Source organism: Pseudomonas sp. 10S4, from assembly GCF_034344865.1.
Lineage (GTDB): Bacteria > Pseudomonadota > Gammaproteobacteria > Pseudomonadales > Pseudomonadaceae > Aquipseudomonas.
Map to the genome: position 1 here is coordinate 4,077,399 of NZ_CP133774.1, position 57,671 is coordinate 4,135,069.

Genomic DNA, 57,671 nt, shown 5'->3' on the forward strand with positions numbered 1-57,671 from the left:
TACCAGCATTACAAAGGTCCGCAGTACCGCGTATTCAGCATTGCGCGGCATTCCGAGACCGAAGAAGAAGTGGTCTTCTACCAAGCCCTGTATGGCGATTACGGCTTTTGGGTGCGTCCCTTGAGCATGTTCCTGGAGTCGGTCGAGGTTGACGGCGAACAGGTCCCACGCTTTGCTTTGGTGCAAGCCGAACCGAGCCTTTTTTCCAAGCCATAAGCTGAGTGCGCGCAAAACCCTGCGCTTGACCTCACCTTGTAGCCACTATATATAGCGGTGCCGCGTCAGGCGCCAACCGCCTTTCACTTCTAGAATTCAGGAATTTTCTGATCCATGGGCAAATCGCTGGTCATTGTGGAATCCCCGGCTAAGGCCAAGACCATCAACAAGTATCTGGGTAACCAATACGTGGTGAAGTCGAGTATCGGCCATATCCGAGACCTGCCCACCAGCGGTTCGGCTAGCGCCAGCAAAGAGCCAGCCGCCAAGCGCGGCAAGGCTGCCGCGGGTGAAGGTCCGGTGCTCACGCCGAAAGAGAAAGCGCGCAAGCAGCTTGTCTCGCGCATGGGTGTCGATCCCGATCATGGCTGGAAAGCCAAGTACGAGATCCTCCCGGGCAAAGAGAAGGTCATCGAAGAGCTGCGCCGGCTCGCCAAAGATGCTGACACCATCTATCTCGCAACCGACTTGGATCGCGAGGGGAAGCCATTGCCTGGCACCTGCGCGAAGCCATCGGTGGTGACGACAGCCGCTACAAGCGCGTGGTGTTCAACGAAATCACCAAGAAGGCGATTCAGGAAGCTTTCTCCAAACCAGGCGAGCTGGACATTGACCGTGTCAACGCCCAGCAGGCGCGGCGGTTCCTTGATCGCGTGGTCGGTTACATGGTTTCGCCGCTGCTGTGGGCCAAGGTCGCTCGCGGCCTGTCCGCCGGTCGCGTGCAGTCGGTTGCGGTAAAACTGGTCGTTGAGCGTGAGCGAGAAATCCGCGCGTTCAACCCGGAAGAGTACTGGGAAGTTCACGCTGACCTCGGCACCGCCAAGGGCGCCACCGTGCGCTTTGACGTGGCTCGCGAGAAAGGCGAAGCCTTCAAGCCGCTCAACGAAACCCAAGCCATGGCCGCGCTGGAGAAGCTCAAGTCTTCCAGCTACAGCATCGTCAAGCGTGAAGACAAGCCGACCAGCAGCAAGCCGTCGGCACCGTTCATCACCTCCACCCTGCAGCAGGCCGCGAGCAACCGCCTGGGCTTCGGTGTGAAGAAAACCATGATGATGGCCCAGCGTTTGTACGAAGCTGGCTACATCACGTATATGCGTACCGACTCCACCAACCTCTCGGTTGATGCGGTGGCGATGGCGCGTACTTATATTGAAGGCGAATTCGGCAAGAAGTACCTGCCGGAAAATCCGAACGTCTACAGCAGCAAGGAAGGCGCACAAGAGGCTCACGAAGCGATTCGTCCCTCCGACGCCAATACCGAGCCAAGCAAGCTGTCGGGCATGGAGCGTGACGCTGAGCGGCTCTACGAGCTGATCTGGCGCCAGTTCCTCGCTTGCCAGATGCTGCCTGCGCAATACCTGTCGACCACGGTGACTGTGGGTGCCGGTGATTTCGAGTTGCGTGCCAAGGGCCGCATCCTGAAGTTCGACGGTTACACCCGCGTCATGCCGCAAATCGCCAAGCCAGGTGATGACGACGTGCTGCCGGACATGGTTCAGGGCGACGCGATGAAGCTGATCAAGCTTGATCCGACCCAGCATTTCACCAAGCCGCCGGCCCGTTATTCGGAAGCGAGCCTGGTAAAAGAAATGGAAAAACGCGGCATCGGTCGTCCTTCGACCTACGCAGCGATCATTTCGACCATCCAGGACCGCGGCTACGTGGCACTGCACAACCGTCGTTTCTACTCAGAAAAGATGGGCGATATCGTCACCGAGCGTCTGGCCGAGAGCTTCTCCAACCTCATGGACTACGGCTTCACCGCCGGCATGGAGGAGAACCTCGATGACGTGGCCCAGGGCGAACGCGACTGGAAAAACGTGCTCGACGAGTTCTACGGCGACTTCAAGAAGAAGCTCGAAGTAGCCGAAAGCGCTGAAGGCGGCATGCGCGCCAACCAGCCAGTGATGACTGACATTCCATGCGTGGTATGCGGCCGTCCGATGCAGATTCGTACTGCGTCGACTGGTGTGTTCCTCGGCTGCTCGGGCTACAGCCTGCCGCCGAAGGAGCGCTGCAAGGCCACCGTCAACCTGGTGCCGGGCGATGAAATCGCTGCGGACGACGAAGGTGAGTCGGAATCCCTGGTCCTGCGCGGCAAGCACCGCTGCCCGATCTGCAGCACGGCGATGGACGCTTACCTGCTGGATGAGAAGCGCAAGCTGCATATCTGCGGTAACAACCCGGATTGCTCTGGCTACGAAATCGAAGAAGGCACTTACCGCATCAAGGGCTACGAAGGTCCGAGCCTGGAATGCGACAAGTGCGGCAGCGAGATGCAACTCAAGACCGGTCGTTTCGGCAAGTTCTTCGGTTGCACCAATGCGACGTGCAAAAACACCCGCAAACTGCTGAAAAGCGGTGATGCGGCACCGCCGAAGATGGATCCGGTGAAGATGCCTGAGCTGAAATGCGAAAAGGTCAACGACACCTACATCCTGCGCGACGGCGCATCCGGCCTGTTCCTGGCGGCGAGCCAGTTCCCGAAAAACCGCGAGACTCGTGCTCCGCTGGTGATCGAGATCGTGCCGCACAAGGATGAAATCGATCCGAAGTACCACTTCCTCTGTGAAGCGCCGAAGAAGGATCCGGATGGCCTGCCTTCCGTGATCCGTTACAGCCGCAAAACCAAAGAGCAGTACGTTCAGACTGAAGTCGACGGCAAGCCGACCGGTTGGAAGGCGTACTACGACGGCGGTAAGTGGAAGGTTGAAGACAAGCGGCCAGCCGCTAAAGCTTAAAAAGAAGCTGTACATAAAAGGCCGCATGACAATCCTCGGATTTTCATGCGGCCTTTTGTTTTGGGCTTGCGGTCAGATCGGGTGATCCACGACACTGTCCGACCTGTGTGAAGCAATTATTTCGCTGTGGAGGCTGCCGTCATGGCCCACGAACTCTATACCCGTACCAACCAGAAAATTTATTTCGCCGGCCTGTCGCTCGAAGCGCTCGCCAGAGTCGAAGAGGGGCGGGCGATGAACTCCCTGGCGCTGATTCAGGCCGGGCGCGAATCGGCGCTGTTTCACCTTTATGGTGCGTTGCTGGGGCTGTGCCATGAAATCGCCGGTTTCTATCGCTTGCCTCAGGCGAATGCGCCGCGAGCGGAGATGTTGCTGACTCGCGAAGTGCTGGAAGCCATCGCCATTCCGGAAATGGCTGAGCTGGTCGAACTGGCCAACAATTCGGAAACCTGGCTGGCCAAGCTGCTGGCAGCCCATGCCGCACTGTTTCAGCCACCGCGGGTGCCGCACAAGCCAAAGGGTGACGTGACACAGCCACTGATCACGGCGGTTAACCTGGACGAAGAAGAGGCGCCTCAAGAGCTGAGTCGAGAGGAGTTGGAGAGCTGGCGTCAGAACCTGAAGGGGTTGGCGATTCGCTTTCGTGAAGGGTTGAACGAGTGCTAACGGATTGATCGATGAGACGGATGACCTGTTGGGCTGTCCGTTTTGGAATGAGTGCTAACAGATATTTCTTCGCGATGACTTCTGGTCAAGATCCCGAGCGAAGCTTGGCCGATGCCTATATAATCCCCGCCTTTCGTGGAGAACAGACCTTTATGCCAACGTCCTTTCTAGAAATTGTCGAGTTACCAGACGGCCGAATCGAGCTGCGCAGGGCTGAGGACGAGGGTTCTCTGGTTACTTTGGATTTCTCCGAGGACGCCAAAGCGTTCCTGCAAGGCAATCACGTGGAAGTCGCCAAAGCGATGTTAAGCGTCGGTGTGCAGATGGCGGGGCGCCTGGTTGAAGGCGAATTCAATAAAGATGAAGAGCCGCGGATCCTGCATTGATCCCGCCCGTCGGTTTCTGCTGATACCGCTACAGATCGGCTTCTCTATCCTTGGAGAAGCCCGGCGCTGTTCAAGGCGCGCATTATTTGTCAGTTAGCCTAATCGAATATTCAGACTTTGAGCGTCCCCGGTGCGGGCGGCGCTGATCAGCTGTTGCCGTGCACTGGCGTTCAGCGGGTTGAGCCAGCTAACGACCGTGTGGCTGCGGCCCAATCGCAAGGCTTCGCAGGTCAACTGTTGAGCGCTCTGGGTGCCGCGCGGTTGCAGTAGCAGGATGCGTTCGCGATTCAGGCCGGCGTCCCGCAGCCAAGCCTGGGTCAGGCTGGCCGGTGGGGCGATCAGGGTTAGCCAGCGTGCATCCTGGTCTTGACTCAACTCCCGGAGAATCGGCGCCAGAAGGTTCAGGCAGCTCCCTGCTGCACCACGCAGTGACAGTTCGCTGAAGACCTCGGGTTCTGCGCTCCAGGGCGACTCGACCACGTTCTTCAGGATCGGCGCCAGCGGTTGCGCCATGAACGCCTCGAACAACGGCAGTTGGGCTTGCTGTGGTGTGTGTGGGAACTGCATAAAGCCTCCTTTAGCGGCGAATCACGCCGACACTCAAGCCTTCGATCACCAGTTCCTGATCTTTCAGGTTGACTTCGATGGGGGCGAACTCGGGATTTTCGGCTATCAGCCAAACCTTGCTGCCATCGCGCTTGAAGCGCTTGACGGTCACTTCATCGCCGATCCGCGCTACCACGATCTGGCCATTGCGGGCTTCACGGGTGGTGTGAACGGCCAGCAGGTCGCCGTCGAAGATGCCCACATCCTTCATGCTCATGCCATGAACCCGCAGCAGATAGTCGGCACGCGGATGGAAGAAGGTCGGGTTGATGTTGCAGGACTCTTCGATGTGTTGCTGGGCCAGAATGGGCGCACCGGCAGCCACACGGCCAATGATCGGCAGAGTGGATTCGTCGGCCTTGGCTTCGAAGCCGGGGATGCGGATGCCACGGGAGGCGCCCGGGGTCATCTCGATCGCGCCCTTGCGGGCTAGCGCCTTGAGGTGCTCTTCAGCCGCGTTTGGCGATTTGAACCCGAGTTTCTGCGCGATTTCCGCGCGGGTTGGTGGGTAGCCGTTGTCGTCGAGGCAACGTTTGATGAAGGCCAGAATCTCTGCTTGGCGTGGCGTCAGTTTTATCATAGTGATCGCTCTGTCTTTTTATACAGTGACTGGGATTATATACAGTGAACTGCGCTTGGCAATGCCCCTTTTTTTGCCTGCCGCTGGACGGTCTGTTCCTCGACTGATTAACGCGTTGCTGTTGTATGGTTAAATAGCTGACCGACCATTCCCAAAACGAACCGCCAGGCTTGACAACGCCTAGGCTGAAACGTATGTTTCAAACAAGTGTTTGTCAGGCGGAGTAGTCATGGCCCAGTCGGAAACCGTTGAACGCATTCTCGATGCTGCCGAGCAGTTGTTCGCGGAAAAAGGTTTCGCCGAAACCTCGTTGCGTTTGATCACCAGCAAGGCCGGGGTCAATCTGGCGGCGGTGAACTATCATTTCGGCTCCAAAAAGGCGCTGATTCAAGCGGTTTTCTCGCGCTTTCTCGGGCCGTTCTGCATCAGCCTCGATAAGGAGCTGGAGCGGCGTCAGGCCAAGCCGGAAAACAAGCCGACGCTTGAAGAGCTGCTGGAAATCCTCGTCGAGCAAGCCCTGGTGGTGCAGCCGCGCAGTGGCAATGACCTCTCTATCTTCATGCGTTTGCTGGGTCTGGCTTTCAGTCAGAGCCAAGGCCACTTGCGTCGTTATCTGGAAGATATGTACGGCAAAGTGTTCCGTCGTTACATGATGCTGGTCAACGAAGCTGCGCCGCGTATCCCACCGATCGAACTGTTCTGGCGCGTGCACTTCATGCTCGGCGCTGCAGCGTTCAGCATGTCGGGGATCAAGGCCTTGCGCGCCATTGCCGAGACCGATTTCGGCGTCAACACCTCCATCGAGCAGGTGATGCGCCTGATGGTGCCGTTCCTGGCCGCCGGCATGCGTGCCGAAACCGGCGTCACCGATACGGCCATGGCCACCGCGCAGTTGCGTCCGCGCAGTAAATCGGTCCCGGCTGCCGCCAAGGTTTAACCGTACACGGGTGGGCGCGGCAGCTGACATCCGCTAAGCTAGCCGCCCATGCCGACTCTCGTTTTGAACCCGCTTCCCATTGATATCGCCGACCTGCCGGGCACAGCCCATGGCGGCGAGTCCGTGCGAGGCGGGTTTTTCGTTTTCAAGGAATCTCTATGACTGCTGGCCTGCAAGGCTCGTTGATGGTGGACGTCGCCGGTACCTGGCTGACGGCCGAAGATCGCCAATTGTTGCGTCAGCCTGAAGTGGGCGGCCTGATCATTTTCGCCCGCAACATCGAGCACCCGCGACAGGTGCGCGAGCTGAGCGCCGCAATCCGCGCTATTCGTCCTGATCTACTGCTGGCAGTGGACCAGGAGGGCGGTCGGGTCCAGCGTCTGCGCCAGGGCTTTGTGCGGCTGCCGGCCATGCGCGCCATTGCCGACAATCCAAATGCTGAATACCTGGCCGAACAGTGTGGCTGGATCATGGCGACCGAAGTCCTCGCCGTCGGCCTCGACCTGAGCTTCGCCCCGGTGCTGGACCTTGATTACCAGCGCAGCGCTGTAGTCGGCACCCGCTCGTTCGAAGGCGATCCCGAGCGTGCAGCGCTGCTCGCCGGCGCCTTCATCCGCGGCATGAACAGTGCTGGTATGGCGGCCACTGGTAAGCATTTTCCGGGTCACGGTTGGGCTGAGGCGGATTCTCACGTCGCCATTCCCAACGACGAGCGCAGCCTCGACGAGATCCGCGCTAAAGACTTGGTGCCGTTCGCTCGACTGAGCAAACAACTGGCCGCCGTCATGCCGGCACACGTCATTTATCCACAAGTCGATTCCCAGCCCGCCGGTTTCTCCCTGCGCTGGTTGCAGGACATCCTGCGTGGCGAGTTGCAGTTCGATGGTGTCATCTTTAGTGACGATCTTTCCATGGCCGGTGCCCATGTAGTCGGTGATGCTGCCAGCCGTATCGAAGCCGCGCTGACCGCTGGTTGTGACATGGGCCTGGTGTGCAACGACCGCGCAGCTGCGGAATTGGCCCTGAGCGCCGCCCAGCGGATGAAGGTCAAGCCGTCGGCGCGTATCGCGCGGATGCGCGGGCAGTCCTTCGCTGGCACTGAATACCGCCAAGATCCGCGCTGGCTGACCGCTGTCGGCGCGCTCAAAGAAGCTCAACTGATTGATTAAGGACGTTTCGTTATGACGATTTACGCGATTATCGGCGGTACCGGCCTGACTCAACTCGAAGGTCTGAGCATTCGTCAGTCACTTGCAGTAGACACGCCCTACGGCCCACCTTCGGCCGAGGTGCAGATCGGTGAGTACGCCGGCAAGGAAGTGCTGTTCCTTGCGCGCCACGGTCACCCGCATCGTTTCCCTCCGCATCAGGTGAACTACCGCGCCAACCTTTGGGCGCTGAAGCAGGCCGGTGCCGAAGCGATTCTCGCGGTCAACGCCGTGGGTGGGATTCATGCCGCGATGGGCACCGGACATTTTTGCGTGCCCCATCAACTGATCGATTACACCAGCGGTCGCGAACACACTTATTTCGCCGATGACCTTGAACACGTCACGCACATCGATTTCAGCTACCCCTACAGCGAGCCACTGCGTCAGCAATTGATCGCCGCGTTGGCCGCTGAAGGCGTTAGCTACAGCAGTCATGGTGTGTACGCCTGCACCCAGGGACCACGTCTGGAAACCGTCGCTGAAATTGCCAGACTGGAACGCGACGGCTGCGACATCGTCGGCATGACCGGCATGCCGGAAGCCGCGTTGGCCCGTGAGCTGGAACTGGATTACGCCTGTCTGGCGCTGGTGGTGAACCCTGGAGCGGGCAAGTCCACGGCGGTGATTACCATGGCCGAGATCGAACAGGCGTTGCATGACGGTATGGGCAAAGTGAAGTCAACGCTGGCGCGGGTGTTGGCGGGTTGAGTTTCAGCGGCCAGATAAAGTGTCTGGCCGATTAACTGAGTTTTAAGCGGCGTTGATTTCATGAGCACAATAATTGAGCAACTTCATGCGCTACCTTGGGCAGAGGTGTTCAGTCATCGCGCTCTGGATAAGGCCCGTAGCTACGCGGAAGAGGATCGGGTAACGATCCGTCAAATCGATGACTTGAGGGTTATCGCGTCGTGCGTCGGCTCAGAGGCGCAGGCGTACCAGCAAGTCATTGAACTCTCTGAAAATCGGAATGGGCAACCGCGGCTCGAATGCGTGTGTTCTTGTCCTGTGATGATCAATTGCAAGCACTGTGCAGCAGTCATCTATTACCTGCAAGATCAGCCTGTTAAGCCATCCGAGAGCGCCGTTCAGGTTCACCTGAATCGTGAACTTGAGCGTTGGCTCGGCGATATTCCTTCTGCGAGTACGCCGCTCGATGAGTCGGCGCAGGGGACGAATACGCGCCTGGTCTACAGACTCAAGGCAACGTCGGCCTCTGGAAAGTGGACGCTGGAGATTTTCAAGGCTCGTCAGCTCAAGGACGGTCGCCTGCAAGACCTCAAGGCGTTGCACTCGCTGTCTGACATGCTGATACGGCAACCCGGTTATCTGACCGAATTGGACCTTCGGATCGCCAGGCTCTTGGTCGCCGTTCACTCCCATCACGCGTATTACAGCGGCTACCCCTTGCAAGGCAGCAGTGGCGCCGAACTCATCGAGATGTTGTTGCGTACCTCGCGGCTGTTCCTTGATTTCGAAAAACTGCAACTCCTGACCTCAGGTGTGAGGAGGGTGGGGCAATTTGCCTGGGCTGAACAATCCAACGGCAGTTTTCGCCCTCAGTGGCGTAGCGACGAAGCTGCCGTGGAAACGATCCTGTCCCTGGAACCCTTGTACTACCTGGATCGCGAGCGGCTGCAAATCGGCCCGCTGTTCAGCGAGCTGGAGGAAAAACTGGCTTGTCACTTGTCGTTGGCCCCGGACATTCCCGCGCGCCAGGCGATGCAGTTCAGCCATCGCATGAGTGCGGTGACTCAAGTTGCCCCGCCGCACAGGCTGACCGAGCGGGTTATCGAGGGCATTTTGCCTCAGGCTCACCTGACACTCGCCAGCGGCAAGCATCGCAAGCACTGGCAATACGAACCAGAGCACCGTGCTGCCTTGATGTTTACCTACGCCGGGCATCCGGTAGCGGACAGGAACCCGGAAGTACTGGTCCTTTCCGGTACGGAAACCCAACGTATCCAGCGCCAGCCCGCCGTCGAAAAAGCACTGCGTCAGGCCCTGCAAAAACACGGCTTTAAAAAGGCCACACGTAAAAGCAGCGTTGATCGTCCGGGCGAGATGTTCGCGCTGCCGGATGATTCGGCGTGGCTCGCCTTTGTTCAACAAGGGCTTGAGTCGTTGCGTGAGGCAAACTGGCACGTCGATATCGTCGATGGCTTTCACTTCAACGTGCAGCCTGTAGAGCAGTGGTATGCAGACGTTGAGGAAGAGTCGGGGCATCAGTGGTTTGATCTGCAGCTGGGAATTGTCGTAAACGGCGAACGCCACAGCCTGTTGCCGATCTTGCTGCATTTGCTGCGTAGCCAGCCACAGCTGATGGATCCGGCAAACCTGGCCAAGCGCAACGATGATGAACTGTTACTGATCGAGTTGGGTGCAGGGCGTTTCAGTTACGGCGATCGTACAAAAGTCGCGCTACCCTATGGTCGGATCAAGCCGCTGATGGCCACCCTTGGCGAGTTGTATCTGGGTGTGCACCTGGGCGATTCACTGCGTTTGAGTGCTCCAGACGCCGCGCGGTTGAGTGTGCTGGAAGGCGTGCCGCTGGTTTGGCAGGGCGGCGAGCGACTGCGCAGTTTTGCGCAGCGATTGCGTGAGTCGACGCATGTTCATGTTCCGGCTCCCGAGGGTCTCAAGGCGACACTGCGACCGTATCAGCTGGAAGGGCTGAACTGGATGCAAACCCTTCGCGAGCTAGGAGTCGGCGGCATCCTCGGCGACGACATGGGACTGGGGAAAACCCTGCAAACCCTGGCGCATTTGTTGACGGAAAAACAGGCTGGACGGCTTGATCGTCCAGCACTGGTCGTGATGCCCACCAGCCTGATCCCCAACTGGATCGACGAGGCTGCACGCTTTACCCCGCAACTGAAGGTTTTGGCACTGCATGGCTCGGCGCGGCAAAAAGACTTTGCCGGTCTTGCCGAATACGATTTGGTGTTGACCACCTACGCGTTGCTGCCGCGGGATCTGGAAGTATTGCAGCCACAGGACTGGAGTGTGCTGATTCTCGATGAGGCGCAGAACATCAAGAACCCGATAAGCAAAGCTGCGCAGGCTGCCCGTGATCTACAGGCTGGCCAGCGACTGTGTCTGTCCGGCACACCATTGGAAAACCACCTCGGCGAGCTGTGGTCCCAGTTTCACTTTTTGTTGCCCGGTTGGCTTGGCGACAGCAAAACCTTCAATCGCGACTACCGCACGCCGATCGAGAAGCACGGCAACAGTGAGCGGATGCAGCATCTGACGGCCCGAATTAAGCCCTTCCTGCTACGTCGCAAGAAAGATCAGGTGGCTACCGAATTGCCGCCGAAAACCGAGATCGTGCATTGGGTTGATCTCAGCGATGGGCAGCGGGATGTGTATGAAACCGTACGCGTGGCGATGGACAAAAAGGTGCGCGACGAAATTGCCCGAAGTGGCGTGGGCCGCAGTCAAATCATTATCCTTGATGCGCTACTCAAGCTCCGTCAGGTCTGCTGCGATCTGCGCTTGATCAAAACGCCGCTCACGGCAAAGGCGCTTCGTGCAGGCAGTGGAAAGCTGGTCAGTTTGATGGAAATGCTGGAAGAACTGCTCAGCGAAGGTCGCAAGATTTTGCTGTTTTCGCAGTTCACGTCAATGCTGGCCTTGATTGAAGAGGAATTGCAGCAGCGTGGCCTCGCCTACTCATTGTTGACCGGTGAAACGACGGATCGGCGCACGCCGGTCAAGGACTTCCAGGGCGGTAAAGTGCCGCTGTTTCTGATCAGTTTGAAGGCCGGCGGCACAGGTCTGAACCTGACGGCGGCGGATACGGTTATTCATTTCGATCCTTGGTGGAACCCAGCGGTCGAAAATCAGGCCACCGACCGTGCCTACCGGATTGGGCAAAACAAGCCTGTGTTTGTCTACAAGCTGATTGCCCGGGGCACGGTTGAAGAAAAAATACAGGCACTGCAACAGGAAAAAGCCATCCTGGCCGAAGCGGTGCTCGAAGGTGGAGCGACGGGTGGGTTGAAGCTTGAGCAGAGTGATATTGAGGCGCTGTTCGCCCCGCTGCCCAATCTCAAGTCCTGATGGCGGGTTTTTTCAGTGATGGCCTCTTCGTGGGCAAGCCTCGCTCCTACAAGGTTTAAGTTGATCGCCGATGCTGCGAACGACTTAATGCCCGTAGGAGCGAGGCTTGCTCGCGAAGGCCATATGCCAAACGCCTCTGATTTCAGCGCTTTTCCAGTTTGTCCGGCAACGGCGCAAACAACGCCTCGATATCATCACTCTGCAACTTCCAGTCCCCGGCTGAGCGTCCATCCAGTACACCAGCCGCCAGGTCGGACTTTTCCTTTTGCAGATGTTGAATCTTCTCTTCTACCGTGCCCCGAGCAATCAACTTATAGACGAACACCGGTTTTTCCTGGCCGATGCGATAAGCCCGGTCAGTCGCCTGGTTTTCCGTCGCCGGATTCCACCACGGGTCGTAGTGAATCACCGTATCGGCTTCGGTCAGGTTCAAGCCCACGCCGCCAGCCTTCAGGCTGATCAGAAAAATCTGACGCTTGCCGCTCTGGAAGTCCTTCACCGGCGCGCGCCGGTCGCGGGTTTGTCCGGTCAATATTGCGTATTCAACGCCACGCTTCTTCAGTTCATCCTCGATCAACGCCAGCATTGACGTGAACTGTGAGAACAGCAAAATCCGCCGACCTTCCTCAAACAGCTCTTCCAGCATCTCCATCAAGCTGTCGAGCTTGCCAGACGTGCTGCCGCGAGTGGGCAGAACGGCATCGTTGACCAGGCGAAGATCGCAACACACCTGCCGCAGCTTCAGCAGCGCCTCAAGAATGATGATCTGGCTGCGGGCCACACCTTTGCGGGTGATCTCGTCGCGTACTTTTTTGTCCATGGCCAGACGCATGGTTTCGTACACGTCGCGCTGCGCTTCGTTGAGTTCGACCCAATGGATAATCTCGGTTTTCGGCGGCAGTTCTGTCGCGACCTGTTCTTTGGTCCTGCGCAGCAGAAACGGTTTGATCCGACCGTTGAGGTGCTGAAGTCGTACTTCACTGCCGCGCTTTTCAATCGGCACGCGGTAATCACGGTTGAAGCTTTTCACATCGCCAAGCCAGCCGGGCAGCAGGAAGTGAAACAGCGACCACAGCTCGCCCAAGTGATTTTCCAGTGGCGTGCCACTCAGGCACAGGCGCTGGCGCGCATTCAGTTCGCGGGCAGCCTGGGCGGCCTTGCTGTTGGGGTTCTTGATGTACTGCGCTTCATCCAGGACCAGCACGTGCAATGGCACTGCCGCGAGGGTTTCGACATCCTTGGGCAGCAGCGCGTAGGTGGTCAGGATCAGGTCGTAATCGGTCAGGTTCTCGAAGTGCTTTTTGCGGCTGGCGCCGTACAGTGCCAGCACTTTGAGTTGTGGCGTGAAGTGCGCCGCTTCGTCGAGCCAGTTGGGGATCAGGCTGGTGGGCATCACCACCATGCATGGCCGATCCAGGCGGCCGGCGATTTTCTCGCTGAGAATGTGCGCCAGGGTCTGTAGGGTTTTACCCAAACCCATGTCGTCCGCGAGAATCCCGCCGACTTCCAGTTGTCGCAACGACTGCATCCAGCTCAGACCTTCGAGCTGATACGGTCGCAACGTGGCGTTCAAACCTTCCGGCGCGGTCGATGTAAAGTCCTTGATGTCCCGCAGACGCTGGGCAAAGGTGCGAATCTGCTCGCCGCCTTCCCACAATAGCGGCATGCCTTCCAGCGGGTTCAGCCGGATAGCGTCGGCCTTACTCAGGCGCAGCGTGGTTTCGCCAGGCCCTTGCAGGTAGAACTCGCCAAGGGTCGCCAGCACCGGTTTCAAGCGGCCGAAGGGTAGGGCGACTTGCAGCGGACCGTACTCGGAGTTCGGGCGATTCGGGATGTTCACCAGGATCAATTCGTCGTCGCGACGTCGGGCCAGTCGTTCCGGGTTGAGAATTTCGGTGTGCGAGCGCATCAGGTTTAACAGGATCGGCAGCAGGCTCAGCCGCTCGCCATTCACGATAATCCCCAGTTCCAGATCAAACCAGTCGCGTTCCGGTACCTGCTCGACGGTGGCGTACCAGTCGTCCACGGCGGTCAGGTCGAAGCCGAAATCCTCGTCGATCTGCAATTCCCAGCCTTGGGTGCGCAGCTTCGGGAGTTCGTTGAGGGTAAAGGTCAGCCAGGCGCTGTCGTTGACCATCTCGAACAGTTCGCCAGCGCTTTCCGGCAAGGCTTTGCTTTGTCGGGTGGCGATCTTGAAACCGAGGATTCGTAGCTGTTCCCTGTAGGCCTGTTCGACTTCCGGGTGACGTTTTATCCGTAAAGTCTGTGTCTCTTGGCGAATCAGGATGTCGGCATTTTTCTGCCCGGAAACGTATTCATCCAGATAGCTGAAGGACAGCGCCGCACGATGCTGGATGTAGCGCTGCATCTTGCCGTTGCGCGGTTCGAAGGCGCTGAACTCGATACTCGCCAGCCACAGGCGCGGCACCGGTTGCACGTTATCCACCAGCACTTGCGGCAACGCCTTCGGGCTGCGGTTTTCCAGTACGGCCTGGAGTTTTTCCAGCAGTTCGGCGTCTTGCGCGGCGGCGGGGTAGGCCAGGGTTTCCTGGACTTTCAGTAGCACCGCTGCGCAATGTTTGCAGTTGCTGTGGACCGGGCAGGTGCAGGTCGCGTCGATCATCAGCAACGTGCCTTTGGCCGACTCGCGCAGGCGAATGGTCTGACGGTAAACGTTACCGCCAGAGCCTTCGCAAGCGGCGATGATCGTCGCGTCGCCGGCCTCGACGATCCTGACGCGGTTCTCTATCGCGTAGCGACGGCCGCGCTCCAGGCTCTGTTCCTTGAATCGGCTGACCCAGGAAGGTGCGAGGGGTTTGCTCAGGGTCGGGGGCATAGGGACTTCAATCAGTCCGGAATTTGTTCGGGGGCTGGCCGAGGCGCAGGTGCGGTCAACGAAGTGATCTTGATCAACAGGCCCAAGTGGCCGTTATCGAGAAAATTCAATTGGCCGTTCTTGGTGTGGCTTTCCTGCTTCAGGCGTTCGCTGGCGGTGACCATGCCGTTGGCGTCGATCTGGTTGACCCAGAAGTCGGCGTCGACGTCGGTGAAACGCCCCAGTTTCAGGTCCAGCGTGCCCTCGATCGGGAATTGGCCGTACTGTTCCTTGCCGTCGCTGATCGCGATTTTGCTGGCTTCTTCACCCAGTTCCTGTTGCCAGGCCTTGTGTAGCAGCACCGTGTAGTCGGCACTGGCGGTGAGTTTTTCCACTTCGCCATTGAGGCTCGGCGTGCGCAGGCTGTCCGGGTTGATGCGTTGTGCACCGGCCGCCCAACCTTCCGGCGCGGCACGACTGACAATCGCCGGCACGGCGTTTTGCCGGACCAGGATCATTTCAACCTGATACTTATCATCGGCAAACGCCGAGGGGGCAGCCAGCGTCATCAACAATGTCAGTGAGAGAAACAGGCGCATGCGGCGTCCTTCAAGCAGTTTTCGGGAGGAGGCGCTCAAACAGCGCCTCTACAGTATTAAAGCGTTCTTCCGGACGCTCCATGGGCACCATGAACTTGAACATCGTGGCGCCTTCGAATTTGTAGCGTTTGGGTTGGCTCTGGATCAGTTTGATCAGCGTCAACGGGTCGACCGGAGTCTGCGCCGCGAACTCGATTCGACCGCCTTGCGGGCCACCGTCCACTTTCTTGATGCCCAGTTGTTCGGCCTGCAATTTCAGCAGCGTGATCCGCACCAGGTTCTTGGTGGGCTCTGGCAGCAGGCCGAAACGGTCGATCATCTCCACTTGCAGGTCTTTGAGGCCTTCCTCGTCCGTGGCCGAGGCGATGCGTTTGTAGAGAATCAATCGCGCATGAACGTCCGGCAAGTAGTCCTCGGGAATCAACGCCGGTACCCGCAAATTGACTTCCGGACCACCGCCCAGCGGCTGATCGAGGTTCGGTTGTTCGCCCTTGCGGATCGACTTCACCGCGCGCTCGAGCATTTCCATGTACAGCGTGAAGCCGACGGCCTGGATCTGCCCGCTCTGGCCGTCGCCCAGCAGTTCGCCGGCGCCACGGATTTCCAGGTCGTTGGTCGCGAGCACGAAGCCCGCGCCGAGGTCCTGGGTGTTGGCGATCGCTTCCAGACGCTTTTCCGCATCCGGGGTGATTTGCTGGCGCGGCGGCGTCAGCAGGTACGCGTAAGCCTGGTGATGACTGCGGCCGACCCGGCCGCGCAGCTGGTGCAGCTGCGCTCAGCCCGAACTTGTCCGCCCTGTCGATGATGATGGTGTTGGCGTTGGCGATGTCGATGCCGGTCTCGATGATGGTCGAGGCGATCAGCACGTTGAAGCGCTTGTGGTAGAAGTCGCTCATCACCTGTTCGAGTTCGCGTTCGCGCATCTGCCCGTGGCCGATGCCGATCCGAGCTTCCGGCACCAGTTCGGCGAGGTCGGCGGCGCATTTCTCGATGGTCTTCACGTCGTTGTGCAGGTAGTAAACCTGGCCGCCACGCAGCAGTTCACGGAGCAGGGCTTCCTTGACCGTGCTTTTGTTCTGCTCCATGACGAAGGTCCGCACCGACAGGCGACGGGCCGGCGGCGTAGCGATGATCGACAGGTCGCGCATGCCCGACACCGCCATGTTCAGCGTGCGCGGAATCGGCGTGGCAGTCAGCGTGAGGATGTCGACTTCACTGCGCAGGGCCTTGAGCTGTTCTTTCTGACGGACACCGAAGCGGTGCTCTTCGTCGATGATCACCAGCCCGAGGTTTTTGATCTTCACATCGTCGGACAGCAGTTTGTGGGTGCCGATAACAATGTCGATCTTGCCTTCGGCCAGATCAGCGATGGCGGCATTCACTTCCTTGGTCGACTTGAAACGGCTCATCACTTCCACGCTCACCGGCCAGTCGGCGAAGCGGTCGCGGAAGCTGTTGTAGTGTTGCTGGGCGAGCAGGGTGGTCGGCACCAGAATCGCCACCTGGCGACCGCCGTGCACGGCGATGAACGCAGCACGCATCGCCACTTCGGTCTTGCCGAAACCGACGTCGCCGCAGACCAGTCGGTCCATCGGTTTGGGCGCGAGCATGTCGGCGCGTACGGCGTCGATGGTGGTTTGCTGATCCGGGGTTTCTTCGAACGGGAAACCGGCGCTGAAGGTCGCGTAATCGGCTTTCGGGTCAGCGAAGGCATGACCTTCACGGGCGGCGCGGCGGGCGTAGATGTCGAGCAACTCGGCGGCCACGTCACGCACCTGTTCGGCAGCTTTGCGCTTGGCCTTCTGCCAGGTCTCGGAGCCGAGGCGGTGCAACGGGGCCAGCGCATCGTCGCTGCCGGTGTAACGAGCGATCAAGTGCAGGTTGGCGACCGGCACGTACAACTTGGCGCCTTCGGCGTATTGCAGAGTCAGGAATTCGGCAACTTGGTCGTCGATTTCCAGAGTCGCCAGACCCAGATAACGGCCGACACCGTGGTCTATGTGCACCACCGGCGCGCCTTCGCGCAGCTCGGTGAGGTTCTTGATCACTGCATCGTTGTTGCCGTCGGCACGCTTTTCCCGGCGACGACGCTGCATCACCCGTTGACCGAACAGCGGGCTTTCGGCGATCAACGCCAGCGCCGGGTCATCCAGCATCAGGCCTTCGTCCAGCGGCGCAATGGTGATCGCCAGGCGATCCTTGCTCGCGACAAAGTCCGGCCAGCTGTCGACAGTTTTCGGTCGCAGCTTCAGGCGTTCGAGCAATTCCAGCAGCACTTCACGACGGCCCGCGGACTCAGCGGTAAACAGCACGCGGCCGGGGAATTCGTCGAGGAAACCCGCCAGTGCGGCCAATGGCTGGGTGGCTTTGGCTTCGATGGCCAGGTTCGGCAACAACTGCGCCGGGAAACGTTCGCGGCCGACGCCGGTTTCCACATCCTGTTGACTGGCCACCACGCGCGGCCAGTTCTTCAGGCGCGCGAAGCAGTCCTCCACCGGCAGGAACAACTCGGCCGGTGGCAATAAAGGACGGGAAGGATCGACGCGGCGCTCTTCATAGCGATTGCGCACGTCGTTCCAGAAGTTCTCCGCTGCTTGTTCGATGCCCGGCAGGGAAAACACCTGGGTGTCTTGCGGCAGGTAATCGAACAGCGTCGAGGTTTCATCGAAGAACAGCGGCAGGTAGTACTCGATACCGGCCGGGGTAATCCCACTGCTCAAATCCTGGAAGATCGGGCAGCGGCGGAAGTCGACGTCGAACCGCTCGCGGAACCGTGCCTTGAAGCGGGTGACCGCGTCCTTCTGCAACGGAAACTCACGTGCTGGCAGCAGGCGTACGGTGTCGACCTTGTCGATTGAACGCTGGTTGTCCGGATCGAAGGTGCGCAGGGTCTCGATTTCGTCGTCGAACAGATCGATCCGGAACGGCAGTTTGCTGCCCATCGGGAACAGATCGATCAGCGAACCGCGGACAGTGAATTCGCCGTGTTCGTACACCGTGTCGACATAGCGATAGCCGCTGGCCTCAAGCCGGGTGCGCATTTGTTCGACGTCGAGCTTCTGGCCGACGTCCAGCACCAGGCTGCTGCCGAGCAGGAACTTGGTCGGCGCCAGGCGATGCAGGGCGGTGGTGATCGGCACGACCAGCACGCCATGGGTCAGCTCCGGCAACCTATATAAGGCAGCGATGCGCTGGGAGATGATGTCCTGGTGCGGCGAAAACAGGTCGTAGGGCAGGGTTTCCCAGTCGGGAAAATGCAGCACCGGTAAATCCGGGGCGAAGAAACTCAGCTCCTGTTCCAGCCGTTCGGCACTCTGGCTGTCGGCGGTCAGTAGCAGGGTAAAGCGCTTGGCAGCGCTGGCGGCCTCGGCAATGGCCAGGCTCAGGGCGGCACCGGGCAGGTTGCCCCAGTGCTGTTTACCTGCCGCGGCAGGGAGAAGCGGTAGACGCAGAACGGGCACGGAAGGTTGAGCTCCAAGCGTTGCGACAAAGTCGGTAATTGTAGCGGCCTCTGGTGCTGGCTGTCAGTTGCAGATGTGTCTATTACGCGGCTTGAGCGAAATGTAGTGGTAAAGACAAAATCGAGCGGTTTTTTAGTGAAAATTGCCGATTATGTAGTGGCAAAACGAGTTGGTGTTTCGGATGGTTACGGACAAGGCAGCGCTGTCCCCAAAAAACTGACGATGCTGGAGGCCCCGGTTTTATTGGGCTTCAGCGCGGCGTAATTTTTTTGAATGGAATTTTGTTATGGCTCGCACGACAGGCGCGCATTGCTACGGGAGGCACTCGGCGGCATAATGTAGCCCCTTTTTTCTGCCCCTACATATGTGGAAGGTTCCCGTGACTCAGAAGCCCGACCAGTGTCTTGGTGAATGGATCGACCGTGAAGCACTCGCAGAAGCGATGATTCCGCTTATCGGTCAGCTCTACCGCAATAACAACGTGGTGAGCTCGATCTATGGCCGCAGCCTGATCAATCGTTCAGTCATTGCGATTCTCAAAGCTCACCGCTTTGCTCGCCATCGCCAGTCCGACGACAGCGAACTGTCCGTCCACGAAACATTCCCGCTGCTCAAAGCCATGAGCGAGCTCAAACTCGGCGCCGCATCGGTCGACCTGGGCAAGCTGGCAGTCAAATTCAAGGCTGAAGGCAATGGCCGTACTGCTGAGCAGTTCGTCCGTGAAGAACTGGCTGACGTGGTTGGCCAGCAGAACGTTGCCGCTCGCAAAGGCACCGACGTTGTCCTCTACGGCTTCGGTCGTATCGGCCGTCTGCTGGCGCGCATCCTGATCGAGAAAACCGGTGGTGGCGACGGCCTGCGTCTGCGCGCCATCGTCGTGCGCAAGGGCGCCGAAAACGACCTGGTCAAACGTGCCAGCCTGCTGCGTCGCGACTCGGTTCATGGTCCGTTCGATGGCACCATCACCATTGATGAAGCCAACAACACCATCACCGCCAACGGCAACCTGATCCAGGTTATCTACGCGAAAAACCCGACTGAAGTGGATTACACCCAGTACGGCATCAAAGACGCGCTGCTGGTGGACAACACCGGCGTATGGCGTGACGCCGAGGGCCTGGGCCAGCATTTGGCTTGCCCGGGTATCGACCGCGTTGTGTTGACCGCGCCTGGTAAAGGCAAGCTGAAGAACATCGTTCACGGCATCAACCACGGCGAAATCACCGCTGACGACAAGATCGTATCCGCGGCGTCCTGCACCACCAACGCCATCGTGCCGGTGCTGAAGGCTGTCAACGACAAGTTCGGCATCATCAACGGTCACGTTGAAACGGTTCACTCGTACACCAACGACCAGAACCTGATCGACAACTTCCACAAGGGCGATCGCCGTGGCCGTAGCGCCGCGCTGAACATGGTAATCACCGAGACCGGTGCTGCCACCGCTGCTGCCAAGGCTCTGCCTGAGCTGGCCGGCAAGCTGACCGGTAACGCGATCCGCGTTCCGACGCCTAACGTGTCGATGGCCATTCTCAACCTGAACCTTGAGAAAGCCGCTACCCGCGAAGAGATGAACGAGTACCTGCGCTACATGGCGTTGCACTCCGATCTGCATAAGCAAATCGACTACGTCAATTCGCAGGAAGTGGTTTCCACCGACTTCGTTGGCTCGCGCCACGCAGGCGTTGTGGACGCTGAAGCAACCATCACCCAAGACAACCGCGTTGTTCTGTACGTTTGGTACGACAACGAATTCGGTTATAGCTGCCAGGTGGTTCGCGTGATGGAAGACATGGCCGGTGTAAACCCGCCAGCGTTCCCGCGCTAAGCGTTAGCTGCACATAAAGAGCCCCGACTTTGGTCGGGGCTTTTTTTGTGTGAGGTTTGTGGGGGGATGTCTGTTGTTAGTGTGTTGCCTGGGAGGGCCTCTTCGCGAGAGGACGCTACAAGGTGTCTCGACTTATATCATTTTAATCTCTGCGCTTATTGACTCAGAACTATACAAAAAACGACATATAGTTCCGTGCTGTTACAAAAATAAAAACTCTTCTAAAAATAAACAGTTGCCGACTAGTTGTTGCTAGTTGTTGGATATGGATCCAATACAGTAATCGGCACAATATTGGCGTCATTTATTTGTATCACCCAAAAGCTTGACAGCCAAAAGTCCTGAACATAGTGTCGCCAATGACAGCGCCCGCTCTGCCTCGGGCCTTATGCCAGCTGTCAGCGTTGCGCCCTATGTAACTCTCCAAAAAGACAGGAATCTCATTCCTGCTCACATCACGATAAAACCAGAGAAAACAGTCTCGGCTTAGTTGCCGTGCAATGTACTTACTTGTTCTTGCTCACCCTGCCAATTGTGATTCGCGGTCACGGCTTGCTATTGCCTGACTGTTACGCAGTACGGGCTATGGCCTTATGTGTTCATGGGTCTATCGGGAGAGTCGAACATGGCTGAAGAACGCTCCAAGCTATTGTCTCTGTTACCGCGCCTGGTGGGTTTGGGTGTCTTGGGATTTGTCGTCTGGCTGTTATTGTCGACGTTACTTATGCCACTGCTATCAGCCTCTGCCACGCGAGCGATTTTGAATGCGCCGGTGATATTGCTGACCACACCGATTGATGGCGTCGTCAGCTCCCTGGATGTCAAACCAGGCACAACCTTCGTCCAGGGCCAGAAAATCGCCGTGGTGGAAAACCCCCGGGCCAATCAAGAGACCTTGCTGACCCTGCAAACCCGGCGATTGACCCTGGAGCAGGAACTGTCGTCTTCAGCCAGTCAGGCCGATCACGATCAGCAGTATTACGAGGCCTTGGAGAGGACTAGCCAGCAATACCAAACAGCCTTCCACACCCGCCAACTGTTCACCCAAAAAGCCCTGAAAGCCGAAAACAGCGCAGCCAGTGCGCGGTTGATGGATGCTCAGGAAACCGTCGAACGCAATCTGGATCTGTTCACACAAGGGGCGGTGAGTGGTGCGGTGGTTGCATCATCGAAAGCGCAGTTGGCTTCGTTGCAGGGCGCCGCTGAGTCGGTGCGCTCGCAGTTGCGGATCAATGACGGCGATGTCAGCGCCGCCAACAAACAGGTCTACCTCGATCCCGATCAACTGCGCATGTTCGATCTCAGCGCGCAAATGACCACCCTCAAACTCAGCCTGGACAATCAGGTGCGCAACCGAGCGACCTATCAACGTGAGCTCGACAACCTCAATCAACTGATCGAAACCGAGCAGAACCGGGTCAAGTTGATGGCTGGTTACGATGTGGTGGCCTACTCACCGGGCACCGTTCAGGAGTTATTGGCACCCCAAGGCACGCTGGTGCAGGCCGGATCAACGCTGCTGCGCGCCACCGATTGCGGACAGAGCTACGTGATTGCGGTGTTCCCCGAACGCATGGCCAGCAAGATTGATCGCGACAGCGTGCTGACGGTGAAAATCCGTGGCCTCAATGAACCGCTCAAGGCCAACGTGGTGCAGTTGTTGTCCAGCGCTTCGGACATTCGCGCCAACAGCTACAGCGTGCCGTTCCCGTATGCCGAACAGAACTCGGTGTACGTCGTCGGCACCTTTGCCGCCGACCTTACCGACGCTCAGCGCGCCATGACCTGCAATCCAGGGCTGTGGGCAAGTGCCGAGGTCTCGCGGCCATGAACAGGGTTTTGCAAGGAATCGTCGGCGTGATCTTGATCGGCAGCGGGGCCTCCGCACTGGCGGCGCAAGCCCGGCCACAATTGGTGGCGATGACGTGCGCAGCGCTGGATCGGGCTGTGGCGTCGGAGCCAGCCGGCCCGGTGCTGGTGGCCAGTTATCCGCCGTTGAACGGCCAGCCTGCACCGATTCTGGCCCTGCGCGGCGTGGCGTTCACATACGACAACGCCTTGGCGAGTATCGCGTTGTTTGCCTGTGGCAAAACCGAATCCGCGCGCCGGATCGCTGATGCCCTGGCCTTCGCCACCCAGCACGATCCCGAGTATCAGGACGGGCGCTTGCGCAACGCCTACGCCGCCGGTCCGGTCGGCTCTGGGTCGATGAAATTGCCGGGTTACTGGAGCACCGAGCGCAACGCCTGGAATCAGGACGCCTATCAAGTCAGCAGCGCCACCGGTAATCAGGCCTGGGCCGCGCTGGCGTTGTTGGAAGCTTATCGCCAAAGCGGCGAGGCGTCTTACCTTGAGGCTGCACGAAAAGTCCTGCACTGGTCACAGAAAAATACCTACGACGGGCAATCCCCGGCGGGCTTCAGCGGTGGCTACTACGGCTACTTCGCCAAACAAACCCAGCAGAACTGGAAATCCACGGAGCACAACGTTGATCTCGCAGCAGCCTGGACCGCGCTCAACGCAGTAGCGCCGGATCCGGATTCGGCGCAGCAGGCGCAGATCGCCCGGCAATTTGTGGCGAGCCAGTGGGATGCCGGGGAAGGGCGGTTTCTGATTGGCACCGGTGCGGACGGGCAGACGTCTGACCGTGTGCGCTCAGGGCTGGACGCACAGATCTGGCCATTGATTGCCTTGCACGATCCCCCCAGGGATTGGCGTCGGGTCTTCGCGTTTATTGATCATGCCCACCGGGCGGGCGATGGCTACGGTTTCAACCGCGACCCTGACGGCTTATGGACCGAAGGCACCGCTCAGGCTGCCGCCGTCGCGCAATTGAGCGGCTTGAGTGACAAGGCGCAACCGCTGTGGAACGTGCTGCTCGCCCAAGAGGCTGGCAACGGTTGGCTGTTCGCTACACCGGCACCACGCATCAGTACCGGGCTGGCCATAGGCCCGGACTCCGTCACCAACGACTTCTTTTATTACCACCTGCCTCACTTGGGCGCCACGGCGTGGGCGGCGATTGCTGCCACCGGCGTCAATCCCTTTACCGGTTCGCTAGAGGCTGACTGACATGCAGGCACTGGACTCGTTGCAACTGCTGCAAATCAATTTCTGGACGCTGGCGGTGGTGGTGCTGTTCACCTGCCTGACTCACCGGGACCAATGGGCCGCCCGCGCAGGATTCGGCGCCGTCACTGCGTTGTTGCTGGTCAATTACGCGGCCTGGCGGATCCGCGACACCTTGCCCGATGGTCACTCCGGGTTCGCCACGGTCTGGTCTTACACCTTCCTGTTCTTCGAAATGTTGGCGATCGGCTACACGCTGTTTTCCATCATCGTCATGCTCTGTCGTTCTGATCACAGTCCGCAGGCCGATGCCGGCGAACGACAACTACGCGCCCAAGGCCGCAACGTGCCGGCAGTGGACGTGTTTATCGCCACCTACAACGAAGGCTTGGAGATCCTCGAAAAAACCATCATCGCCGCTCAGGCCATCGACTACCCGAACTTCACCATTTGGGTACTCGACGATACCCGACGCGACTGGTTACGTGACTACTGCGCCGAGGTCGGCGTGCAATACGCCAGGCGCCCGGACAATGCCCACGCCAAGGCCGGCAACCTGAATAACGGATTGCGCCAGTCGGCGGCCGGTAGCAACGCGCCGTACATTCTGGTGCTTGACGCCGATTTTGCGCCGCAGCAGCCGATCCTGATGCGCACCCTCGGTCTGTTCGACGATCCGAAAGTCGGTTTGGTGCAAACGCCACAGTTCTACTACAACCCCGATCCGATCCAGCACAACCTTGGCACGTCAGCGTGCTGGGTGGATGAGCAACGGGTGTTTTTCGATGTATTCCAACCGGCCAAGGACGGGTGGGATGCGGCGTTTTGTGTTGGCACTTCCTTCGTGGTGCGGCGGGATTTGATCACCGAGATTGGCGGCTTTCCTACAGGCTCGGTGTGCGAGGACATCTACACCACCTACCGATTGCTACAAAAAGGCTACGTCACCCGTTGGCTGAACGAACGCTTGTCCATCGGTTTGTCTGCCGAGGGCCTGACCGAGTACATCAACCAGCGTGGTCGCTGGTGCCTGGGCACGATCCAGGTCGCGCTGCTCAAGGACGGACCGTTGCGCGGCAGCGGCTACACGCTCAACGACCGTTTGCACTACATCCACGGCTTGATGCACTGGTTTTCCAAACCGTTCATTTTGATGATGCTGGTGTCGCCGGTGCTGTACTGGTACTTCGGCATCGCCGGGTTCTACGCTAACCCGGCGGATTTCCTCGCCTACGGCATGCCGGCACTCATCGCGTTCTGGGGCTACGGCACTTGGGTCACCGACCGGCGGACCCTGCCGATCTTCACCGAGGTCACGCAGATCGTCGCTTCGCTGGCGGTCACGGCGACCATTGCCAGCGCCATGATTCGACCGTTCGGGCGACCGTTCAAAGTCACCGCCAAGGGCCTCGACCGTTCGAAGACGATGGTGCACTGGAAGCTGTTTGGGTTCTTTTTAGCGCTGACACTGTTATCGCAATTCGGTGCCTACATCGCCATCAGCACCGCCGCCGCGTTTGACGGCAACATGATGTTCAACCTCTGCTGGACGGTTGTCGCGCTGGTCTACAACCTCGCAACGTTGGTGGCGTGCGTCGACCGGCCGCGACTGCACGGCGAAGAGCGTTTTCCGTTCGATAAGCCAACTGGTTTCCGTTTTGGCGGTAAGACATTGGCGGGGCGTTTGAAGGACATTTCCCTCAGCGGTGCATCGATGACCTGTGCTTTTGCGTCCTCGATCAAGCCCGGGTTGTGCGGTCAGGTGTGGATCAACCGACTGGGCTGGCTGGACGTCGAAGTCATGCGCAATCACGGCGCTGATCAATTGGGCTTGAGGTTTGTCGATCTCGACGAAGGCTTGCGTCGGCGGTTGATTGCGCGGCTGTTCAGCGATGCGACGATCAATGTGGTCTGCAAGGCTGAGCCGGCACTGGCGTTTGGCACCTTGCTGCAGCGCGCGTTGTTGGGCGAAAAGAACAACGTGCCGCGTTTGCCTGCGCCGGTCAAGGCGCCGTCCTACGCATCGTCACCGCGTTGGCGGCCGGTCATCGTCCGTTCGCACAAGCAGCCATTGCCCCCGATCAGTGTGTCCAGATCGTCCGGTGTGTGGACTTTGCTTCTTTCTCCGTTGCGAGCCTTGCTCGGCCAACGCTTGTAGGTGCGCGCCATGAACCGTTGCTTACCCACTTCATGCTTCATGTCTTTGGTGTTGCTCGGCGGATGCTCGCTGGAGCCCACTTACGAGAAACCCGATGCGCCGATCGATCAGCAATGGCCGGCCAACACCGCCGGCCAGTGCTGTGTCGGCAAGCAGGCGTTCGACAAGGACTGGCGTGGTTTTGTGGTGGATGACCGACTGCGCCAGTTGATCGAAATGGCCCTGGTCAACAACCGCAGCCTGCGTCAGTTTGCGGCTGGCGTTGAAGAATCGCGGGCCGGGTATGACAGTGCTGAATCCGGGCTTTTTCCTACCATCGGCCTCAACACCTACGCCGGGCGCAGCAAGTTGCCGCCGTTGGTGCGTACGCCGGGCGGTGGCGACAGTGCCGGCAGCATCGCCAATACTTTTCAGGCGACTGGCGGATTTACGTCCTACGAGTTGGATTTTTCGGGCGCATTCGCAGTCAGCGCAATGCCGCCGGGGCGCGTTTCGAGGCATCGGAAGCGGATTATCAGACAGCGCGGTTGGCGCTGATTGGCGAAGTGGCGAGCACTTGGCTGAGCCTCAAGGCCAATCAGAATTTGCTCGACCTCGCGCAGAACACCTACCAATCCCAGGACCGTTACGGGCAGTTGTTGCGCAAGAGTTTCAACCTCGGTTCCAGTGCGCGGATCGACGTTCACCAGGCGGATGCGCAAACCAACACCGCCGCCGTGCAGGTCAACACCTACCGCATGCAAGTGGCGCAAAACATGAACGCATTGCGAGTGTTGGTGGGGCAGCCGGTGCCGGTGGGATTACTGCCGACTGGCGTGCTGGGTGAGCAATTGGCGACGCTGGATGTGCCGGCAGGTTTGCCTTCGTCATTGGTCGAGCGACGGCCCGACATCATGTCAGCCGAAGCGCTGTTGCGCGCCGCCAACGCGGACATTGGCGCGGCGCGCAGTGCGTATTTTCCGACGTTTTCCCTGACCTCGGCGCTGGGGAGTCTGACGGGGGATTTTTCCCGATTGCTCAGTGGCCCGGCGGAGTTCTGGTCGTTGGCGTTGGCGGGATCGATGCCGTTGATCGATGGCGGTGCGCGTCGGGCACAGGTGGATGCCAGTCATGCGCGGTTCGATGGCCGGGCGGCGGCTTATGAGGCCACGGTGCAGAATGCCTTTCGCGAAGCCGCAGATGCCTTGAACGCTCGGCAGGAAATGCTCACGCAGGTGGAGTTCCAGAAAAAACTGGTAGGGGATTATCAAGAGGCCTATCGGCAATCGCGCTTACGGTTCGAGGCGGGGCTGGACAGTTATTTTTCCACCATGGACGCCCAGCGTTCGCTGTTCGATGCGCAGCAGAAATGGGCGCAGCTGGAGCTGGCGCGGGAGATCAATCAGGTGACGTTGTACAAGGCGTTGGGCGGGGGATGGAGTCAGTCGTTGAAAGTGGCGAATCGATGAATTGAGGGGGATTTTTCGGGCCTCTTCGCGGGCAAGCCGAATCGTCGCACCGCTCGCTCCTACAGGTTTGATGCAATCCTGTGGGAGCGAGCCTGCTCGCGAATGCGATTTACCGGGTGCCGCCGACCACTGCGGCCTGCGCAGTCCGCAGTTCATGCCGGTTGCCACGGAACAGCACCAGCGTCGCGATCAACCCCATCACTGCTGCACCGCTGAGCCAGATACCCGGCGCAGCCTTGTTGTCCAGTATGTGGATCAGGTAGGTGCACGCCGCCGGCGTGAAGCCGCCAAAGGTTGCGGTCGCCAGGCTGTAGGCCAGGGAGAAACCGGTTGTACGAACTTCTACCGGCATGATCTCGGTAAGGGCGACCACCATGGCGCCGTTGTACGAGCCATACAGGAACGACAACCACAACTCGACGATCAGCAAATGGCTGAAGCTCGGGTTGGCCACCAGCCACGACAGGGCAGGGTAGGCCGTGAGGATCGCCAGAATCGTCGCCGCCAACAGTAGGGGTTTACGTCCGATCCTGTCGGAAAGCGCACCCATCACTGGTAGCCAGAAGAAGTTCGACACGCCGATGCACACGGTGACCAGCAGCGCATCAAAATCTGACAGGTGCAGTTCGGCTTTACCGAAGGTCGGGGTGTAGGCGGTGATCAGGTAGAACGATACGGTGGTCATGACCACCAGCGCCATGCCGGCGAAAACGATACCGAAGTTCTGACCGATCGAACGGACGATTTCCTGGAGGGTAGGGCGGTGTTTACGCGCCTGGAATTCAGGGGTTTCTTCCAGCGAGCGACGGATCACGAAGATCACCGGTACGATCATGCAGCCGATCAGGAACGGCACGCGCCAGCCCCAATCACCCATTTGTTCCGGGCTGAGCCAGTGGTTCAGGCCCACACCCAGCAAACCGGCGAAAACCACGGCGGCTTGTTGGCTGGCGGACTGCCAACTGACGAAAAAGCCCTTGCGGCCTGGAGTAGCAATCTCGGCCAGGTAGACCGACACACCGCCCAGTTCCACGCCCGCCGAGAAGCCTTGCAACAGACGACCGAACAGCACGATCAGCGGCGCGGCGACACCCAAGGTGGCGTAACCCGGCACGCAGGCAATCAGCACCGTACCGGCAGCCATCAACGCGAGGGTAATGATCAGCCCTTTGCGACGACCATGACGGTCAATATAGGCGCCGAGAAAAATCGCACCCAGCGGACGCATCAGGAACCCGGCGCCGAAGGTCGCCAGGGACAGCATCAGGGATGCGAAGGCGCTGTCGGCCGGGAAGAAGGTCTTGGCAATGGCCGTGGCATAAAAGCCGTAGACCATGAAGTCGAACATCTCGAGAAAGTTACCGCTGACAACGCGAAAGATCGCCTTGCCTTTGCCCGTATTCGAGGACATTTGAACGCACTCACTTTGGCTGTCTTATTGGAAATCCCTGGTCATGACGCTTCCTCGCTGTCGGCCTCAAGCACGCAGGCACGCACCGAACAGTTTTGTAACGATATGTGTATGAGTTGGCGTAGGCAACAATTAGTTAGCCTGCTGCTTAAACGATATAGCCATTAGCCACGCCACATCTTGGATCTGAGTGAATTAAGCGTTGGTGCAACGCAGATCAAATAATGAAATGGCTCCCCCGCCGCCCCCTGTGATCACCCACTAAGCTTTCACAGGGGGCTCATCGGAGACCGTTGCCATGAACAAAGTAGCTGTTGTCGCCATCGATCTGGGAAAACACACCTTTCATCTGCATGCACAAGATGATCGTGGTCATGAGCTTTACCGCAAAAAGTTTAATCGGGCGGCGCTCATCCAGCATCTGGCCAATCTCGAACCCTGCACCGTTGCGATGGAAGCTTGCGGCGGAGCCCACTTCATGGCGCAGGAAGTCTCAAGGCTGGGGCATATACCCAAACTCATTGCTCCGCATCTCGTGCGTCCGTATGTGAAAAGCAACAAGAACGACTTCGCTGATGCCGAAGCGATCTGCGAGGCTGCAACTCGTCCAACAATGCGCTTTGTGCCGCCCAAGAATCAGGCTCAGCAGGCGCTGGCCATGCTCAACTCGACACGTGATTCGTTCATCAAAGAACGTACTGCTACCGTCAATCGGATTCACGCAGCCCTCCTGGAAGTCGGAATCAGCTTGGCCCCAGGCTTCAAGTCCATCAAAGATCTTCCAGCGCTGCTTGAAGCACATCCACTTCCCGATTCCATCAAAAAACTACTGACCAGGCTGCGTGAGCACTTCAATTACTTGCACGAGCAGGTCAAGGCTTTGGATAAGGAAGTGGAGTGCCAAGCCGCTGAAGATGATCTGGCTGTTCGCTTGATGACGATGCCGTGTGTCGGCCCGATCACCTCCAGCGTCCTGGCTGCCGAGTTGGGCGATGGCAAACAGTTCAAGTGCGGCCGAGGCTATTCGGCCTCGATCGGGCTAGTGCCCAAACAACACTCCACGGGCGGAAAAACCGTACTTTTAGGCATCAGCAAGCGGGGTGACCGAAACCAGAGACGTCTGCTGATCCAGTGTGCCCGCGTCTATCTGATGCAGTTGGATCGACAGAAAGGAGCGCTGGCGGACTGGGTCCGACGGCTATGGGACAACCATCACTCCAATCATGTGGTCTGCGCACTGGCCAACAAACTGGCGAGAATCGCCTGGGCGATTGCAGCACACCACACCGAATTCGATGCGGGGCCAGGCGCGATGAACGCCTGACCCCGCTGTCACCCGAGCACCACCCACCTGGTTTGCGATGCTGGATAACAGATGACGTGAACGGCCAACCGGCCTGACGAAAACCCTGAGCTCCCACACGGCTGAAAGGCCGTCCAAGTAATTAGGATCGCCGGGCATCGATTCTCATCAAGGCGCGAATGGACCAACCTCCACTCAGACGCCGGATAGATGAAAGCAAGCCAAACACATCATCAAAAACAGTATTGCAGAAAAGGGGGAACCATAGATGTGGGAGCGGGCTTGCTCGCGAAGAGGGAGTGTCAGTCGCTATCAATGTGACTGACACACCGCTTTCGCGAGCAAGCCCGCTCCCACAGTTGTGTCGCATAATGGCCCGCAATGGCGTTGTGTCAGGGAATTCTCTTGGGGAGGCAGGATTTGTCGAATTGGCGGTTAGTCAGTTTCGTTGTGTTGATCAGCGCCTTATCCGGCTGCGGCAACGGCGATTCCATGGAAAGCTTCGGCGGACCGACCATGGGCAGCACCTATTCGATCAAATACCTGCGTCACGCCGGGCTGCCCGGCCCGAAAGAGGTACAGGCCGAAGTCGAGAAAATCCTCGCCGACGTCGACCGGCAAATGTCCACCTACCGCAGCGACTCGGACATCGAGCGTTTCAACGATCTGCCTGCCAATAGCTGTCAGACAATGCCCGCGGCGATCCTCGAATTGGTCCGCGTCGGCGAGCAGCTGTCGCTGCAAAGCGAAGGCTCCTACGACTTGACTGTTGAACCGCTGATGAACCTCTGGGGTTTCGGTCCGCAGGGTCGAGAAGAAAAAGTCCCGAGCGCCGAAGCGTTGGCCGAGGTAATGAAGCGCGTCGGTCACGGGCACCTGCGCATTAACGGCGATCAGCTCTGCAAGGACGCCGCCATCGAGGTTGACTTCAACAGCATTGCCGCCGGTTACACGGTGGACACCATTGCCGCCAGACTCGAAGCGCTGGGCATCCACAGCTACCTCGCCGAAGCCACCGGCGAACTCAAGGCTGTCGGTAAAAAGCTCGACGGTTCTCCGTGGAAGATCGCCCTGGAGGAACCACGGGACGATCAACAAGTGGCTGAACGCATCATTAATGTCGACGGCTACGGTGTGTCCACCTCTGGCGACTACCGTAATTATTTCGAACAGGGCGGCCAGCGTTACTCCCACACCTTCGATGCCCGCACCGGTGCGCCGATCACCCACAACCTCGCCTCGGTCACGGTGATTATTCCTTCAACCCTGATGGCCGATGGCTTATCGACGCTGTTGCTGATTCTCGGCCCCGAGCGGGGTTGGGACTACGCGGAAAAACACAACATTGGTGCATTCTTTGTGATTCGTGCCGATACAGGTTTCGTCACACGGACTAATCAGGCTTTTGAACGCCTCAGTGGCGGCAAAACCGAATGATTACGGCGATTCGCGCATTGAAGGCTGGCGTTGTCGTGCAGGCAAAAGTAGCCTACGACGCGACCAAGGGTTAATGTGCGCGGCGTTGACGCTTCTATAGACTGTGTCCGGGTTCTGAATTGACCCCAAATTGTTCCTTCACGCCGCAGATCGGCGTGATTTAGCCGCCGGTGCCGAGGGCGCCGCGGCCTGTTCTGAGGAGTATGCATGGCTGTCTACAACTACGACGTGGTGGTATTGGGTTCCGGCCCGGCGGGAGAAGGCGCGGCAATGAACGCCGCCAAAGCAGGACGCAAAGTGGCAATGGTCGACAGCCGTCGCCAGGTCGGCGGCAACTGCACCCACCTGGGTACCATCCCGTCCAAGGCACTGCGTCACTCCGTCCGGCAGATCATGCAGTTCAACACCAACCCGATGTTCCGGGCCATTGGTGAGCCGCGTTGGTTCTCGTTCCCGGACGTACTGAAAAGCGCCGAAAAAGTCATCTCCAAACAAGTCGCTTCGCGCACCGGCTACTACGCCCGTAACCGCGTCGACGTATTCTTCGGCACCGGCAGCTTCGCCGACGAGCAAACCATCGAAGTGGTTTGCGCCAACGGTGTGGTCGAGAAGCTGGTCGCCAAGCACATCATCATCGCCACCGGTTCGCGTCCTTATCGCCCGGCGGACATCGATTTCCATCACCCGCGTATCTACGATAGCGACACCATCCTCAGCCTCGGCCACACCCCGCGCAAACTCATCGTTTACGGCGCTGGCGTGATCGGTTGTGAATACGCGTCGATCTTCAGTGGCCTAGGTGTACTGGTTGAACTGGTGGATAACCGCGGTCAGTTGCTGAGCTTCCTGGACTCGGAAATATCCCAGGCCCTGAGCTATCACTTCAGCAACAACAACATCACGGTTCGCCATAACGAAGACTACGACCGCGTCGAAGGCGTGGACAACGGTGTGATCCTGCACCTCAAGTCCGGCAAGAAGATCAAGGCCGACGCCTTGCTCTGGTGCAATGGCCGTACCGGCAACACCGACGCGCTGGGTCTGGAAAACATCGGCGTGAAGGTCAACAGCCGTGGCCAGATCGAAGTTGATGAAGCCTACCGCACCTGCGTGCCGAACATTTACGGTGCCGGTGACGTGATCGGCTGGCCAAGCCTGGCCAGTGCCGCGCACGACCAGGGCCGTTCGGCGGCTGGCAGCATTGTTGATAACAACAGCTGGCGCTTCGTGAATGACGTGCCGACCGGCATCTACACCATTCCGGAGATCAGCTCGATCGGCAAGAACGAGCAAGAGCTGACTCAGGCCAAGGTGCCGTACGAAGTGGGCAAGGCGTTCTTCAAGAGCATGGCGCGTGCACAGATCGCCGGCGAGCCTCAGGGCATGCTGAAGATCCTGTTCCACCGCGAAACCCTGGAAGTGCTGGGCGTTCACTGCTTCGGCTATCAGGCGTCGGAGATTGTTCACATCGGTCAGGCGATCATGAGCCAGCCGGGCGAACTGAACACCCTTAAGTACTTCGTCAACACGACGTTCAACTACCCGACCATGGCCGAAGCCTATCGGGTAGCGGCGTACGATGGCCTCAACCGGCTTTTTTGAGCGGCTCCGGCCGGTGGCCTGAGCCGGCCGGGGAGACCGATTTCAGCAATTCTCGAGCGTGGCAGTGGCCAAACCGGGAAAGTCTGTAATCAGGCTGTCAACGCCGAAGTCGGCGAGTCTGCGCATCAGCGCGGGCTCGTTGACTGTCCATACCGACACATGCAGCCCCTGGCGCTGCGCCTTCTGCAGGCGTTCCGGCGTACACAGGGTCCAGTTCAGCGCCAGAATCTCACAGCCATAGCTTTGCGCGACCTTCAACGGGTCGAGCCAGGCATACTCGGCCACCAATCCGCGGGACACGTCCGGCACCAGGTCCAGCGCGGCTTTCAACACTTCGCGCGAACTTGAGGTGATGGTTACCTTGTCGAGCAGGCCGAAACGCTGGGCCATTTCACGAATCGCCAACACAGTGGTCGCGGCGCGAGTGCGCGAAGCGCTTTTGACTTCCAGTTGCCAGTGCTCGAAATCACACTTCTCGAACAGTTCTTCCAGCGTTGGAATCGGGCACGGCTTGATCCAGCCCGGGCCGCCCTTGCGGGCGTCGTAGGTCACCAGATCTTTTGCCGAATGCTCGACCACTTTGCCGCGACGGTCGGTGGTGCGCTTGAGCGTCGGATCGTGGATGACCATCAATTCGCCGTCCATGGACAGGTGCAGGTCCAGTTCGCAACGGCGAACGCCGTGCTTGAGGCATTCCTGGAAACTGGTGAGGGTGTTTTCCGGTGCTTCGCCTTTGGCGCCGCGATGGCCGTAGATGAGGGTCACGGTTCTTCCTTAATTAAATGCCTGATTCGTTTTGTTCGCGGGCCAGGCGTCGTTCCTGGGCCTGCTTTTGCAATATGTAGCGGGCGAGTAACTGGCGTTGGGCATCGGTCGGGTACTCGAACTCGGTGCCGACGTCGTAGCCGTCGCCCTTGCGGTCGCAGTGGGTGACCTTGGCCCGCAGCAGCAGGCCCAGCGCTTGCGGCATCAGCACCATTTTGACTGACAGGTGCGCCCCGGCCGCAATGGGCGTCGGGTGCTGAAAGTCGATGCCGCCTTCAGAGATGATCACCGGTTGCGGTTCGCCAATGTGCCCGAGCACAGTCAGGGCGATCACCTGACTGAGCAGGTCGATGCGTTTGTTCTGGGATTTCAGGAAGGCGGCGATGCTGCGGTCGCGCTCACTGATCTGGCGCAACAGGTGCTGCGACTCGAATTCGCTCAGGTGCAGTTCGCTGAGCAGGTTGAACAGCGGGGAAGCATCCTGCAACACTTCCTGGCCTGCGGCTTCGGGAGCGGACAGGGGCCGAATTTCCAGTGCGATCGCGTCCTCGATACGGTAGTATTCGCGGCGATCTTCTTCATCTAATGTCGACATGGCGAACCCATGGTAGCGGCGGTGGTCTGAGTGTAAAGCTGGTTATCGACCCCCGCCACAAGGACGTTCCTTTTCCCTCCGAACAAGCCCCGACATGTTCAGACCTCTCTTCGTATTTATTGGCACGCGTTATACCCGTGCAAAGCGTCGCAATCATTTTGTGTCGTTCATTTCCCTGACTTCGATGATCGGGCTCGCCCTTGGCGTGGTCGTGATGATCGTCGTGCTTTCGGTGATGAACGGCTTCGATCATGAGATGCGCACCCGCGTGCTGGGCATGGTGCCCCACGCGACCATCGAGTCCGGTGAACCCATCAGTGACTGGCAAAGCCTGGCCGCGAAGGTCAAGCAGAACCCGCAGGTGACGGCCGTTGCGCCGTTCACCCAGATGCAGGGCCTGCTGACCAACAACGGCAAGGTGTCCAAGGTGCTGCTCAATGCCATCGACCCTGCGCTGGAGCGGCAGGTCTCGATCATTGATAACTTCATGCAGCAGGGCAAGCTCGACGACCTGACCCCCGGCAGCTTCGGCATCGTCATTGGCGATAAGGCTGCGGCCAAGCTCGGTGCGTCCATCGGCGATAAGCTGACGTTCGTCGCGCCGGAAGTCACAGTGACCCCGGCCGGGATGTTCCCGCGTATGAAACGCTTTACCGTGGTCGGCATCTTCCATGTCGGCGCCGGTGAGCTGGACGGCTACCTGGGTGTGACCAACCTGCAGGATCTGGCCAGGTTGCACCGCTGGAAACCGGATCAGGTCCAGGGCCTGCGCCTGAAGTTCGACGACCTGTTCCAGGCGCCGCGCACGGCATGGACCATCGCCCAGCAACTCGGCGAAGACCATTACTATGCCCGCGACTGGACCCGTACCCACGGCAACCTGTATCAGGCGATCCGCATGGAAAAAGCCATGATCGGTCTGCTGTTGCTGCTGATCGTTGCCGTTGCGGCCTTCAACATCATCTCCACGCTGGTAATGGTGGTGAACGACAAGAAGGGCGACATCGCGATCCTGCGTACCCTGGGTTCCACGCCGGGGCAGATCATGGCGATCTTCATGGTCCAGGGCACGGTCATTGGTGTGATCGGTACGCTGATCGGCGCTGTGGTCGGGATCTTCGCCGCGCTGAACGTCAGCGCCGCGATCTCGGCCCTCGAAGGGTTGATCGGGCATAAATTCCTGAACGCCGACGTGTATTTCATTGATTACCTGCCGTCGCAAGTGCAGAGCCAGGACGTATTGATGGTCTGCGCCGCCGCGTTGGTACTGAGTTTCCTCGCCACCCTGTATCCAGCCTGGCGTGCCGCGCGCACCCAGCCTGCGGAGGCGCTACGTTATGAGTGAGTCGGGCATGAGTGATAAAGCAATCTTGAGCTGCCGCAACCTGGGCAAATCCTACGAGGAAGGCCCGGAGTCGGTAGAAGTATTGGCCGGTCTGCAACTGGAACTGCATCCGGGTGAGCGCGTGGCCATCGTCGGCACTTCGGGTTCGGGCAAAAGTACTTTGCTCAACCTGTTGGGCGGCCTCGACACGCCAACCAAGGGCAGCGTCTGGCTCGATGGCGAAGAGCTGTCGGCACTGAGCGAGAAGAAGCGTGGCCTGCTGCGTAACCGTTCCCTAGGGTTCGTGTACCAGTTCCACCACTTGCTGCCGGAGTTCACCGCGCTGGAAAACGTCTGCATGCCGCTGCTGATCGGCAAGACTGCGATCCCGGAAGCGCGTCAGCGTGCCACCGCATTGTTGGAGCGGGTAGGGCTGGGCCATCGCCTGGAGCACAAACCGTCGGAGCTGTCCGGTGGCCAGCAACAGCGAGTGGCCATCGCGCGGGCCCTGGCCACCAGGCCCGAGCTGGTCTTCGCCGACGAGCCGACCGGCAACCTCGACTCCCACACTGCCCAAGGCATTCAGGATTTAATGCTGGAACTCAGCACCTCGATGCGCACGGCGTTTTTGGTGGTGACTCACGACATGAACCTGGCCCGCCAGATGGACCGCGTCCTGCATTTGCAGGAAGGTCGCCTGACAGCCATCTGATCGGCCCAAACCCGACGTCTGAAAAGACGTCGGGTCTTTTATTTTTATACGGTGCCCCAGCGAATGTTCAGACCGTTATCGATCTTTATCGGCGCGCGCTATACCCGCGCCAAGCGCCGCAATCGCTTTGTATCCTTTATCTCGATGACCTCGATGATCGGCCTCGCCCTGGGCGTATTGGCGATGATCGTCGTGTTGTCGGTGATGAACGGCTTCCAGCGCGAAATGAGCTCGCGCATTCTCGGCATGGTGCCCCACGCGACCATCGTCGGCGTGAACCCGATCGACGATTGGCAGCCAGTGGCCGCCGCAGCGATGAAAAATCCGGAAGTGACCGCCGCCGTGCCGTTCACCGAGATGGAAGGCATGCTGTCTTATAAAGGCTCGATGCAGCCGATCCAGGTCAGCGGCATCGATCCGGCGCAGGAAGGCAAGGTCTCGATCGTTGCGCAGCACATCGTGCAAGGTCGCCTCGATGACTTGAAACCCGGCGAGTTCGGCGTGGTAGTCGGTGAAATCACCGCGCGGCGCTTCCGCTTGAACGTCGGCGACAAGATCACCCTGATCGTGCCGGAAGTCAGCACCGCACCGGGCGGCATCACTCCGCGCATGCAGCGGCTGAACGTGGTCGGTGTGTTCAAGGTCGGCGCCGAGCTGGACGGCTCGATGGCGCTGATCCACATGGCGGATGCCGCGCAAATGCAGCACTGGCAACCGAATCAGGTGCAGAGCGTGCGTCTGGCGGTGAAGGATTTGTACGCGGCGCCTAAAGTGTCGAACGACATCGCCACCGCCCTCGGCGCGGGTTACAAGGCTGACGACTGGACCCACACCCAGGGCAGCCTGTTCAGCGCAATGAAAATGGAAAAAACCATGATCGGCCTGCTGTTGCTGATGATCGTCGCGGTGGCGGCGTTCAACATCATCGCAACCTTGATCATGGTGGTGAACGACAAAGGCGCGGACATCGCGATCCTGCGGACCATCGGCGCCACGCCACGTCAGATCATGGCGATTTTCATGGTGCAGGGCACGGTGATCGGGGTTGTCGGCACGTTGATCGGCGGCATTCTGGGTGTGATTGCGGCGTTGAACGTCAGTGAAATGGTGGGTTGGCTGGAACGCGTCAGCGGGCAGCATATCTTCAGTTCGGATGTGTATTTCGTCAGCAACTTGCCGTCCGAGTTGCAGGGCGGGGATGTGTTGTTGATCTGCTCCGCCGGGTTCATCTTGAGCTTTTTGGCGACGGTTTACCCGGCGTGGCGTGCGGCGAAGATCGAGCCGGCTCACGCGTTGCGGTATTCGTAACTCCTGATACCGCCTTCGCGAGCAAGCCCGCTCCCACATTAGATCTGAGTCAGCTCGATCAAATAATGAAATGGCTCCCCCGCCGCCCCCTGTGATCACCCACTAAGCTTTCACAGGGGGCTCATCGGAGACCGTTGCCATGAACAAAGTAGCTGTTGTCGCCATCGATCTGGGAAAACACACCTTTCATCTGCATGCACAAGATGATCGTGGTCATGAGCTTTACCGCAAAAAGTTTAATCGGGCGGCGCTCATCCAGCATCTGGCCAATCTCGACCCCTGCACCGTTGCGATGGAAGCTTGCGGCGGAGCCCACTTCATGGCGCAGGAAGTCTCAAGACTGGGGCATATACCCAAACTCATTGCTCCGCATCTCGTGCGTCCGTATGTGAAAAGCAACAAGAACGACTTCGCTGATGCCGAAGCGATCTGCGAGGCTGCAACTCGTCCAACAATGCGCTTTGTGCCGCCTAAGAATCAGGCTCAGCAGGCGCTGGCCATGCTCAACTCGACACGTGATTCGTTCATCAAAGAACGTACTGCTACCGTCAATCGGATTCACGCAGCCCTCCTGGAAGTCGGAATCAGCTTGGCCCCAGGCTTCAAGTCCATCAAAGATCTTCCAGCGCTGCTTGAAGCGCATCCACTTCCCGATTCCATCAAAAAACTACTGACCAGGCTGCGTGAGCACTTCAATTACTTGCACGAGCAGGTCAAGGCTTTGGATAAGGAAGTGGAGTGCCAAGCCGCTGAAGATGATCTGGCTGTTCGCTTGATGACGATGCCGTGTGTCGGCCCGATCACCTCCAGCGTCCTGGCTGCCGAGTTGGGCGATGGCAAACAGTTCAAGTGCGGCCGAGGCTATTCGGCCTCGATCGGGCTAGTGCCCAAACAACACTCCACGGGCGGAAAAACCGTACTTTTAGGCATCAGCAAGCGGGGTGACCGAAACCAGAGACGCCTGCTGATCCAGTGTGCCCGCGTCTATCTGATGCAGTTGGATCGACAGAAAGGAGCGCTGGCGGACTGGGTCCGACGGCTATGGGACAACCATCACTCCAATCATGTGGTCTGCGCACTGGCCAACAAACTGGCGAGAATCGCCTGGGCGATTGCAGCACACCACACCGAATTCGATGCGGGGCCAGGCGCGATGAACGCCTGACCCCGCTGTCACCCGAGCACCACCCACCTGGTTTGCGATGCTGGATAACAGATGACGTGAACGGCCAACCGGCCTGACGAAAACCCTGAGCTCCCACACGGCTGAAAGGCCGTCCAAGTAATTAGGATCGCCGGGCATCGATTCTCATCAAGGCGCGAATGGACCAACCTCCACTCAGACGCCGGATAGATGAAAGCAAGCCAAACACATCATCAAAAACAGTATTGCAGAAAAGGGGGAACCATAGATGTGGGAGCGGGCTTGCTCGCGAAGAGGCCGGCGCTGCCGGCCTCAATCCCCCTTCGGTAACTCAATCACAAACCTGGTCCACCCACTCTCCGATTTGCAACGAATCTGCCCGCCATGGGCACGGATGATCGACTGGGTGATCGCCAATCCCAATCCTGCATGTTCACTGCTGCCTTCCTGGCGCGCCGGGTCGGCCCGGTAGAAACGGTCGAACAAGCGCGGCAGCAGATCTTCCGAAATCCCGTCCCCGCTGTTCTCAACCGTCAGGCTCAAACCCTTGGGCTGATCGACAATCCGCAGCCGAACCTCGCCGTTGGCAGGCGTAAACCGCAATGCGTTATCCAGCAGGTTGGAAAGCGCCCGGCGCAACATGTTGCGGTCGCCCTCGATGTGCCCGCTGCCATCGCGGGTCAGCGTTACTTGCGCGTCCTCGGCCAGCGGCGCGAAGAACTCCAACAACAGATCTGCTTCCTCCGCCAATTCCAGCGGTTCGCGCTTGGGCATCAGCAAACCGTGGTCAGCCTTGGCCAGGTACAACATGTCATTGACCAGTTGCGCCATCCATTGCAGTTCTTCGAGGTTGCTGTGCAGCGCTTCGCGGTAATCCTCAAGCTCGCGCGGGCGGGTGAGGGTGACCTGGGTATGGGTCAGCAGGTTCGACAGTGGCGTGCGCAGTTCATGGGCAATGTCGGCGGAGAAGGCCGAGAGCCGTTGAAAAGAGTCGTCGAGACGTCCGAGCATGGCGTTGAAGTTGTGGGCCATTTCCGCAAGTTCTGGCGGCATGTTCTCTTCCGGCAACCGCGCATTCAGCGATTGCGCAGAAACGCCGCTGGCCACTGCACTCATGCGCCGCAACGGACGTAGACCGCTGCGTGCCGCCCAGGCCCCGAGCAGCGCGGTGGCCAGGGCCGAGAGGCCAACGGTCAGCCAGATCAGATGCTGCATGCGTTGCAGAAAGTGCTGGTGATGGGTGATGTCCAGCAGCAGGGTCAGTTGCGGTGAGTCGGGTATGTCCAGGTACAACGGCGCATTCAGGACGCGATAGTCAGTGCCGTCGTCGTTCACGGTCGACAAGCCCGGTTTTTGCGGGAGTTCCTTGGGCAAATTCGAGGCGCTGTCGTACCAGCGCTGGCCATCACTGCCAGTAATACGCAGCGACAGATCGGCCTGTCGGCTCAGTTCATCCGCAAGCTTTGCCTTGCTTTCACTGGACTGAATGTCGTGTAGCGCCCGGCGCAAACCGATCAACTTGCCGTCCAGCAACTGCTGATCGAGTTCGATGAAGTGGGCTTCGCTGGCGCGGCTGAACAACACCCCGGCGAATAACGAAACCACCGCCGTGCAGGCCGCAAACAGCAGCGCAAGGCGATTACTCAAGGACAGTCGGCGCATCAGGCGTCGCGCTCTTCAAGGACGTAACCCATGCCGCGCATGGTGTGGATCAGCTTGTTGGGGAATTCGTCGTCGATCTTCAGGCGCAGCCGTCGGATCGCCACTTCAATGACATTGGTGTCACTGTCGAAATTCATGTCCCACACCTGGGAAGCGATCAACGATTTGGGCAGCACTTCACCTTGCCGGCGCAGGAGCATTTCAAGCAGGGCGAATTCCTTGGCGGTCAGGTCGATGCGCTGGCCGCTGCGTTCGACCCGGCGGCGGATCAGGTCCAGACGCAGGTCGGCCAGTTGCAGGCAGGTCTCCTGAGGCGTGGTGCTGCCACGGCGCAACAGGCTGCGGACTCGGGCCAGCAGTTCGGAGAAGGCGAAAGGTTTGACTAGGTAGTCGTCGGCGCCGAGCTCCAGGCCGTGAACCCTGTCCTCCACCGCGTCTCGCGCCGTCAGAAACAGTACCGGCGTGTCGAGACCCGCACCGCGCACCGCTTGCAAGATTTGCCAGCCATCACGGCCGGGCAGCATCACATCGAGGATCAACAAGGCGTAATCGCCGGTCAGCGCCAATTGCTGGCCGGTACTGCCGTCGGCCACCAGTTCGGTATTGAAGCCAGCCTCGGTAAGGCCCTGGCGTAAGTAATGGCCGGTTTTGGCCTGGTCTTCGACGATCAGCAGTTTCATGGGTAACTCTGGGCAAATGGAACGAAAGCTTTATACCGTGGGCGGCCGCAAGGCAGGCCAACCTGACAAAGTTGTAATCTGGCTGTCAGGTTGCGGGCAGGCGTGTCAGTTTAGAGTTTTCCACAGGCTGAACCTTATCTTGTTGGAGTACGACTATGTTTTTGCGCAATCGTCTGGTGTTGGCCGCGTGTTTGCTGGTGCTGGGTTCGCCGGTATGGGCCTCGCCCGCGCAGACTTACGACTTCGGTCAACCGGCCGCGGCGGCCAAAGCCAGCCGCAGCGTGGAAGTGGTGATGGGCGATATGTCGTTCGATCCGAAGACCATCGAGGTCAAGGCTGGTGAGACCATTCGTTTTGTGTTGGTGAATAAAGGCCAGTTGCTGCACGAATTCAACCTCGGCGATGCGGCGATGCATGCCGCACACCAGCAGGAAATGTTGAAGATGCAGCAGAACGGAATGCTGACTCCTACAGCGATGAAGGAAATGGACCACGGTTCGATGTCCGGTATGGATCACGGCTCGGCGGATCACGGCATGAAGCACGACGACCCCAACAGTATTTTGGTGCCGCCGGGCAAAACCGCCGAGCTGACCTGGACCTTCACCAAGGCGACCAACCTGGAATTTGCCTGCAATATCCCTGGCCACTATCAGGCTGGCATGGTCGGCAAACTGACAGTCAGTCAGTAAGCACTCAAAGGCGGACGCAAAGGCTGATAGAATCCGCTGATTCTTCAGTCAGGTTTCCGCCATGCATCCCGCAGCCGAACATTCGCCGCTGGGCAAATCCAGCGAATACATCGCCACCTACACGCCGTCCTTACTGTTCCCGATCCCGCGCACCGCGAAATGGGCCGAGTTGGGGCTGACAGCGGACACGCTGCCGTATAAAGGCGTGGACTTCTGGAACTGCTTCGAGCTGTCGTGGCTGTTGCCGTCGGGCAAGCCCGTGGTGGCGATCGGTGAATTCAGCATCCCGGCGGATTCGCCGAACATCATCGAATCCAAGTCGTTCAAGCTGTACCTCAATTCCCTGAACCAGACGCCGTTTGCCGACACTGCGAGCCTTGAAGCCGTGTTGGTGAAAGACCTGTCGGCGGCTGCCCGTAAACCGGTCGGCGTGCGGATTCGCAGCCTCAAGGACGTTGAGGCGGAAGGCGTCGTGGCGTTGCCGGGCGTTTGCGTTGATGACCTGGACATCAGCGTCAGCAACTACGAACACCCGCGTCCGGAACTGCTGCGTTGCGATGATTCGCGCATTGTCGAAGAGAGCGTGCACAGCCATTTGCTCAAGTCCAATTGCCCGGTCACCAGCCAGCCGGATTGGGGCAGTGTGGCGGTCGAGTACCGTGGCGCGGCACTGGATCACGCGAGTTTGCTGGAGTACATCGTGAGCTTCCGTCAGCACTCGGACTTCCATGAGCAATGCGTGGAGCGGATCTTCCTCGACCTGCAGCGGTTGCTGAAACCGGAGAAATTGACGGTGTATGCGCGGTATGTGCGGCGTGGTGGGTTGGATATCAACCCGTATCGCAGTACTGAAACGGTCCAACTGCCGAACCACCGTCTGGTCCGCCAGTAAGATCAAGATCAAAAGATCGCTGAAAACGAAAAAGCCCCGCTATCACTGGCAGGGCTTTTTTGTATCTGGCGGGTTCAGATCCCGATGTTGCCCAGGGTCTGCACAATGTTGCGTAAGGTGCCGGCAATGGCCGGGTGTTCCAGTTCGAAGCGTTCGACAGCCAGGTTCACGCCATCGGCGAGGTTGGAGTCTTTGGTCTTGGTTTCCAGTTCAATCTCAAGTTCGATCTGTTGCATCAGCGCGTGCAGGTCATCGCGCTCGGCTTCGGACAGCGGCGGATTCTGTTCCAATTGCTCGCGCAGGGTATTGAGCTGTTCTTGCAGTTCGCGGGCAGGCATGGCGTTCTTCCTTTTATCGATAGGCACTGGCATAGACCGCAGCAGCACGCCAAAGGTCTATGGCTGGTCTTTAGATTAATCCACTCCCGGGCAACCTGCATGATCTCTGTCAGGGCTTTTCGCCCTTGAGTCGGCGCAGGCTGATGTCCGCCAGGCAGGTATCGAGTTCGCCGAGGTGATCAATCACCGAATGTACCCCTAAACCAAACAGCTGCATCGTCGCCTTGCCCCGCAGGTGTTCGCGGTCCTTTTGGCTCAAGGCTTGCCATTCGTTCGGCGCCAGCCCGCACAGCGAACCGCAGGACGCCAAGCCAATGGTCCACAACCCGGCATTGAGCCCGGCCTGCAGCAATCGCGGTTCGCCGCTGACCAGCACGCAGCCGTCCAGTCGCTCGACATTCAACGCCATTAACGCTTGCCAGCAGGCGTTTGGAGCCGGCCATGGATTGATTGTTGCTGGATGTTGCGAAGGTTTGATCCACGCTGGCAGGGCGGCAGCAAGGGCTTGGCTGAGGGCAGGGGAGAGTTCATCCAGCCAGGCGCAGGGGATTTTCTGACGCTGCAAGCTGTGCAGGCTATCCAGGGCACCGGGGGTGACCTCGGCGTGTTCGGCGCAGGGCGCGCCCGGCTGGCGCGTACGGGCGCCAAAATCCACCAGGCAACCACTGAGTCCGAACAGTACGGCAGTCAGGCTGAGTGCGGCGTCAGGCAAGGCTTCGGCATGCGACATATCAACGTCCCTGAAATAGCGACAAGACTATGGGAGGACGGTGACAGTTGAGTGACATTGATGTGAATTGCTCTCAGTCATTTTGCAACATCCGCAAGCCGACTCATGCGACGCTGACTAAACTCGCTTTTCCGTCTTATACTAGCCGTCTTAACGCTTGGGCCGCGCGCCCGCGCCAGTACAATCCAAGGAGTTTTTCTATGCGCTGGAGCAATCAACTCGCTCAGCTTTGTGTGTGTGCCAGCGTGTTGCTGGTTCCGTTTGCCGCTCAGGCAGCTTCGGAAGACGATCCTTGGGAAAGTGTCAACCGCCCGATTTACCAGTTCAACGACTTTGTCGACACCTACGCGCTGAAGCCGATTGCTCAGGGCTACGACTACGTGACGCCGCAATTCCTGGAAGATGGTATCCACAACATGTTCCGCAACGTCGGTGACGTGACCAATCTGTTCAACAACGTGTTGCAAGCCAAGCCACATGCTGCTGGCGTCGATACCGCACGTATCCTGCTCAATACCACTTTTGGTCTGGCAGGCTTCTTCGATGTAGGCACCAAAATGGGCCTGAACCGCAGCGACGAAGACTTCGGTCAGACCCTCGGTCATTGGGGCGTTGGCAGTGGTCCGTACGTGATGCTGCCATTGCTCGGCCCAAGCACCCTGCGAGACGCACCGTCCAAGATTGTCGATGGCTACACCGGCCCGTACCCGTACATCAACGATATTCCGGTGCGTAATTCGGTATTCGGCCTGAACATCGTCGACACCCGTGCCAGCTTGCTGTCGGCCGAGAAGCTGATCAACGGCGACAAGTACATCTTCATCCGCAACGCTTACCTGCAGAACCGCGAATTCAAAGTCAAAGACGGCCACGTCGTAGACGATTTTTGATTTAAAGCGGTAAAACGAAGAAGGCGGCCATTGGCCGCCTTCTTTCGTTGTGGATTGGTGGTTATTTCATTTTCAAGATTGTAAGCCCGAGTTTCTGACTTTCGCCGTCCTGTTCCTTCACCCACACCACTTCGGTGTCGGCTTCAAGGCCCTTGAGGGCGGTGTGATCGGAATCGATCCGTACGTTCAGCCGGTCCCCGACCTTGAACAAGCGTGGTGCCTCAACCTGCATGCCACTGCTGGAAAGGTCGATGCAGACGGCTGGCACCTCATCGCCTTCGTGAATCAGCGACACATCGGCATCGACCCGCATGCGGATGAAATCGCGCTTTTCGCTGTAGTCCCGATCGGTTTGACTCATGGGCTTCATCCTTCCATTGGGTTACGGTTTTGCCTGTTCTTATAACTCCCGGTGATTTGACAAGTAAAGACGTCAAGCGACCATCGGCGTGAGCTTGAAACGCCCCGCGGATGGGAGTACCGTCTGCGCCTTAGAAGGGCACCTTTGGTGGACCTGTGTGTAGGGCAAACGCTCGAAAACAGTGCAACAGAGAGGCTAGAAAGCGAATCCAGTAGTACGAGCCGGGATAAAACCCTTGCCTGCTACGCCAACCTAATTCTGGCGCCGTTTGCCCACATGCCAAAAACCAGTGCCACGCTGCTGATAATCGATGATGACGAAGTAGTGCGCGCGAGCCTCGCCGCCTATTTGGAAGACAGTGGTTTCAGTGTCCTGCAAGCCAGCAATGGCCAGCAGGGTCTTCAGGTATTCGAGCAAGACAAGCCCGACTTGGTCATCTGCGATCTGCGCATGCCGCAGATGGGCGGACTCGAACTCATTCGCCAGGTCACCGAGCTGTCGCCTCAAACCCCGGTTATCGTGGTATCGGGTGCCGGCGTGATGAACGATGCGGTCGAGGCCCTGCGCCTGGGCGCGGCGGACTACCTGATCAAGCCTCTCGAAGATCTGGCTGTGCTCGAGCACTCTGTGCGCCGGGCCCTGGATCGTGCGCGCCTGCTGCTGGAAAACCAGCGCTACCGCGACAAGCTCGAAAAGGCTAACCGCGAGCTCGAAGCCAGCCTGAACCTGCTCCAGGAAGACCAGAACGCCGGTCGCCAGGTGCAGATGAACATGCTGCCGGTCAGTCCCTGGACCATCGATGAGTTTCAGTTTGCTCACCAGATCATCCCGTCGCTGTACCTGTCGGGTGATTTCGTCGACTACTTTCGGGTCGACGAACGTCGGGTAGCCTTCTACCTGGCGGACGTTTCCGGTCATGGCGCCTCTTCAGCCTTCGTTACTGTGCTGCTGAAATTCATGACCACGCGCTTGCTGTTCGAATCCAAGCGCAATGGCACATTGCCGGAATTCCAACCTTCAGAGGTCCTTGGTCATATCAACCGAGGCCTGATCAGTTGTAAGCTGGGTAAACACGTCACAATGGTCGGTGGTGTCATCGACGAGGAGACAGGTTTGTTGACCTATAGCATCGGCGGTCATTTGCCCTTGCCTGTGTTGTACACGCCAGACAGTGTTCGTTATCTGGAAGGGCGTGGTCTGCCGGTGGGCCTCTTTAACGAAGCCACCTACGAAGATCACGTGATGGAGTTGCCACCGACGTTCAGCTTGACGCTGATGTCTGATGGCATCCTGGACCTTTTGCCAGAACCTACACTCAAAGAGAAAGAAGCGGCGTTGCCCCAACGGGTCAAGGCTGCGGGCGGCACCCTGGATGGGCTGCGGCAGGTTTTTGGATTGGCCACGCTAGGGGAGATGCCGGATGATATCGCCCTGTTGGTGTTGAGCAGGAATCTTTAATGAGTACCGGTAGAATCCAGTTCGCCGAGCAGGATGGCACCTTCGTCCTTAAGTTCGTCGGTGAAGTTCGCCTGACCCTGTGTTCGGCGTTGGATGCGACTATTGAGCGGATCTTCACGGCGTTGAACTTCAACGCGATCGTGATCGACCTGACCGAAACCCGCAGCATCGACAGCACCACGTTGGGCCTGTTGGCCAAACTGTCGATCCTGTCGCGGCAGAAGGTCGGCCTGCTGCCGACCGTCGTCACCACCCACGAAGACATCACCCGTCTGCTGCAGTCCATGGGCTTCGAGCAGGTGTTCAACATCGTTGACCGCCCTATCCCGTGCCCTGAGTGCTTGACCGACCTGCCAGACCAGGATCAGTCCGAAGAAATCGTACGGATCAAAGTGCTTGAAGCACACAAGATCCTCATGGGCCTCAACGACTCCAATCGTGAAGCGTTCCATGATCTGGTGAATGCTTTAGAGCGTCATTGATCCCCGGCCATCCGCTGGCCTGTGGCGAGGGAGCTTGCTCCCGCTGGGCTGCGAAGCGGCCTTAAAACCATTCACCTCGTTACGTCAGTCAAATCCCAGTTAGCCGGATTACGAATGCTGCGCAGTCGAGCGGGAGCAAGCTCCCTCGCCACAGGTCCTCATTTGCCTCAACGCCGCACAAACACCAGCGCATAAAAAAGGGCGAACCTGTGAGGGTTCGCCCTTTTTGCATTGCCTCGAACTAGATCACAGCTTGGCTTGCAGCAGCGCCTCAAGCTTCTCTTGATCCCGAGCAAACTGACGAATCCCCTCAGCCAGTTTCTCGGTCGCCATAGCGTCTTCGTTGGACAACCAACGGAACTGCGCTTCATTCAAGTTCAAACGCGCTTCCCCGGCATGCCCTGGCGCCAATTTGCGCTCCAGCTTGCCGTTATCCGCTGCCAGTTTCTCCAGCAGGTCCGGGCTGATGGTCAGGCGATCGCAACCGGCCAACTGCTCGATCTGATTCAGATTACGGAAGCTCGCGCCCATCACTACGGTTTTGTAGTCATTGGCCTTGTAGTAGTTGTAGATGCGCGTCACCGACTGCACACCCGGATCATCCGCGCCGGTGTAGTCGTTGCCGTTGGCCTTCTTGTACCAGTCGTAGATGCGACCCACGAACGGCGAAATCAGGAACACACCCGCATCAGCACACGCCGCAGCCTGAGCGAAGGAGAACAGCAGGGTCAGGTTGGTCTGAATGCCTTCCTTTTCCAGAATCTCGGCGGCACGGATGCCTTCCCAGGTGGAAGCGATCTTGATCAGTACGCGGTCGCGGCCGATGCCGGCTTTGTCGTACAGCTCGATCAGACGGTGCGCGCGCTTCAATACGGCGTCAGTGTCGAACGAAAGGCGCGCGTCCACTTCAGTGGAAATGCGGCCAGGGACCACTTTCAGAATTTCTTGACCTACCGCAACGCCAAAACGGTCGCTCGCCAGGCCCACATCGCCCTTGCAGTCGTGAACGCAAGCGTTCAGCAACTCGGCATAACCGGGAATGGCGGCCGCTTTGAGCAGCAGGGAAGGGTTGGTGGTAGCGTCCACGGGTTTTACGCGAGCGATTGCTTCGAAGTCGCCGGTGTCGGCAACGACGGTAGTGATTTGTTTGAGTTGTTCCAGCTTGGAAGTCATGGGCGTGCTCTGTCCTATGGGTCTGATGACATTACCCGAGCGCTGACAGCCACTCAAGGGCGTGTGTGCGTATCAATGGCCCCAGCGGCAACATCCGCGAAACGGGTGTTTGAATGGCGGGGCGCGGTATCGGTAAATACGATGCCAAATCAGACCACAGGTTCAACGCAGCTGACGGTTAGCGGGAATTAGACTTGCAAGTCGTAAAGGAGTAGACGCCGTAAGCCATGCGGGTTGGAAATCGTTTGCCCGTTCGGCACCTGCGTGGGGGATCAGTAGTGCTTAGGGGATCAGCATATTCGAAAGGGGCTCTCTCCTATATTGCGCTCAGCATCTGTCGTCACGAACGCGCTTTCATCCATGAGCATCATCCATCGTCTCAATGCTTTTGTTTTGAAAGGATGGCGGAGCTGGCTTCAAAGTCTAGCTCCAGACGCTATCGCCAGTGCCAAGCGCTTCAAAATGTACCGGCCTTGCATGCAAGGTCGGTAATGACTTCAAACAGCTTCTTCAATTTCTTCCTGGGCTTCAAGTTCAAGCTGGTGTCGGGTCCATTGCTGCTCAATAACCGGATTTTCTCGAATTTGTTGCTCGATCCGGATGGTCTCGCGGTACTCGTGGGCTTCAGCAGTCATGGTCCATAGTGTTTCAACGCCCAGACTTTCCAGCTCAGTACGGATTTCGGCAAGCTCCAGACGGAAGAACTCTTTACGCGGGTTAACCTTGTTCATCTGGCGACGAAGGAAATGCCTATGCAAGGTCTTTTCGAGGCCCGGTGCATCATCGCTGAAAATCATTGCATGCACATCAAACTCAAACGGAACACTGGCGTCGCCTAGTTCGCGGATTCGATCTTTCGGTTCCAGGCGGCGAGTCATGCCGATCTTGAATACCTCTTCCCCGAACGATCCGACGTTGGAAATGACGTATACGTGACCTGCCCGCGTTTGCTGAGCCATGGAAAGTGCTCGCTGATTCTTCTCCTCGGCTACCTGAAGCTTATATTCCAGTTCTCGGAGTTTGGCTTCGTATTCGGCGCGTTGTGCATCATTGGCCGTAGCGACTTGTTGCAGCACTTTATCCATCGCTTTCTTGATGGTTTCTTCTTCCTTGGCTGCGTCTTTTATTGCACGTTCGAATTCTCGGCGAGCTTTTTCCTCTTCGCGAATTTGTTCGCGCAATTGGCGTTGTTCCTCGCGTTCCTGTTCTTTCAGCGCTCGAGTGGTGGCGGCCCATTTAAGCTCTTCGAGGCGAGATGCCAGGTATTCTTCGGTAATTCGGGCGTTTCTGAAGGCGGTGCCGTTGTGATTGACCATCGCAAATGCATCCCGGATTTCTTGCTCGAGTTTTCCGTGATTGTCAGCCTTGTTTCTTGAAAGGATCGAATCGACTTTGCCGTTGAAAGCATCGATCACAAAGCGGATGGCCGTGCCTTTGCGGTTGGCTTCTGCATAATCGCAGGCAGCCGCTCTGCCAGCCTTGACCATGCCTCGACTCGCATCGCGTGCGGCTTTGAGTTTTTGTCCTGCTTCGGTAAATGAGAATTCCTCGGCGAGGTCATCGAGTAGGTTGTAGGTAGGAACGATGTAGGCATCGCCGTAACCTTCGATGATGTTCTTCATTGCTCGAGCGGTATCCGCAAATTCCTTCGCTCGGCTCATGGCGGTGTAAGCATCGCCAGCAATTTCTTCAGCACGTTTATTTGCTTGCTCAATGATTCTGTCGGCTGTCGCGCGAGCCTCTTCCAGATTTCGTTCGGATTGCGCAATTCTGGCCTTTGCAGCCTGATTCGCGTCCTGGCGCTCTCGGGAGGCATCCTGTTTAGCGTTAGCCAATTCGGCTTCTGCTTCCGCAATGAGTTTTTTCGCCCATCCTTCAGCGTCAATAATGTTTTGATACTTTGATAAAGCCGTGATTCGATTCAAGAGTTCGGTTTTTTCTTGGTTTTGACCAAAAATAACCTCGTCTCGCTGTCGAAGCTCTACTGTCAGCTTGGCTATAGTTCTTGCCGCTTTGAACCGAAAAATCAAAAGGGTAAGAATGCAAACAGCAGAAATGATGAGCAATAGCTCCATGTGATCCCTCACAGATGGTTCGATTGTGGTTGGGGTCGGACGCTATCCTTAAGCCATCACTCTGTCCACCTTCATTCTGATGCCATATTTTTCCATAGCGATTAGCGCGGCAGCTGACTGCCGCTTAACGCTACCACGGTCAAATTATTCAGCACTGTCTCAGCCATTTCGAGTCTGAATCGATTCAACGCTGAGGTGAAATGAACCTCTTCAAACATGTCGTCGCTGGCGATCAACGCCCCTCAAGCAACTCCGCCGCCTGATCCAGCAATGCCAAAGGCTCTTTAGCCTTGTGAATATCCACCGACAACAACTGCCGAAACTTGCGCGCCCCCGGAAAACCGGTGCCCAGCCCGAGCACATGCCGAGTGATATGGTGCATCGAACCGCCTGCATCGATGTGCGCGGCTATATAAGGTCGCAACTGCGCCAGTGCCTCGGCCCGGGTGATCACTGGCGCCGTACTGCCGAACAACTGCTGATCCACCTCAGCCATCACATAAGGATTGTGATACGCCTCACGGCCCAGCATCACGCCGTCAAACGTCTGCAAATGCTCGTGACAGGCCTCCAGCGTCTTGATCCCGCCGTTGAGAATAATCTCCAACTCCGGGAAATCCTTCTTCAACTGCGCCGCCACGTCATAGCGCAGCGGCGGAATGTCCCGATTCTCCTTCGGCGATAACCCCTCCAGAATCGCAATCCGCGCATGCACCGTAAAACTCGTGCACCCGGCATCCCGAACCGTGCCGACGAAATCACACAACTGCTCGTAACTGTCCCGCCCATTAATCCCGATCCGATGCTTCACCGTCACCGGAATCGACACGGCATCGCGCATCGCCTTCACACAATCGGCCACCAACTGCGGATGCCCCATCAACACCGCGCCAATCATGTTGTTCTGCACCCGATCACTCGGGCAGCCGACATTCAGGTTTACCTCGTCGTAGCCGTGGTCCTGAGCCATGCGTGCGCAAGCGGCCAGGTCGAGGGGGACGCTGCCGCCGAGTTGCAGGGCTAACGGGTGTTCGGCTTCGTTGTGGCGTAGGAAACGGTCGTGATCGCCGTTGAGCAGCGCGCCGGTGGTGACCATCTCGGTGTAGAGAAGAGCGTGTTTGGATAGTAGGCGTAGGAAGAAGCGGCAATGTCTATCGGTCCAATCCATCATCGGTGCGACGGAGAAGCGGCGGGAGAGCGGGGTGGGTGCGGCGGCGATTGGGGGCATTAGGGGTCTGAAGTGGGTAGGGCTGAAAGGCGGGAGTTTATCAGGATTGGGGTTGTGGGGCTCAAGCGAGTTTTGGGTGCTGAAGCACATGGCGTAAATAAATCTGTCCCGGTTTTTTGGATGGTTTTAGATGGATTGGGATATTCCGAGGGGCGCCAGTGTTTTAGGTCTCCGGGACAGGAACTCGGCACGACGTTATACCCATTTACACGGCAGAGGTGACCACTACTCAATGGCCTTGGCTGGAGAAGATTGTTGAGGTACCAGGTCGAAAGAGCAATGCATCCCGAATGAGTTGTCGGCGATCCTGAAGAAATTCGGATCGAATTTGAACGCCTGGTACCCGGTCAGTTGCCTGGCGTTCATTGCGTCGTAATCACATGGCTGCGTGGAAAATCTCCTCGATTTGCGCCTGTTCTGCGGGTCGAGGGTTAGTGAAGCCGCACGCGTCTTTCATGGCATTGGCCGCCAGTGTTGGAATGTCATCTGCCTTGACTCCCAATTCAGCCAAACCACTCGGAATGCCGACATCCGAAGACAATTTACGGATGGCGGCGATGGCCACCGCAGCGCCTTGTTCGTGGTCAAGATGTTGGGTATCAAGCCCCATCGCCTTTGCTACGTCGTTCAGGCGAGCCGGGCAAACGCTGGCGTTGAAGCTCTCGACGTGAGGCAGCAATATCGCGTTGCAGACACCGTGCGGCAGGTCATAGAACCCACCCAGTTGGTGTGCCATGGCGTGCACGTAGCCAAGGGAGGCATTGTTGAACGCCATCCCGGCCAAAAACTGTGCGTAGGCCATGTTTTCCCGCGCCTGCATGTTGCTGCCGTCGGTGACCGCGTTGCGCAGATTGGCAGAGATCAATTCCACGGCCTTGAGTGCGCAGGCATCGGTAATTGGCGTGGCCGCGGTTGAAACGTAGGCTTCGATGGCGTGTGTCAAGGCGTCCATGCCGGTGGCGGCGGTCAGGCCTTTAGGCATGCCGGCCATCAATGAGGGATCGTTAACCGACAACAGTGGTGTCACGTTACGGTCGACGATGGCCATTTTCACGTGGCGGGTTTCGTCGGTGATGATACAAAAGCGGGTCATCTCACTGGCTGTGCCCGCCGTGGTATTGATGGCAATCAGTGGCATTTGTGGCTTGGCAGATTGATCGACACCTTCGTAGTCACTGATATGTCCGCCATTGGTGGCGCACAAGGCAATGCCCTTGGCACAGTCATGGGGAGAGCCCCCACCCAGGGAGATGATGAAGTCTGCGCGGCTGAGCTTGAGTTGCTCCAGACCTTTTTCGACGTTGCCAACAGTCGGATTTGGCTTGGCACCATCGAATATGGTTGCGTTGATGTCCTGAGCTGAAAGCAGTTTGGCGACGTTGTCCGCGATCCCGGCTTTTGCCAGCCCGGCGTCGGTTACGATTAGTGCATGACGAAAGCCATATTTGCGAATAGCGTCCATGGCTTCATCAAGACTGCCTATGCCCATCATGTTTACGGATGGGATGAAGAACGTGCTGCTCATAATTAGCCCTCACTTTAGTGGTTACTGGCCTGGGCGACCGGTGGTGCACTTATCAATAGGGATTCATCCTAGGAGTGAAGGCGTGAGGGTTAAATAGTCCTTTAGGCCGGGCAGAGGGGGTCATTGGTTGTAATGGCTCGATAGGGTGCGACTCTGATCGAATTCTGTAGCGGACGGAGCGAGCAGTGAGTGCAAAGGTTGTGTGGCGTTTACAAACGCAGCACAGAAAACTCATTTTTTACTGCACATATCCACATCATTCTGAGTCTTCAGATCCGTCTCGATCCCCAACCGATATTTGCAGTAGTCAATAATCCACCTCCGTTGCTCTTCCGTCAGGCGTTCCACTTTTCGAATTTCGCCATCATTGGCGTGGATGTTGTAGAACTTGATTTGCAAAGTGGGGTGTTTCTTTATGAAGGGGATGGTTTCTACGTCTCCGTCTTCAAGGGCGTTGTAGTACCCGATGTTCAATATGCCTGACAAAATCAGCAGGGCAACAGCGATCAGTTTTTTCATCCTTGAGCCCATGTAGGGGTAGTTTCCGGCAAGGTAATTGCCCGTGCGGTCATACGTGTTTCAGAATTTCCTTCCAGATGTACCCATAGCTATACCGCAACCAAGCTACCTTCAATTTTTCGACAGCACGACGAACCCGACTCGCCGCTCGGGCATTCAGCGCTTGGTCGATCTCACTCAGCAGCGAGTCATCCTCAAACCCCGTCCAGACAGGTGGAACGGGAGTTTCCAGGTTCCAGAAGCACACCGGTGCTACTTCTGAATACAGGATGTTTTCCACAATCTTTAAGTCGTAAGGCCGAATGCGCTCGGCGATGTAGGCATAGTCGACGTGGTTGTCTACAAACGCATCTGCCAACGCTATCCGTACGTTGGTTTTCTCTTCCGGGGTCAAGGCCGATGCTCCTCTGGTTCGCTTCCAGCATATCTATAGCACGAGTCATGAAACACGATTAGTCGGCCAACTCCGGACTCAACGTCCCCAACCAAGCCACCAACCCCGCAATCAATACTGCCCTTGAGTGTGTTCCTGACCCGCAGCTTGGACACAGGGAAGAGCACTTGACGGGGAGGCTAGCGAGCGCTGCCTTTCAGCAGGCTGAGGCGGGGATTACGGTTTTGTTAGTTTGCCGGGTTCAGGCATGGAGGAGGGCGAGCCAATGCGGTCGCCCATTTTTATGTGCGGTTACGGTTTGGAGACATCCGCCACCGTCGCACCACCGCAATTCACAATTGCTGACTTCGTCAGCCAGCGTTGATCCGGGTAATACGAAAACAACAACTGCCCATCCTTCATCGAATCGATCAGCCGATGCGCAATCGCCGGCCGCACCGCCGGGCATCCCAGGCTGCGACCGATCCGGCCATTGATACGCGCAAGTTTAGGGCTGACATACGGAGCGCCATGAATCACGATTGCCCGGTCAAACGCATTGTCGTTAAACCCGGGCTCCAATCCTTCCATTCGTAACGAATAGCCGTTGTGCCCCAGATAACTCGATTGAGTCCGATACAAGCCAAGGCTGGAGGCGTTGCTTTCATTCTGATTGGAGAACTCGCTGGCCATGTTTTCGCCGCTGTTGCGACCGTGTGCCACCAGTTCATGAAACAGCAACTTTCGCTTCTTTAAATCGAACACCCAGAGGCGTTGTTCGGTCGAAGGCAATGAGTAGTCGATAACGGCGAGTCGTTGAGCCGGGGCTGCACCTTTGGCAATGCGGCATTGCGTGGCACGTACGGCCAGGTTTATGACGTTGGCGTTAGCGCCAGGAGCCGCTTTGGCGAGGGCGGCGGCAAGAGAATCGGCGTACGCTGCTGGTATTGACGTTACCGCCAACAGCAGGGCCGAGCATAGAAAGCCAAAGCGGGTTAGCGCCATAGAGATGTCTCATCAAGTTATTTCGAGTTTAGCAGCGCTTTCGCCAAGTGCTTAATGCAGGAGATTAAGGATTATCCATGGGGCAACTTTCAAGGTTATTCGTCATAAGCCATGCCTTTATTATGGTCTTTCTGATCAGCGGCGGGGCGTTCGCTGAAACTTCGCCGATTGCGCCGGAAACTGCACCGATCAGCATGATCGAGGCGATACCCGACGACAACGTCGCCCAAGAGATTCACGCGGTGCTGGAACCGATGATCACGGCCTTCCCGCCGCTGATGACTCGCCCGCGGCATCAACGGATAGACGTTAATCGTGTGGTCCTGGATTTTTACACCCATCGTCAATTTCGGGCAGCCTGGACCAACCCGGATGATGTTGCCCAATTGTTGAAAAGCCTCAACGACACGCAGATCGATGGGCTGGAGCCTGCGGATTTCCGTATCGATGATTTGGCCATGGCTCAGGCGTCGATGCAGAACACGGCGCCAACGCCTGCACAGCAAGCTGCCTTCGACCTCGCGGCGACCCGCACTTACATCACCGCACTGCTGCAATTGCGCCGGGGCAAAGTCGATCCTTCTCGGTTAGACATGCATTGGAACTTTGACCTTGCCGGCGTCGACCCCCGGGCCGACGTGAATAACTTCTTCATCGCACTGGACACCCATGATGTCGCCCGCGCCTTCGCGCAGGCACCGCCGCAAGAGGCGGTGTATGGCGGTTTACGTGAGGCGTTGGCGCAGTTGCGCAAAGTCCGTGACAGAGGCGGCTGGCCGAAGGTTGCCGCCGGGCAGAAGCTTACGCCGGGGATGGACGATCCTGCCGTCGGGCAGTTGCGTGCCCGCTTGGTGGCAGGTGGTTATCTGGAACCGCAAAAGGCAAACGCACCGATTACGATGGTGCTGTGATCGCGGCGGTGAAGAAGTATCAAACCGAGCAATACCTGGGGGCGGACGGCGTGGCCGGGGCGACGACCCTCGCCGCGTTGAACGTGCCGGTACAGGCGCGTATCGACCAGGTGCGGGTCAACATGGAGCGGGCGCGCTGGCTGCTTTATAAGCTGCAAGGTACGTTCGTGATTGTCGATATTGCTGGCTATAAGGTGGCGCTGTACCGCGACGGCCAGCCGATCTGGCGATCCCGAGTGCAGGTCGGCAAACCGTTTCGCAGCACGCCGATCTTTCAGGCCGAGATTACCTACGTCACGTTCAACCCCACCTGGACCGTGCCGCCGACGATTCTGAAAGAAGACGTCTTGCCGAAGATTTTGAGCAACCCCAACTACCTCAGCGCCAACCGTATTCGTCCGTATGATCGGGAAGGGAAGATGCTCGATCCGTCGACCATCGACTGGAGCAACCCGCGTGGCATCACCTTGCGCCAGGATGCAGGGCCGGAAAACTCATTGGGCCAGGTGGTCATCCGCTTCCCCAATGACTATGCGATTTACCTGCATGACACACCGCACCGTGATCTGTTTGCCAAGAATGTCCGCGCCACCAGTTCGGGCTGTATTCGAGTGGAGAATCCGTTGCAACTGGTGGAGTTGTTGTTCAACGATCCAGTGCGCTGGAACAGCGCCGGGATTCAAAAGCAACTGGCCAACGGGAAGACCGAGAACATCCGGCTGCCGGTGAAAGTGCCGGTGCTGTTGGCGTATTGGACGGTGGACATGGGCAACAATGGACGGGTGGCGTTTAAGCCGGACGTGTATGGCTACGATGATCCGGTATTGAAGGCGCTGAATTTTCCTGCGAAGTTGCCGGCGCTGGATTTGCAGGCGGCGAACGGGCAAGCCAAGCCATAAATCCCGAGCTGCCGAAGGCTGCGATCTTTTGATTTTGGTTTTTAAGATCAAGATCAAAAGATCGCAGCCTTCGGCAGCTCCTACGCGGGCGACGTCAACAGTTCCTTCAGGCTCCCTTTCTGAGCAACTGGCCGAGTGTTTCCAACTCACCTTTCTCCACATCCGACACCATCACAAACCGCATGTGATTCTCCTGCCAGGACACGACATTGAAGCCGCGAATAGATTGGGTTATCGGCGGTTTGTCGCTCTCAGTCGTCGGCAAGATGAAGACATTGATGATGTGCTTCGCCCGGCCATAACTCAGCGCTGCCGTGGTCTGGTGTTGCAGATAGTCCAGCCGCCCACCCAGCAATGGAAACCCCTGCGCCGAGTAGTCGAGCACCGGTGGCGAGAAATCGAGTTTGCCGGTGAACCAGGGCTTCACGGTGTGGCGGTCGGAAGACACCACATCGTTCAAATGCTCACCCATCAATGACCGCACATGGCTGGAGACGGCTTCGTCCATCAACGGTTGTTCGCTGCCAGGCGTTGCCACATAAAGCACCAGCGCCAAGGCCAGCGCCGCTGCTGAAAAGGCTGGCGCGAACCAATTTCGCCAGCGTTCGACGGTGCTGGTCCGTGGCACTACAGGAGCAAACACGCTGGCGGTCAATGACGCCGGTGCCGAGTAATACGGTGCATGCCGTTTCACACTGACCGTCAACAACCTCGCCTGATCATGCAACCGCGTGCACTCGGCACACTTGGCCAAATGCCCGGCTACTTTCGCAGTCGTTGTCGGATCCAGTTCCTTGTCCAGGTAGCCATGGATCAGCACCTGGCAAGCCGTGCAGTTGAGGTCAGTCATGGCTATGCAACTTCAATAGTTCAAGTTTGAGCATGGCGCGGGCGCGAGCCAGTCTCGACATGACAGTGCCGATGGGGATGTCGACCACCAGGGCGATGTCCTTGTAGGGCATGTCTTCGAGCTCCTTCAGAACAATGACCTCGCGAAAAATCGCTGGCAAAGCGCACAGGGCTTGCTGGACCAGTGCCGCGTTCTCCATATGAATGGCCAGCAGCTCCGGGGTCTGGCTGTGGCTCAACGCCGCGTCGTCTTCGGGGAGCTCATCGCCGATGGCGACCCAACGGTGGCCGGCGGAGGCTTTGAGCCAGGTGTAGCTTTCGTTACGCACGATGGTCAGGAACCAGGCCTTGGAATTGCCGTCGGCGAAGCGATGCAAGAACCTGAAAGCGCGCAGGGCACTTTCCTGCACGACATCGCGCGCGGCGCTGTCGTTGCCGGTGAGCCAGCGCGCGAGGTTGTAGGCGGCGTCCATGTGGGGCGCAAACAGTTCCTCAAATCGCTTCATAGTGGTTTCCGAACCGTCCTCCCCCTTAACTGTATTGCG

Annotated in this window: 47 protein-coding genes and 4 pseudogenes (1 of these 51 only partly in view); 29 read left to right on the plus strand and 22 right to left on the minus strand. The window is 58.2% G+C overall.

The features are described from left to right. The 4 genes and pseudogenes from RHM58_RS19000 to RHM58_RS19015 form a co-directional block, all read left to right on the plus strand. Window positions 1–216: the 3' portion of a DUF1653 domain-containing protein gene (locus RHM58_RS19000; RefSeq protein WP_046047845.1), read on the plus strand. Its footprint begins 21 nt before the window's first position; only the last 216 of its 237 coding nucleotides appear in the window; its start codon lies off the left edge, out of view; it ends in the stop codon at window positions 214–216. Between the two features lie 114 nt (window positions 217–330). Continuing rightward, window positions 331–2,957 (plus strand): annotated as a pseudogene (gene topA, locus RHM58_RS19005) (type I DNA topoisomerase). A 141-nt stretch (window positions 2,958–3,098) separates the two neighbouring features. Beyond that, window positions 3,099–3,623, plus strand: coding sequence for a DUF6586 family protein (locus RHM58_RS19010; RefSeq protein ID WP_322267869.1), 525 nt, complete (start codon window positions 3,099–3,101; stop codon window positions 3,621–3,623). A gap of 152 nt (window positions 3,624–3,775) precedes the next feature. Then, window positions 3,776–4,009 (plus strand): hypothetical protein, encoded by a 234-nt coding sequence (locus RHM58_RS19015; protein WP_123403749.1) that lies wholly within the window; start codon window positions 3,776–3,778, stop codon window positions 4,007–4,009. Between the two features lie 93 nt (window positions 4,010–4,102). Here the strand turns inward: RHM58_RS19015 and sulA are convergent, their stop codons facing one another. Beyond that, complete coding sequence (gene sulA, locus RHM58_RS19020) at window positions 4,103–4,576, minus strand: SOS-induced cell division inhibitor SulA (RefSeq protein WP_201204974.1); 474 nt, start codon at window positions 4,574–4,576, stop codon at window positions 4,103–4,105. A 10-nt stretch (window positions 4,577–4,586) separates the two neighbouring features. Then, a complete protein-coding gene (gene lexA / locus RHM58_RS19025; protein ID WP_322267870.1) occupies window positions 4,587–5,195 on the minus strand; it encodes a transcriptional repressor LexA in 609 nt (202 codons plus the stop codon). Between the two features lie 229 nt (window positions 5,196–5,424). Here lexA and RHM58_RS19030 point away from each other — a divergent pair, with 229 nt between their 5' ends. From RHM58_RS19030 to RHM58_RS19045, 4 genes are all read left to right on the plus strand, one after another. Further along, window positions 5,425–6,132 (plus strand): TetR/AcrR family transcriptional regulator, encoded by a 708-nt coding sequence (locus tag RHM58_RS19030; RefSeq protein WP_201204972.1) that lies wholly within the window; start codon window positions 5,425–5,427, stop codon window positions 6,130–6,132. Between the two features lie 158 nt (window positions 6,133–6,290). Continuing rightward, window positions 6,291–7,301, plus strand: a complete 1,011-nt coding sequence (gene nagZ, locus RHM58_RS19035) for a beta-N-acetylhexosaminidase (RefSeq protein WP_322267871.1) — start codon at window positions 6,291–6,293, stop codon at window positions 7,299–7,301. A 12-nt stretch (window positions 7,302–7,313) separates the two neighbouring features. Next, window positions 7,314–8,051, plus strand: a complete 738-nt coding sequence (locus tag RHM58_RS19040) for an S-methyl-5'-thioinosine phosphorylase (protein ID WP_201257041.1) — start codon at window positions 7,314–7,316, stop codon at window positions 8,049–8,051. A gap of 60 nt (window positions 8,052–8,111) precedes the next feature. Further along, the gene (locus tag RHM58_RS19045; RefSeq protein WP_322267872.1) at window positions 8,112–11,405 is read left to right on the plus strand and encodes a DEAD/DEAH box helicase; all 3,294 of its coding nucleotides are present in this window, start codon (window positions 8,112–8,114) and stop codon (window positions 11,403–11,405) included. A gap of 142 nt (window positions 11,406–11,547) precedes the next feature. Here RHM58_RS19045 and RHM58_RS19050 read toward each other — a convergent pair whose 3' ends face one another. The 3 genes and pseudogenes from RHM58_RS19050 to mfd form a co-directional block, all read right to left on the minus strand. After that, window positions 11,548–14,241: a DEAD/DEAH box helicase gene (locus RHM58_RS19050; protein WP_322267873.1), complete on the minus strand. Its 2,694-nt coding sequence runs from the start codon at window positions 14,239–14,241 to the stop codon at window positions 11,548–11,550. Window positions 14,242–14,252: 11 nt separating this feature from the next. Further along, window positions 14,253–14,819: a CsiV family protein gene (locus tag RHM58_RS19055; RefSeq protein WP_201204964.1), complete on the minus strand. Its 567-nt coding sequence runs from the start codon at window positions 14,817–14,819 to the stop codon at window positions 14,253–14,255. A 10-nt stretch (window positions 14,820–14,829) separates the two neighbouring features. Further along, window positions 14,830–18,280 (minus strand): annotated as a pseudogene (mfd, locus tag RHM58_RS19060) (transcription-repair coupling factor). Between the two features lie 135 nt (window positions 18,281–18,415). Between mfd and RHM58_RS19065 the strand changes: the two are divergent. The 7 genes from RHM58_RS19065 (at window position 18,416) to RHM58_RS19095 (ending at window position 26,783) form a co-directional block, all read left to right on the plus strand. After that, on the plus strand, window positions 18,416–18,544 hold the full coding sequence (locus RHM58_RS19065; RefSeq protein ID WP_322267874.1) for a hypothetical protein: 129 nt from the start codon (window positions 18,416–18,418) through the stop codon (window positions 18,542–18,544). Between the two features lie 100 nt (window positions 18,545–18,644). Next, entirely contained in the window at window positions 18,645–20,108 is a 1,464-nt protein-coding gene (locus RHM58_RS19070; RefSeq protein ID WP_131059940.1) for a glyceraldehyde-3-phosphate dehydrogenase, read from the plus strand. A gap of 625 nt (window positions 20,109–20,733) precedes the next feature. After that, window positions 20,734–21,939: an HlyD family efflux transporter periplasmic adaptor subunit gene (locus tag RHM58_RS19075; protein WP_322267875.1), complete on the plus strand. Its 1,206-nt coding sequence runs from the start codon at window positions 20,734–20,736 to the stop codon at window positions 21,937–21,939. After that, complete coding sequence (locus RHM58_RS19080) at window positions 21,936–23,180, plus strand: hypothetical protein (protein WP_322267876.1); 1,245 nt, start codon at window positions 21,936–21,938, stop codon at window positions 23,178–23,180. The genes RHM58_RS19075 and RHM58_RS19080 overlap by 4 nt, the downstream gene beginning before the upstream one ends. Before the next feature lies 1 nt (window position 23,181). Beyond that, window positions 23,182–25,335 carry a glycosyltransferase family 2 protein gene (locus tag RHM58_RS19085; protein ID WP_322267877.1) on the plus strand — a complete coding sequence of 718 codons (2,154 nt, stop codon included), beginning with the start codon at window positions 23,182–23,184 and terminating at the stop codon, window positions 25,333–25,335. Window positions 25,336–25,344: 9 nt separating this feature from the next. Continuing rightward, a complete protein-coding gene (locus tag RHM58_RS19090; protein WP_322267878.1) occupies window positions 25,345–25,872 on the plus strand; it encodes a TolC family protein in 528 nt (175 codons plus the stop codon). Next, on the plus strand, window positions 25,794–26,783 hold the full coding sequence (locus tag RHM58_RS19095; RefSeq protein ID WP_322270865.1) for an efflux transporter outer membrane subunit: 990 nt from the start codon (window positions 25,794–25,796) through the stop codon (window positions 26,781–26,783). The genes RHM58_RS19090 and RHM58_RS19095 overlap by 79 nt, the downstream gene beginning before the upstream one ends. Window positions 26,784–26,892: 109 nt before the next feature. Here the strand turns inward: RHM58_RS19095 and RHM58_RS19100 are convergent, their stop codons facing one another. Further along, on the minus strand, window positions 26,893–28,194 hold the full coding sequence (locus tag RHM58_RS19100) for an MFS transporter (protein ID WP_201256549.1): 1,302 nt from the start codon (window positions 28,192–28,194) through the stop codon (window positions 26,893–26,895). A 298-nt stretch (window positions 28,195–28,492) separates the two neighbouring features. On the opposite strand from RHM58_RS19100, the gene RHM58_RS19105 reads away from it, so the two are divergent. The 3 genes from RHM58_RS19105 to sthA all read left to right on the plus strand — a co-directional run bounded on the left by RHM58_RS19105 (window position 28,493) and on the right by sthA (window position 32,536). After that, the gene (locus tag RHM58_RS19105; protein ID WP_322267879.1) at window positions 28,493–29,518 is read left to right on the plus strand and encodes an IS110 family transposase; all 1,026 of its coding nucleotides are present in this window, start codon (window positions 28,493–28,495) and stop codon (window positions 29,516–29,518) included. Window positions 29,519–29,989: 471 nt separating this feature from the next. Beyond that, window positions 29,990–30,934 (plus strand): FAD:protein FMN transferase, encoded by a 945-nt coding sequence (locus RHM58_RS19110; RefSeq protein WP_322270866.1) that lies wholly within the window; start codon window positions 29,990–29,992, stop codon window positions 30,932–30,934. A gap of 207 nt (window positions 30,935–31,141) precedes the next feature. Next, entirely contained in the window at window positions 31,142–32,536 is a 1,395-nt protein-coding gene (gene sthA / locus RHM58_RS19115; protein ID WP_201204956.1) for a Si-specific NAD(P)(+) transhydrogenase, read from the plus strand. Window positions 32,537–32,578: 42 nt separating this feature from the next. Here the strand turns inward: sthA and RHM58_RS19120 are convergent, their stop codons facing one another. Both RHM58_RS19120 and RHM58_RS19125 read right to left on the minus strand, forming a co-directional pair. Further along, the gene (locus tag RHM58_RS19120; protein WP_201204953.1) at window positions 32,579–33,301 is read right to left on the minus strand and encodes a glycerophosphodiester phosphodiesterase; all 723 of its coding nucleotides are present in this window, start codon (window positions 33,299–33,301) and stop codon (window positions 32,579–32,581) included. 13 nt (window positions 33,302–33,314) lie between these two features. Beyond that, window positions 33,315–33,896, minus strand: coding sequence for a PilZ domain-containing protein (locus tag RHM58_RS19125; protein WP_201204951.1), 582 nt, complete (start codon window positions 33,894–33,896; stop codon window positions 33,315–33,317). 94 nt (window positions 33,897–33,990) lie between these two features. Between RHM58_RS19125 and RHM58_RS19130 the strand changes: the two genes are divergently transcribed. The 4 genes from RHM58_RS19130 (at window position 33,991) to RHM58_RS19145 (ending at window position 38,405) form a co-directional block, all read left to right on the plus strand. Further along, window positions 33,991–35,241, plus strand: coding sequence for a lipoprotein-releasing ABC transporter permease subunit (locus tag RHM58_RS19130; RefSeq protein WP_201204950.1), 1,251 nt, complete (start codon window positions 33,991–33,993; stop codon window positions 35,239–35,241). Window positions 35,242–35,248: 7 nt separating this feature from the next. Then, a complete protein-coding gene (lolD, locus tag RHM58_RS19135; RefSeq protein ID WP_322267880.1) occupies window positions 35,249–35,932 on the plus strand; it encodes a lipoprotein-releasing ABC transporter ATP-binding protein LolD in 684 nt (227 codons plus the stop codon). 63 nt (window positions 35,933–35,995) lie between these two features. After that, window positions 35,996–37,240 (plus strand): lipoprotein-releasing ABC transporter permease subunit, encoded by a 1,245-nt coding sequence (locus RHM58_RS19140; protein ID WP_201204948.1) that lies wholly within the window; start codon window positions 35,996–35,998, stop codon window positions 37,238–37,240. Between the two features lie 139 nt (window positions 37,241–37,379). Further along, window positions 37,380–38,405: an IS110 family transposase gene (locus tag RHM58_RS19145; RefSeq protein ID WP_322267881.1), complete on the plus strand. Its 1,026-nt coding sequence runs from the start codon at window positions 37,380–37,382 to the stop codon at window positions 38,403–38,405. A gap of 291 nt (window positions 38,406–38,696) precedes the next feature. Here the strand turns inward: RHM58_RS19145 and RHM58_RS19150 are convergent, their stop codons facing one another. Continuing rightward, entirely contained in the window at window positions 38,697–40,046 is a 1,350-nt protein-coding gene (locus tag RHM58_RS19150) for a heavy metal sensor histidine kinase (protein ID WP_322267882.1), read from the minus strand. Then, the gene (locus RHM58_RS19155) at window positions 40,046–40,726 is read right to left on the minus strand and encodes a heavy metal response regulator transcription factor (RefSeq protein ID WP_201204944.1); all 681 of its coding nucleotides are present in this window, start codon (window positions 40,724–40,726) and stop codon (window positions 40,046–40,048) included. The genes RHM58_RS19150 and RHM58_RS19155 overlap by 1 nt, the downstream gene beginning before the upstream one ends. 155 nt (window positions 40,727–40,881) lie before the next feature. On the opposite strand from RHM58_RS19155, the gene RHM58_RS19160 reads away from it, so the two are divergent. Both RHM58_RS19160 and queF read left to right on the plus strand, forming a co-directional pair. Then, window positions 40,882–41,418 (plus strand): cupredoxin domain-containing protein, encoded by a 537-nt coding sequence (locus RHM58_RS19160; protein WP_201204942.1) that lies wholly within the window; start codon window positions 40,882–40,884, stop codon window positions 41,416–41,418. Between the two features lie 61 nt (window positions 41,419–41,479). Beyond that, a complete protein-coding gene (gene queF / locus RHM58_RS19165) occupies window positions 41,480–42,310 on the plus strand; it encodes an NADPH-dependent 7-cyano-7-deazaguanine reductase QueF (protein WP_322267883.1) in 831 nt (276 codons plus the stop codon). A gap of 74 nt (window positions 42,311–42,384) precedes the next feature. Here the strand turns inward: queF and RHM58_RS19170 are convergent, their stop codons facing one another. Together RHM58_RS19170 and RHM58_RS19175 are read right to left on the minus strand one after the other, a co-directional pair. Then, window positions 42,385–42,648 (minus strand): DUF4404 family protein, encoded by a 264-nt coding sequence (locus tag RHM58_RS19170; protein WP_201204938.1) that lies wholly within the window; start codon window positions 42,646–42,648, stop codon window positions 42,385–42,387. Window positions 42,649–42,757: 109 nt separating this feature from the next. Then, entirely contained in the window at window positions 42,758–43,378 is a 621-nt protein-coding gene (locus tag RHM58_RS19175; protein ID WP_201204936.1) for an HAD family phosphatase, read from the minus strand. A gap of 200 nt (window positions 43,379–43,578) precedes the next feature. On the opposite strand from RHM58_RS19175, the gene RHM58_RS19180 reads away from it, so the two are divergent. Next, window positions 43,579–44,268: a VacJ family lipoprotein gene (locus RHM58_RS19180; RefSeq protein ID WP_201204933.1), complete on the plus strand. Its 690-nt coding sequence runs from the start codon at window positions 43,579–43,581 to the stop codon at window positions 44,266–44,268. Between the two features lie 61 nt (window positions 44,269–44,329). On the opposite strand, the gene RHM58_RS19185 is transcribed toward RHM58_RS19180, so the two are convergent. Further along, window positions 44,330–44,629: a PilZ domain-containing protein gene (locus RHM58_RS19185; RefSeq protein WP_201204931.1), complete on the minus strand. Its 300-nt coding sequence runs from the start codon at window positions 44,627–44,629 to the stop codon at window positions 44,330–44,332. A gap of 276 nt (window positions 44,630–44,905) precedes the next feature. On the opposite strand from RHM58_RS19185, the gene rssB reads away from it, so the two are divergent. Further along, entirely contained in the window at window positions 44,906–46,087 is a 1,182-nt protein-coding gene (gene rssB, locus RHM58_RS19190) for a two-component system response regulator RssB (protein WP_201192762.1), read from the plus strand. Then, window positions 46,087–46,569, plus strand: coding sequence for an anti-sigma factor antagonist RssC (rssC, locus tag RHM58_RS19195; protein WP_123403442.1), 483 nt, complete (start codon window positions 46,087–46,089; stop codon window positions 46,567–46,569). The genes rssB and rssC overlap by 1 nt, the downstream gene beginning before the upstream one ends. A 246-nt stretch (window positions 46,570–46,815) precedes the next feature. Here rssC and tal read toward each other — a convergent pair whose 3' ends face one another. The 3 genes from tal to dusA form a co-directional block, all read right to left on the minus strand. Beyond that, window positions 46,816–47,742, minus strand: coding sequence for a transaldolase (gene tal, locus RHM58_RS19200; protein WP_169370732.1), 927 nt, complete (start codon window positions 47,740–47,742; stop codon window positions 46,816–46,818). Window positions 47,743–48,239: 497 nt separating this feature from the next. After that, window positions 48,240–49,817 carry a DUF4041 domain-containing protein gene (locus RHM58_RS19205; RefSeq protein ID WP_201257043.1) on the minus strand — a complete coding sequence of 526 codons (1,578 nt, stop codon included), beginning with the start codon at window positions 49,815–49,817 and terminating at the stop codon, window positions 48,240–48,242. 232 nt (window positions 49,818–50,049) lie between these two features. Continuing rightward, window positions 50,050–51,045 carry a tRNA dihydrouridine(20/20a) synthase DusA gene (gene dusA, locus RHM58_RS19210; RefSeq protein WP_322267884.1) on the minus strand — a complete coding sequence of 332 codons (996 nt, stop codon included), beginning with the start codon at window positions 51,043–51,045 and terminating at the stop codon, window positions 50,050–50,052. A gap of 130 nt (window positions 51,046–51,175) precedes the next feature. Here dusA and RHM58_RS19215 point away from each other — a divergent pair. Continuing rightward, window positions 51,176–51,356, plus strand: a pseudogene (locus tag RHM58_RS19215) (site-specific integrase); the annotation flags it as partial. Window positions 51,357–51,421: 65 nt separating this feature from the next. On the opposite strand, the gene yiaY reads toward RHM58_RS19215, so the two are convergent. From yiaY to RHM58_RS19235, 4 genes are all read right to left on the minus strand, one after another. Further along, the gene (yiaY, locus tag RHM58_RS19220; RefSeq protein WP_322267885.1) at window positions 51,422–52,570 is read right to left on the minus strand and encodes an L-threonine dehydrogenase; all 1,149 of its coding nucleotides are present in this window, start codon (window positions 52,568–52,570) and stop codon (window positions 51,422–51,424) included. A 231-nt stretch (window positions 52,571–52,801) separates the two neighbouring features. After that, window positions 52,802–53,089 carry a hypothetical protein gene (locus RHM58_RS19225; RefSeq protein WP_201255273.1) on the minus strand — a complete coding sequence of 96 codons (288 nt, stop codon included), beginning with the start codon at window positions 53,087–53,089 and terminating at the stop codon, window positions 52,802–52,804. A 49-nt stretch (window positions 53,090–53,138) separates the two neighbouring features. Beyond that, the gene (locus RHM58_RS19230; protein ID WP_322267886.1) at window positions 53,139–53,483 is read right to left on the minus strand and encodes a hypothetical protein; all 345 of its coding nucleotides are present in this window, start codon (window positions 53,481–53,483) and stop codon (window positions 53,139–53,141) included. Window positions 53,484–53,774: 291 nt separating this feature from the next. Then, window positions 53,775–54,467 (minus strand): murein L,D-transpeptidase catalytic domain family protein, encoded by a 693-nt coding sequence (locus RHM58_RS19235; protein ID WP_201255271.1) that lies wholly within the window; start codon window positions 54,465–54,467, stop codon window positions 53,775–53,777. Between the two features lie 77 nt (window positions 54,468–54,544). Between RHM58_RS19235 and RHM58_RS19240 the strand changes: the two are divergent. Beyond that, window positions 54,545–56,277: pseudogene (locus RHM58_RS19240) on the plus strand (L,D-transpeptidase family protein). 106 nt (window positions 56,278–56,383) lie between these two features. On the opposite strand, the gene RHM58_RS19245 reads toward RHM58_RS19240, so the two are convergent. Beyond that, window positions 56,384–57,127: an anti-sigma factor family protein gene (locus RHM58_RS19245; protein WP_322267887.1), complete on the minus strand. Its 744-nt coding sequence runs from the start codon at window positions 57,125–57,127 to the stop codon at window positions 56,384–56,386. Next, window positions 57,120–57,632, minus strand: a complete 513-nt coding sequence (locus RHM58_RS19250) for a sigma-70 family RNA polymerase sigma factor (protein WP_201204290.1) — start codon at window positions 57,630–57,632, stop codon at window positions 57,120–57,122. Before RHM58_RS19250 ends, RHM58_RS19245 begins: the two co-directional genes overlap by 8 nt. Window positions 57,633–57,671: the final 39 nt, after the last annotated feature.

Bases quoted from the DNA above. Each gene is read 5' to 3' on its own strand.
- queF (WP_322267883.1), top strand. From the start codon at position 41,480: ATGCATCCCGCAGCCGAACATTCGCCGCTGGGCAAATCCAGCGAATAC.
- RHM58_RS19075 (WP_322267875.1), top strand. From the start codon at position 20,734: ATGGCTGAAGAACGCTCCAAGCTATTGTCTCTGTTACCGCGCCTGGTG.
- RHM58_RS19050 (WP_322267873.1), bottom strand. From the start codon at position 14,241: ATGCCCCCGACCCTGAGCAAACCCCTCGCACCTTCCTGGGTCAGCCGA.
- lolD (WP_322267880.1), top strand. From the start codon at position 35,249: ATGAGTGATAAAGCAATCTTGAGCTGCCGCAACCTGGGCAAATCCTAC.
- RHM58_RS19225 (WP_201255273.1), bottom strand. From the start codon at position 53,089: ATGAAAAAACTGATCGCTGTTGCCCTGCTGATTTTGTCAGGCATATTG.
- tal (WP_169370732.1), bottom strand. From the start codon at position 47,742: ATGACTTCCAAGCTGGAACAACTCAAACAAATCACTACCGTCGTTGCC.
- RHM58_RS19170 (WP_201204938.1), bottom strand. From the start codon at position 42,648: ATGCCTGCCCGCGAACTGCAAGAACAGCTCAATACCCTGCGCGAGCAA.
- RHM58_RS19125 (WP_201204951.1), bottom strand. From the start codon at position 33,896: ATGTCGACATTAGATGAAGAAGATCGCCGCGAATACTACCGTATCGAG.
- RHM58_RS19250 (WP_201204290.1), bottom strand. From the start codon at position 57,632: ATGAAGCGATTTGAGGAACTGTTTGCGCCCCACATGGACGCCGCCTAC.
- nagZ (WP_322267871.1), top strand. From the start codon at position 6,291: ATGACTGCTGGCCTGCAAGGCTCGTTGATGGTGGACGTCGCCGGTACC.
- RHM58_RS19100 (WP_201256549.1), bottom strand. From the start codon at position 28,194: ATGTCCTCGAATACGGGCAAAGGCAAGGCGATCTTTCGCGTTGTCAGC.
- yiaY (WP_322267885.1), bottom strand. From the start codon at position 52,570: ATGAGCAGCACGTTCTTCATCCCATCCGTAAACATGATGGGCATAGGC.
- sthA (WP_201204956.1), top strand. From the start codon at position 31,142: ATGGCTGTCTACAACTACGACGTGGTGGTATTGGGTTCCGGCCCGGCG.
- RHM58_RS19015 (WP_123403749.1), top strand. From the start codon at position 3,776: ATGCCAACGTCCTTTCTAGAAATTGTCGAGTTACCAGACGGCCGAATC.
- RHM58_RS19055 (WP_201204964.1), bottom strand. From the start codon at position 14,819: ATGCGCCTGTTTCTCTCACTGACATTGTTGATGACGCTGGCTGCCCCC.
- RHM58_RS19010 (WP_322267869.1), top strand. From the start codon at position 3,099: ATGGCCCACGAACTCTATACCCGTACCAACCAGAAAATTTATTTCGCC.
- rssC (WP_123403442.1), top strand. From the start codon at position 46,087: ATGAGTACCGGTAGAATCCAGTTCGCCGAGCAGGATGGCACCTTCGTC.
- RHM58_RS19030 (WP_201204972.1), top strand. From the start codon at position 5,425: ATGGCCCAGTCGGAAACCGTTGAACGCATTCTCGATGCTGCCGAGCAG.
- RHM58_RS19040 (WP_201257041.1), top strand. From the start codon at position 7,314: ATGACGATTTACGCGATTATCGGCGGTACCGGCCTGACTCAACTCGAA.
- RHM58_RS19150 (WP_322267882.1), bottom strand. From the start codon at position 40,046: ATGCGCCGACTGTCCTTGAGTAATCGCCTTGCGCTGCTGTTTGCGGCC.
- RHM58_RS19130 (WP_201204950.1), top strand. From the start codon at position 33,991: ATGTTCAGACCTCTCTTCGTATTTATTGGCACGCGTTATACCCGTGCA.
- RHM58_RS19205 (WP_201257043.1), bottom strand. From the start codon at position 49,817: ATGGAGCTATTGCTCATCATTTCTGCTGTTTGCATTCTTACCCTTTTG.
- sulA (WP_201204974.1), bottom strand. From the start codon at position 4,576: ATGCAGTTCCCACACACACCACAGCAAGCCCAACTGCCGTTGTTCGAG.
- RHM58_RS19090 (WP_322267878.1), top strand. From the start codon at position 25,345: ATGAACCGTTGCTTACCCACTTCATGCTTCATGTCTTTGGTGTTGCTC.
- RHM58_RS19140 (WP_201204948.1), top strand. From the start codon at position 35,996: ATGTTCAGACCGTTATCGATCTTTATCGGCGCGCGCTATACCCGCGCC.
- RHM58_RS19085 (WP_322267877.1), top strand. From the start codon at position 23,182: ATGCAGGCACTGGACTCGTTGCAACTGCTGCAAATCAATTTCTGGACG.
- RHM58_RS19185 (WP_201204931.1), bottom strand. From the start codon at position 44,629: ATGAGTCAAACCGATCGGGACTACAGCGAAAAGCGCGATTTCATCCGC.
- lexA (WP_322267870.1), bottom strand. From the start codon at position 5,195: ATGATAAAACTGACGCCACGCCAAGCAGAGATTCTGGCCTTCATCAAA.
- RHM58_RS19070 (WP_131059940.1), top strand. From the start codon at position 18,645: ATGTGGAAGGTTCCCGTGACTCAGAAGCCCGACCAGTGTCTTGGTGAA.
- RHM58_RS19180 (WP_201204933.1), top strand. From the start codon at position 43,579: ATGCGCTGGAGCAATCAACTCGCTCAGCTTTGTGTGTGTGCCAGCGTG.
- RHM58_RS19045 (WP_322267872.1), top strand. From the start codon at position 8,112: ATGAGCACAATAATTGAGCAACTTCATGCGCTACCTTGGGCAGAGGTG.
- RHM58_RS19245 (WP_322267887.1), bottom strand. From the start codon at position 57,127: ATGACTGACCTCAACTGCACGGCTTGCCAGGTGCTGATCCATGGCTAC.
- RHM58_RS19235 (WP_201255271.1), bottom strand. From the start codon at position 54,467: ATGGCGCTAACCCGCTTTGGCTTTCTATGCTCGGCCCTGCTGTTGGCG.
- rssB (WP_201192762.1), top strand. From the start codon at position 44,906: ATGCCAAAAACCAGTGCCACGCTGCTGATAATCGATGATGACGAAGTA.
- RHM58_RS19160 (WP_201204942.1), top strand. From the start codon at position 40,882: ATGTTTTTGCGCAATCGTCTGGTGTTGGCCGCGTGTTTGCTGGTGCTG.
- RHM58_RS19155 (WP_201204944.1), bottom strand. From the start codon at position 40,726: ATGAAACTGCTGATCGTCGAAGACCAGGCCAAAACCGGCCATTACTTA.
- RHM58_RS19110 (WP_322270866.1), top strand. From the start codon at position 29,990: ATGGAAAGCTTCGGCGGACCGACCATGGGCAGCACCTATTCGATCAAA.
- dusA (WP_322267884.1), bottom strand. From the start codon at position 51,045: ATGCCCCCAATCGCCGCCGCACCCACCCCGCTCTCCCGCCGCTTCTCC.
- RHM58_RS19145 (WP_322267881.1), top strand. From the start codon at position 37,380: ATGAACAAAGTAGCTGTTGTCGCCATCGATCTGGGAAAACACACCTTT.
- RHM58_RS19080 (WP_322267876.1), top strand. From the start codon at position 21,936: ATGAACAGGGTTTTGCAAGGAATCGTCGGCGTGATCTTGATCGGCAGC.
- RHM58_RS19175 (WP_201204936.1), bottom strand. From the start codon at position 43,378: ATGTCGCATGCCGAAGCCTTGCCTGACGCCGCACTCAGCCTGACTGCC.
- RHM58_RS19105 (WP_322267879.1), top strand. From the start codon at position 28,493: ATGAACAAAGTAGCTGTTGTCGCCATCGATCTGGGAAAACACACCTTT.